The organism is Flexithrix dorotheae DSM 6795 (assembly GCF_000379765.1).
Taxonomy (GTDB): domain Bacteria; phylum Bacteroidota; class Bacteroidia; order Cytophagales; family Flammeovirgaceae; genus Flexithrix; species Flexithrix dorotheae.
Genome location: NZ_KB903455.1, coordinates 1 through 57,671, shown reverse-complemented (window position 1 = coordinate 57,671; position 57,671 = coordinate 1). Strand labels below are relative to the sequence as shown.

The window sequence follows — 57,671 nt, the reverse complement described above, 5'->3', positions numbered from 1 at the left end:
CTATTGTTTCGCTTATTAGTAAAGTAATAATTGTAGATGCAGGTGAAGATATAGGTTAATCCACAATTAGAAAAGGATAATTAGTGGCGGAGATCAAAAATTTATTCCGTAAACGATTACAATCTTTAAATTTTTAAGAATTTTCGGAAAATGGGACGAATTAAATTTTGTTTAATATTTTAAATACTTTTTTATCAAATACTCAAATATTCCGGTCATTCCTGATTTTTATCGCAATAGATTTACCAATTAATTAAATAAATCCTCACTTTTGTATCTCAATTTGGAAAAAGCGAAAAAGGGAAATGAGACAAATTCTGTTAAGAGAAGGTGCAAAAGAACTGACTTATGAAATCAGGGGAATTGTAAAAAAGGCGGAACAAATTAGCAAACTTGGTCAGCAGATTTATTGGGAAAACATTGGTGATCCGATCCAAAAGCACAACAAAATGCCTAATTGGATGAAAGACATCATTATTGATTTATTAAGGGATAATAATACCTATGGCTATTGCCATTCCAAAGGAGTGCTGGAAACCAGAGAATTTCTGGCTAATGAAACCAATCAACTGGGTGGAGCACAAATAACTGCTGACGATATTTTATTCTTCAATGGACTTGGTGATGCCATATCCAAATTGTATCAATTTATTATCCCTACCTCCAGGGTAATTGGGCCATCTCCAGCTTATTCTACCCATTCTTCAGCTGAAGCAGCCCATGCCAACCATCATCCAATCACTTATAAACTGGACCCGGATAATAACTGGTATCCTGATTTGGAAGATCTTTACCTGAAAGTAAAATACAATCCAAACATTGTCAGTATTTTGATTATCAATCCGGACAATCCCACCGGAATGGTTTATCCGAAAGAAATTTTAGAAAAGATAGTCGCTATAGCCAAAGAATTTGACCTTTTTCTGGTGAGTGATGAAATTTATACCAATATCACTTATAATGGCGCTGAATCTCATCCACTGGCTACTGTAATTGGCGATGTTCCTGGCATTGCCATGAAAGGAATTTCCAAAGAATTACCCTGGCCCGGAGCAAGATGCGGATGGATAGAATATTACAACAGAGACAAAGATTCGGAATTTGACAAGCTTTGTAATACGCTGGACGATGCCAAAATGATTGAGGTTTGTTCCACTAAATTACCTCAGTTGGCCATTCCGAGAATTTTTCCCGATCCACGGTACAAAACTTATAGGAAAGAACTGAATGAAACCATAGGAAAAAGAAGTAAAGTAATTGCCGATATTCTTGGGGAAATTCCTCAGCTCAAGTTCAACCACACCAACGGAGCTTTCTACAATACCATAATTTTTGAAGAGGGTGTACTGAAACCACATCAAAAACTGAAGATTGCAAATCCGGAGATAGCTGAACTGGTAGAATCCAAATGGATCACAAACGATATGGCACTTGACAAAAGATTTGTGTACTATTTATTAGCAGCAAAAGGGGTTTGTGTAGTGCCGATTTCCTCATTTTGCTCTGATCTTCAAGGCTTTAGAGTCACACTTCTGGAAGAAGATGAAGATTTATTACATGAGATTTTTACTAATATTAAAGATGCCCTGATTGAATATTTTGAGTCTTAAGCGCTTACTTTTTTGAAACGACTCTTCTTTTTTTATTCAATTTAAATTTGTTAGTATACTATAAAGTACCTGTCTATTTTTGTGAAATAATTATAAAATTGAGGAAATTGCTAGTTACTTAGTTAACTTTCTTTATTATTTCAACAGTTATAATAGTCAATTGAAAAAAGAAAAATTTTCTTTTCTATTTATCCTGATAAGTTATTCTTTTTTAGCCTTACCTGTATTGGCTCAGGAAGATAGCTTTAACCAGAGAGATGTGCTTGGTGCGGAAAGCCTGATTTCCCCAAAAGAGCAAAATATCCAGGAAGTCATATCTGCAAGCCGTTCCAGTAAATCCATTGAGGACCTTCCTCTAACAGTATTTGTAGTAACTGGTGAAGAAATTCATAAAAATGGGTACAATTCTCTGGTGGATGTTTTAAAAATGGTCCCCGGCATAAAAGTTTCACAACCCGGATCTGGTGAATTGGGAGATATGTTTTTGATGAGGGGACTAATCGGAAATCTATATACCAAAATTCTCGTCAATGGCATTCCCATTCAGCCGTCTACTTTAGGAGGAATTCCATTAAGTTATCAGTTGCCTGTGCGACAGGCGGAGAGAATCGAATTTATTTATGGGACCAGCGCAGCAGTTTATGGAGCCGATGCTGCAGTCGGGGTAATTAATATTATTACCAAACAGGCAGCCGATCAATCCTTTGCTCAGGCAGATGCAGAAATTGGACAGTTTGGATATAGTTACCTGAATTTTACTGCAGGAGGAAAACTGGGAAATGGTAAAAACATTGTCAATTACACCCTTTATGGGAGCATGTACGACAGAAAAGATTTGAATGTGAAATATAGGGACGGGGAAAATTACAATCCCCTCAGTTATTTTGTAGTCAATCCGGACGATTGGAATATTCCGGGATTATCTCCCCTTGATGTAGATGAGGAGTTTTTAAGAACCAACGGAATTGATCCACAGGAATTTATTAATAATAATTATTTCCCTTTTTATCAGGGAACTGTAAACGATGGCACTACCAATAACCTTCCCCAAAACAGTAGAATGTTTGGGTTAAATTTAAAATATAAAAACCTGACCGTTTACTTTGATGACATGTCCCGAAAAGATCATCCGTCACTGGGGAAATCTACATTTTATTATTCCTTTGCCAGACCAAATGCCTTTTATGGAGAAAATATTAAAAGGATTGCTTTAAATTATAACCAATCCTGGTCTACTAAATTCCTTACTGAAACCAACATTAGTTACCTCAGGCACCGCCTGAATAATAGCTCCACACTTTCAGTTAATTATTTTAGTGAAGGTTTGGGCAGTTCTTTTATCTATTCTGCCACCGATGATATTTTTCTTGAGCAGTTAATTACCTATTACCCAATTAATAACCTGGAAATTGTAGGAGGTTTGTCCTATCAGATTTCCAGTAATTTACCGCAAACCAATGAATTGAGTGAACCATTTAATATCAATAATTACCAACCATTCACCAACCACAGGCCCCCACCCCACCCTGTTTTTGGCAATTTTGGCATAAATCCCATAACATTTACCAACATTGCCCTTTTTGGGCAGGTTTATTACAATAAAGGTAAATTTAACATTACTGCAGGCTTAAGAGCAGATGAAAATTCAATCTATGGATTGAGTATTAATCCAAGAATTGCAGGGTTGTTTAAATTAAATGAAGAGATGGCCATTAGGGCTTCATTTGGCACAGCCTTTAAAGCACCAAGTACTTCCATTATTTACAATTCGCTGGCTGTAGTTTTTGATAGCATTGAAAATACGGTAGTTTATCCAATTACTCCAAATACCAATATTAAACCTGAAAGATTTTCAAGCTACGAGTTAGGTTACCGATATAAAATCTCTGAAAAAATTTCTTTTGATTTTTTACTTTATTCCAATCAGATAGAAGACCTGATTAAAGGCCATGTTACTAATGTAGATCCCGAAGAATATCCCAATGTCACTCCCGAAGATACAGAAACCAGGACTAATATTAACCATTCGGATGCAACTTCATTTTTATTCGGAATACAGGGTACACTAAGTGCAAATGAGTTAATTGAGTCCATTCATTTGGGTTTCGATTTGGCTATTACCAAAACAGAAGGTTTTGAAAACCTGGAAGGAAATGAAGGAAGAATTAATGATTTCAGAATGATGCCCGAATTCATCGGACAATTGCGGATTTCCTGTGAACCAGTTAACAAACTTTATTTCAATTTTGAAAATACATTAATGGGAAGCTGGTACAGAAGATATACCCCCAATCTGGAATCTTTCAATAATCCTTTTTTTGAAAATAAAGGGTTTTATACACTTGATCTATTTACCTCATATGAACTGAGTGAAAATTTAAAGACCTTTGTTAGAATAATAAATGTATTTGATGAAAAATATGGTGGAATTGGTCCAACTGGGCTGGATGTAGACATGATTTATAATCCACAATTGGGAAGAAATATTCAATTTGGTTTTAATTTTAAGATGGATTAGCAGAATGTACTCAGAAAATTGAGAATTATAGATTTTTCATATTGCAGGATATTTTCCACAATCAAGCTTGCCCGATTTTCATATCTGGTCCTGTTAATCCTTTATTTACCGTTTTCCACCTTTGCTCAAACCCCAAATAACTCACATCAGGATAGTCTACTTGTGATTAAATCCCTAAAAGCAGCACAAAATGCCATTGATGATGCACAACTGGATACTGCTCAAAGACTGGCCGAATATGCCTGGACCATAGCCAATAAATACGATTTTCAGCAGGAAAAAGTCAATAGTTTATTGATGCTTTCTCAAATTGGAAGGAAACAAAATGAATCGGGAAATGCCATAAAATTCTTACTTGACGCTTCCAATTATCTGGAAAAGGCTAATGATTCCTTAGGTGTTAGTGATATAAAATTTGAACTTGGTGAAATCTACTTTCATATTGAAGCTTATCAAAAAGCCTATGAATATTACCTGCAGTCTTTCGATTATCTACCATTTCAGCATAAAAAAAACGCTTACCTTGTAGCCTTGGAAAAAGCAGGAATTTGCGCAGAAAAATCGGAAAATAATGACGAAGCCATTACCATCTATTCCAAGTTACTTTACCATTATAAAACTACCGGAAATACAGATTGGGTGGAATCTGCTTTAAAAAATCTGATCAATGCTTTTAACAGAGGTAACCATTATAAAAATGCTCTGGATTATAATTACGAGCTCCTGGAAGTCTATTTCGCCAAAAAAGATTCTTCAGGATTAGCCAATACCTACAACAATCTTGGCTACAATTATTCCAGGCTTAATGAGCACCAAAATGCGCTTGGTGCATATCAGCTTGCGCTAAATCTGGATAAAAAAAGAAATGAAGAGAACAGACATCCGAATACACTGGTCAATATTGGAATTTCCTACCAAAATCTGGGTGATCAAAACAGAGCTGTGCTCAGTTTAAAAGAGGCTTATAAGATCCGAATTCAGAAAAACCACTATGGAGAAGCCGGAAGAATCCTAAATATTATAGCCCAGATTTACCTCAAAAATAAGGATTCTTACAATGCGCTAAATTATAATTCAGATGCTATTGCCATTGCTAAAAAAGGTGACAACCTCCAGGTTTTGGTACAGGCCTATCTCACCCAGTCACAAATTTACCAGAACCTGAATGAGTATGAAAAAGCCCTGGAATATTACCAATCTTATTTTCAGTTGGGAGATTCCCTTTTGATGGCTGAAAAAAATGCCCTCGCTGCCAGTGAACAAAAAGAAGCGGTTATCGAAAAACGAGACCAGGATATTAAACTGAAACTTGCTGATGAAGACAGAAAAGATCAGGAAAATAAAAGACTGCAATTAGAGCTGGAAAAACAAAGTCAGGAATTAGAATTAATCCGGGCAAATCAGCAAGTGGAAAATTACATTATCCGGGAACAACAACTCGATCAGGAAAGGCAAATGCAGACCCTTTTGGCTAAAGAACAGGAAAGAACCATTGAACTTTTGCAAAAGGAAAAGAAGATTAAGGACCTGGAAATTCAGGAGAGGGAAAATGCAAGAAAGGAGGAATTAGGCCGGATAGAATTATTGGAAAAAAGCAATGAAAACCAAAAACTTCAGCTGGCCAACCAAAACCTGAGATTGGAACAGGCGGAAGCCTCCCGAACCTGGATGACTGTAATTACAGCCCTGGTTATTTTAGGATTTATCATGTCAACTGTCTGGCTGGTCACTTCCAGAAAGCAAAACAGAAAACTGGCCAATCACCAGAAGGAAATTCAGCTAAAAAACAAGGAACTGGAATTAAAAAACAAAGAGGTTTTAGCACAATCTGCAAATCTAAAAAAGGCCAATGAGGAAATCCGCTTAAGCCATACAGAGCTTGAACAAAAAACAGAGGAGATCATGGCTCAGGCAGAAAAACTTCGGACAGCCAATATAGAAATAAAACAAAAAAATGATCAATTAGAGCTGAAAAATGAGGAAATCGCCACTCAGCGTGATGCCATTTCAAAGTCATTTAAAGAGCTTGAAATAACCCTTAAGAAACTAAAATTCACCCAGACTCAACTGGTAGATGCAGAAAAAATGGCTTCTCTTGGCCAGCTCACAGCCGGCATTGCCCATGAAATTAACAATCCTATTAATTTTGTTTCAGCAAATGTAAAACCTCTAAGAAGAGATTTTTCTGAAATTAAAGAGTTAATCGATAAAGTGAGGGTATTTTATAATAATGGATCGAGCCCGGAACATGCCAGAGACATTAAAAATTTTGCGGAGGAGATAGATATTGATTTTATTCTGGAGGAGGTGGAATCCTTAATAGCCGGAATTGAAGAAGGAGCGTTCAGAACAAAGGAAATTGTTTCTGGTCTTAGAAACTTTTCCAGAAGGGATGAATCAGACTTTAAATTATCTGACATTCATCAGGGGATTAACTCTACACTTACTTTATTAAAAAGCAAATTCAAAAACAGGATAAACTTAAAAATTGAATTTGGAGATATTCCTAAAATAGAATGCCACCCGGGACAATTGAACCAGGTATTTATGAATATCCTGAACAATGCTTCCCAGGCCATTACCGGTAAAGGAGAGGTCACAGTAAAAACTGAACCTGGTCAAAAAAATAAAAACATCAAGATTAGTATTTCGGACTCAGGTAAGGGTATTCCAAAAGAAATTCAATCAAAAATTTTTGAGCCATTTTTCACTACTAAAGATGTGGGTGAAGGTACCGGACTGGGCCTATCTATTTCCTATGGCATAATAGAAAGGCATAATGGCTCCATTAAAGTGAAAAGCCAGGTAGGCAAAGGAACTACTTTTACAATTACTCTCCCTATAAATCAGCCTAAAGGCTAAAACCACTTGAGGTAGCCTTTCATAAGAATATTTGAAAATTATGTAAGGTTTTAATTTTTTTCAGCTTTACTTTGCGCAATTTTTTAAACATAAGGGCTGATTATGCCTAAAAATAACATCTTGAAAAATCAATTTTAGATCAAACATGACGTAAGAAATTTTTTATTTTTTAAAAACCTTAACATTTTTTTCAAATAAAAGTTAATTATCTGAAAAAGAATTCTAAAACTAACGTATAAAAAAGAGAGTACAATTTAGTTTTATTGTCATGTAATTAATTTAATAGTAAAAAAAGTAATTATTAGGACAATAATCAGTTTAAAAGTAAAACAACATATAATTTAAAAAACGGGCTATGAAGTATCTAAAATCCGAATTTGTAGTAAAAAAAGGGATAGACAAATTAGTTGCCGCTACCATGTTCATTTTGATGATCATTGCTTTATCAACACAATTTGTTTAATCACCTAAAGAAAATTTCATGCATAATGTCATCAGGTAAAGGGAATTGCTAACTTAAGCGATTCCCTTTTTTCTTTTCCTGCCCTTTTCAGTTCTACCCCATTAGTCCAATAACGTTCCTGTAGGTAATTCCAACCCCCAAACCATTCCACTCAACGAATTCTGAGGCAGTATTTAATCTTCCCCACTAATTTTGATTCAGTTGATATTTTTATCGTTACATTTTGATTTTTCTCAAAAAAAATATTTATATTAAACGATATAAAATTTTAGATTCTATTCCGGCTGGCAATATACTGCAATACTATTTTCACACAAACACAATAACATTTTACAAACAAACTTATTGTAAGTGTTTTTTACTTTTCATTTGGATTTTCTCTTATTAAAACAAAAGGAAGGATATTCTTTATCCATTTTTTTTGGCTAAGAAATCAACCTGAAAACTGAAAACCCATACTGTACAACCAATACCTGTATTTAAAATTTTAACCGAAACTTTAGTTTTATGAAAATTATTTTTACCGGATTATTAAGCTTTTTTATTTGGGCATCCGGATCCTCTTATTTTTATGTCTGCAAAATAAAACACATGTGCCCTACTGAAGACTGTATAGATTGTGAGGAGGATAATCTTGTCGCTGAAGAAAAAATGATTCCACCCGCTACTCCAAAGGAAGAACCAAAAATAGTGGAGGAACCAACTCCGATCGTAGAGGAAACCCCTTCAGAAGCTTCTGCCAAAACATTGGAAGAAGTGGCATATCTGGAATCAGGTCACATCCAATTTGCCCTTAATTATCCGGAAATGATAAACCATGAGGCCAACAAAAACTTTATGAGAAAGCTTGCCTCATTCCTTAAAGAAAATCCCGAATATACTGCTGTACTATCCGGTAATACCTGTGATAAAGGAGAAGTTGCAGCAAATAAAAAACTGGGACTGCAAAGGGCAAATTATGTTGCTAAAGTTTTAATAAGATCCGGAATTCCTGAAGGAAGAATAGAAACCCTTTCTGAGGGAGAATCAAAACCACTGGTACCCAATACAGACGAAACCGCCAGGGAAAAAAACCGAAGAGTAGACATCATTCTTAAATAATAAACCAACCCAACCTTCTCATAACATTAAACATCAATCAAAATGAATGAATTATTTTTTATACTTTTTGTATTAACCGTTGCCTTTGTAATTGGATTTATTACTGCCTGGGCCTATTTCAAGGAAAGATGGAAAAAACCCTTCGGGCACCTTCAGGGTGAAATGCTTAAGATTAAAGCTGAAAATTCAAGTCTTAAATCTGAAAATACTTCTTTACAAAATAAACTGAAAGAAGCAGAGGATAAAAACGGATTGCTTGTTAAAAACATGTCAGAACTTGAAAACAAAGAAAAAGCCCATAATAATTTAGATGAGGAGCATGAACAGGAGGTGCAGCATTACAAGCTGAGATATGAAGCCAGTATTTCTGAAATGGATGGTATGATGGAAGAAATTTACAGGTTAAGGGAAAAAATGGCTGAAAAAGATGAGATCATAAGAGAAAAACCAATTGTAATTTTTACCGATGCCAAAGAAGAGGAGAAAGATGACCTTAAAAAAATTCTAGGAATTGGTGCTTTCATAGAAAAGAAACTCAATAACATTGGCGTGTATACTTACAAGCAAATTAGTGAGTTTGATGAAGAATTAGTAGAACGGGTGACCAATGCCATAGAATTTTTCCCAGGTAGAATTTACCGTGATAACTGGATCGGACAGGCAAAGGCCCTAATGGAACAAAACGGTTTAGTCGATCATGACACACTTCTTCATATGAAAAATAAACATGATGACCTGAAAGTAATTAGTGGTATCGGACCATTCATTGAGAAAAAGCTAAATAAAATCGGAATTATATCCTACAAACAAATAAGTGAGCTTGACCATGATGATGTTCAAAAAATCTCTCAGCTTATCGAATTCTTCCCGGATAGAATTTACAGGGAAAACTGGATTGGACAGGCTCAAAAACTGGTAAAAGAACAAATGGCTAATCATGCCTGATATTTAATTTGATCATTACAAACAAAAAATCCCGGAGCAAAACTCCGGGATTTTATTATTTTAAAAATATTCACTTTACTTTACCACCATNAATGTTTTTATTTAAGTCTCAACTTCACTCCTACTCCATAATCTGATTNTGATATATTTTGATTCATATTCCCATTTCCAAACCCTAAGCTCTGGTTGTTTACTTTAGGCTGATTTTGCTGAATCATAGCACTACTTCCTTTAAAATTTGTAGGTACTGATTTCATTAGGGAATAATTCGAGATATTCTGAATTTCATTTGCCTCAACTTTACTTTCACTATTTGCTACTTTTACTTCTTCATTCTGCTCTTCATTTGCCATGTAATTTTGCTCTGTTTGAATTGGACTAGCATTATAAGCCAATAAATTTTCCTGAGCATTTACATTTATAATAGTAGCTAATAAAATAATGATTGAGATAGCGAATGTTTTAATTGAGTTTTTCATGATTTCTGTTCTTGTTTGAGTTTGTGTTTTTATTATGTCTCAAATATGGCAGTAATTTCCCAGGCCCGAAATTCAATTGCAGTGAACGGGAATTATTTGGAGTAATCAGGAATTTTTAGGGAGGATTACTATTGAACCAATGCCAATATGGTTGTTAATTATATCGTAGAATTCTTCCCGGATAGAATTTACAGGGAAAACTGGATTGGACAGGCTCAAAAACTGGTAAAAGAACAAATGGCTAATCATGTCTGATATTTGATTTGATCACTACAAACAAAAAATCCCGGAGCAAAACTCCGGGATTTTATTATTTTAAAAATATTCACTTTACTTTACCACCATGAATGTTTTTATTTAAGTCTCAACTTCACTCCTACTCCATAATCTGATTTTGATATATTTTGATTCATATTCCCATTTCCAAACCCTAAGCTCTGATTGTTTACTTTAGGCTGATTTTGCTGAATCATGGCACTACTACCTTTAAAATTTGTAGGTACTGAGTTCATTAGGGAATAATTCGAGATATTCAGAGTTTCATTTGCCTCAACTTTACTTTCACTATTTGCTACTTTTACTTCTTCATTTTGCTCTTCATTTGCCATGTAATTTTGCTCTGTTTGAATTGGACTAGCATTATAAGCCAATAAATTTTCCTGAGCATTTACATTTATAATAGTAGCTAATAAAATAATGATTGAGATAGCGAATGTTTTAGTTGAGTTTTTCATGATTTCTGTTCTTGTTTGAGTTTGTGTTTTTTTTATTATGTCTCAAATATGCCAGTAATTTCCTAGGCCCGAAATTCAATTGCAGTGAACGGGAATTATTTGGAGTAATCAGGAATTTTTAGGGAGGATTACTTTTGAACCAATGCCAATACGGTTGTTAATAATACATTGGCTCCGGTTTCAATTTTATCTATTGGAGTAAATTCTTTAGGATTATGGCTGATTCCTTTTTCACTTGGTACAAAAATCATGGCTGTTGGGCAAACTTTTGCCAGCATCTGAGCATCATGTCCTGCTCCGCTGTACATTCTTTTTTGGGATAGCCCGATCTGTTGAGCAGCCTGTTCAATCCATTGGCAAATCCCATCATCAAAAATCACCGGGTTGAATCTGACTAATCGCTCCATTAATATTTCAACACCTTCAGCTGCAGCTGTTTTTTCTGCAAACCTCAATAATTTTTCTTCCGCTAATGTCAACCGGGCATTGTCTGTATTTCTTAAATCTACCGTAATTTTAGCCGATCCAGGAACTACATTTATAAGATTTGGCCCAAATTCTATCTTGCCTACTGTGCCCACCTGATTCCCGCCAATTTCATTGACAAGAGTTTTCACATAGGCACCAATCTTCATGGCCACCAGTCCGGCATCCTTTCTTAATGCCATTGGAGTAGTGCCGGCATGATTAGATTCTCCTTTTAAATCAAAAGCTGTCCAAGAAATTCCCTGCAAGTTTTCCACCACACCAATATCCAGTTTTTCCATTTCCAATACCGGACCTTGTTCAATATGCAGCTCAATAAAAGCTGCAACTTGTAAATCTCCACAATGTAGTTCTCCTTTATAACCAATTCGATGAAGTTCGGATTCGAGAGAGGTTTTGGACCCATCCATAGAAATAGCCTGATATGCCTCTTTCAATTTATATTGACCACTAAAAACACAACTTCCCACCATATCTGGCGTAAACCTCACCCCTTCTTCATTGGTGAAATTGGCAAGAATAACAGATCTTTCTGTTTCAATACCCTTATCATTTAAGGTCTCTATCAACTCTAATCCAGCCAATACACCCAGACTCCCATCGTATAATCCCCCTTCTCCCACTGTATCCAGATGCGAACCAGTCATTATTCCCGGGAGATCATTTTTCCCTTTCCTTAATCCAAACATATTTCCAATCTGATCTATTTTTACTTCCAGACCAGCCTGAATCATCCATTTTTTCAACAAATCACGGGCAGCTTTATCTTCATTGGAAAGGGAGAGCCTGGTTACACCACCACCTTTCAAAGCTCCTATTTTTCCCATCTCCGAAATTCTGGATTGAAGTCTTTTAATATTGATATGCATAATTAAAAACAGGATTAGTAAAACAATTAACCAGGTTGGATAAAGTAAAAGGCTGCAGTAGGAGGAACCATCTCTTCCTAATATTAATAAAAACCGGATTGAATTATAAATTTCCAGCCAACCGATTATTGAAAAATTTCATTGTTTGATTACATTACCACCTAATTTTATTAAATCTGGGTGATTCACATTGGGAATTAACTGGTTGACAATTTAATCAGACGAACTCACCAAAATTTTTACTTTCAAATGTATATTTGAAATTCTGATCATCCTTAAACTACAGCATATCTTGCATAAGCCAAAACAAGATCTTGAAATTGAATTAGCCATCATAGAACAGGCTAAAAAGAAGCCAGAAGCATTTGGGGTGCTTTATGAAAAATATTACAAGGAAATTTTCTATTACATTAATAGAAGAGTAGATGATGTAAATACCACCTCAGACCTCACCTCACAGGTGTTTTACAAGGCAATGGTGAACCTTAAATCATACAAATTCAAAGGATTCCCATTTTCCTCCTGGCTCTATAGGATTGCCACCAATCAGGTAAATGAGTTTTACCGAAAATCAAAAAACCAGCGGGTAATCAACCTGGAAGATCAAATCATTTTAAGGCTTTTTGGAGAATTGGAAGAGCAACCTGAAAAAGAAGAAGACAAAACCGGATTACTTATTTCTTTGTTGGAAGAATTAGAAGAGCATGAAGTTCAGCTGTTAGAATTACGATTTTTTGAAGAAAAACCATTTAAGGAAGTCGCTTTTATCCTGGACATTACCGAGAACAATGCTAAAGTGAGGACGTATAGAATAATTGATAAATTAAAAAAATTAGCCAAAGGCATAGATCCACCAGAAGTAAATGATTTTCTAACGCTTTGCCCGGTTTTAACGCTGTTTATTATGGAATTAATTAAACAGGTACCGGCAACAATTTAAGAGGAAAAAGTAATTAAAGTTGGTGAATTAGGTAAAACTGAAATGAGTAATAAATATAAGATAAATATAAACAAGCCAAAACCTTCAGAGAAGGAGGTAGATCTGCACAAAAACTTTAACCGGGTACTTTCGCAATATAAACGATCTCATACCAACAAGCGAAAACCCATGCACAAAATCCTGAATAAATTCAATAGGTTTATGTCGTTATTCATTCTCATAATTGTACTATTCCTGGTTATCTTATTTATTAAGATGTATATTTTGGATAAAAAGGAAAATGAACAACAAACTCCTCAACCTGAAATAGAATCTGTGAAATGATAATGATTGAACTACAAGGTCATTTTCTCTGCAAATCAACATTACGGGTATAAATTTTTATTTATACCCAATACTTTCCACCTCAAAATATAAAACTGAATTTGGGGGAATAGTCCCAGCCTGTTTTCTGCCATACCCAAGTTCAGGGGGAATTCTGATAATAGCTTTAGACCCAAATTTCAATTTTGCAAAGGCTTCATCCCAGCCTTTAATCACCCAACCCACACCTACGGGAAAGTCGAATGGCTGCCCTCTGTCCAGTGAACTGTCGAATTTGGTTCCATCTTCCAAAGTTCCGGTGTAATGCACTAAAATTTTCTTTCCCTTCACAGGTAATTCACCATCACCCTCTTCCAGTAATTTAATTCCCAAACCCGAATCTGTAAAAACAAAACCATCTTTAATATATTCTAGGTTAGGTTCAACTATCCTCCAATCCTCAAGAGCGGCATTAATGAACAACATATCCACGCCTTTAAATTTATACTGTTTATTCCTGGCATAGCCAATTAAAGTAGCCAGCTGCGCTTCGGCCGAATCGGGCAAATTCAATTTTACAGCACCTTTTTTCCCTTTTACAAAAAAATAGGAAGCTCCTTCGATAAACTTAGCACAAGCTTCCGGCAAAAATTCATTTTGGTAGCAATAATCAGCTTCTTCGGGAATTTCCAACTCACAATTACAATCCTGGGCGATGGAAAATTGGGTAGTTATGGCAAGAATTGTTATAAACAATATTGGTTTCATCTTAAAAAATATTTGTATTAAAAAAATAGAATGGACCACTGTTTTTAAACATCAAAAAAGCGGAAATATTTATAGAAAAGCTCCACTTTTTTATTTTTTGGAAATGGTTAGAAGATCCAGGTTAAGAATCCAAAAATATTTAGGGCATTAAGGCATATTCAAATCATTTTTTCGAAAAATAAACACGTATTGGATTTGTAAAATAATTAAAATAATTATATTTGCATCCTCATTTATAATGGGGGATTAGCTCAGCTGGCTAGAGCGCTACGCTGGCAGCGTAGAGGTCATCGGTTCGACTCCGATATTCTCCACAATTTTAACCCTAACCCATAAAAAGGTTAGGGTTTTTTATTGATGTTTTCCTCCATTTCCAAAATTCTTCAAAAAACCGGCTTCAAACCAATAATTATCTTAATCTTCTTAAGAAATAATCCACATTCTAATAAAAAAAATATTACCTTTGCACCCTGTTAATTGAATTAGATAAGAGAGGGTTGAAGGATATTACAAAATACTCCTCCAAAATCTAAGTTTGAAATAAGTCAATAATATAAAAAATAATATTTTCCATAATTACAATTTTTATTTATGCTAATAATTAAAAAGAAAGAAAATGAGTCTATCGAAAAGGCTTTAAGACGTTACAAAAACAAAGTAAGAAATGTAAAACTTCATGATGAAGTGAAAAACAGAAGGTTTTTCGAAAAAGATTCTGTTAAGAAAAGAAATGCCATCCTGAAAGCGGCATATAAAAACAGAAAAGCTCAGATAGAAGCTAACTAGTGAGCAAAAAATAAGGTGTAGAAACAGACCGATCTTTAGCGTCCGGAAAATCGCCTTAATTTAAGTCTGTGGTACAGGAACTCCACAAAACATTTTGAATTTTGCAGCCCTCTTATTGTGGCTCATTTTTTTCAAAGGAATTCTAATCTCGCTCCTTATTTTAGGAATAAAGGACAGAAAATAGTTGTTTTGGTAAAGACAATTGCTTTTTGTCCTTTTTGTTTTTCATCAAATAGCATTTTTTCAACTTTTTAAGCTTTTTCAGGTGTTTGAAATAATTGAATTACCCAAAAGCTCCACTCCACCAATAGAATTGCTTTTATTAGCAGATCCCTCCCCTGCCTTAATTGAAACCTATTTGGCTAATGGGAAATGCTTTATTGCTCAAAAACAGGAGTTGACAATTGGTGTAATAGTCATCTCACAAGAATCGCCAGGACTCCTGGTAATTAAAAATATTGCAATAGATGAGCATTTTCAGGGAATGGGAATAGGTAAACGCCTTCTACAATTTGCTATAGATTTCGGAAAAAATTCAGGAAATAAAAAGTTAATTATCTGCACTGGAAATTCAAGTATTAATCAACTAGCTTTATACCAGAAAATGGGATTTGAAATAGAAAAAATCAGGAAAAATTTCTTTCTGGACCATTACCCTGAGGCTATTTATGAAAATGGAATTCAATGTAAACATCAAATAGAATTAGCCTTCAGTTTTACTTAAAATAATTCGAAGTAAAAAACTTGTTTTTTTAGGGAAACAATGCAAAAAATTTTAAAATGAGCAATTCACAAGTCGAAAAAAAACTGGCTGCAGAAAAAGCGGTATCGTTCCTGAAAGATGGAATGGTAGTAGGTCTTGGTACAGGAAATACTGCGGAATATGCGATCAAGGCTATTGGAGAATTAGTCAAAAAAAATGGCCTCAGGATAAAAGGGATTCCCACTTCCGAGAATTCAAAAAAATTAGCTGAAACTTTAGGCATTCCCCTCACAGACTTTTCCAAAGACACTTCCATAGACATTACAATTGACGGTGCCGATGAATTTGACCCTTATTTACGATTGATTAAAGGAGGTGGAGGTGCTTTATTAAGGGAAAAAATTGTGGCTTCTGCTACCAAAAAGAATATTGTGATTGTAGATGCTTCAAAAAAAGTTAACCGGTTAGGAAAATTCCTGCTTCCTGTGGAGATAATTCCTTTTGCCAAAGAACTGATTATTAAAAAATTGGAAGAATTAGGGCTTTCTCCAAAGATTAGAATGGATAAGGACAGACCATTTCTTACCGATGAAAACAACCTGATTATTGATTTAAATATCATTCAGCAACGAAATTTAGAGTACCTGGAAAAACGGTTAAAATCAATTCCGGGAATTGTGGAAACAGGTCTATTTCTATCCACTACAGGCATGGTAATAATGGGGGAAGGAAATGAAGTGAAAACCTTTGAGTAAACAGATTACATGTCCCACCCATTAGACATTATTTATCAGGATGATTACTTGGTAGCCATTAATAAGCCAAGTGGTTTACTTGTCCATAAAAGCGATATTGACAAGTATGAAGAAAAAAATGCCATGGAAATCCTGCGGGATCAGCTGGGTAAATGGGTTTACCCTGCCCATAGGCTTGACAAACCAACCTCAGGAGTATTGTTATTTGGCCTGGATAAGCAGATTGCAAAAAATCTCACCGAAATATTCACTAATAGGCAGGTAAAAAAAAACTACCTGGCGATCGTTAGAGGTCATACACCAACTGAAGGAGTGATTGATTATCCCCTACCTCCCTTATTCACTAAGAAAAAATCAACCACAGTTCAGAAGCAATCAGCTGTTACTTTTTATAAAAGGCTTTACACTACCGAATTACCAATTCCAGTAAGGCCCTATCCTACCTCCCGCTATTCCTTGGTTCAGGTATCCCCTGAAACTGGAAGAACCAGACAAATAAGAAGGCATATGAAACATATTTTCCACCCCATAGTAGGAGATACAGCCCATGGTGACGGGAAACATAATCAGATGGTAAGGGAAAAGTTCAACTGCCACAGATTATTACTACATGCCAGTTCATTAAAATTCATTCATCCTGTTTTGGATACCGAAATTACCCTAAAAGCACCTTTGGATAAGGATTTTAAAACAATTATCAATCAGATGGATTTTGAATATAATTTATTGGGTTAAGGCATATCTTATCTGTACACCAAATGCTGTGGTAGTTCTTTTATAAGAACTCGAAACTCTGGGATCATTTATGGTTCGCTCAAAATATAGCTGTATATTGGCCTGTTTATTAATTTGGTAAGCTACAGTTGGTTTAAACTGGAAGTTCAGATTTCCCTGTGTGACTACAGGAGCATCATCAATTTTTCGCTGAACAGTTTTGGTATCACGAATGGTCATAGCCAGCCTCATAGTTACATCGTTATTCAACACAATCTGAGAGCCAGTTCTTGTCCTGATTGGAAGTTTCATCCCCGCTTTTGTCATACCCAGATCCACTGTGAAATCTTTATTTTTTAATTCACTTACTTCAGCGTTATTCAAATTAAGCGCTACATCTCTTCTTGTTTTATAGTCAACTTTAATAGTCACATTACTTCTCGTCCGCAGATTCACCCCAATAAGCGGACTAAACTGTTCTGTCATCCTGACCTGACTCATAACCAGAATTGGAGCGATCCTGCCTGTTTCAGGATTTATCTGCGTACTATTGATATTTTCTATATCATTATTCAGAGTGAGAAGATCGGCATCATTTACATAAAATAAGCTTGAGGCAAAATTTCCCACTGCATATTCCGAAGAATAGCCGTGAGTAATGGAAACACTTCTGAAAACCTCTTTTAAACCAGCGACTTTAGATAAACCGTTGTAGGTAACCCGCCAGTTTGGCAAAGGAATTTTGGGAAATTTGGAAAGGTTACTTGTATTTTCATCCTCCCCGGCATAAGCCATTCTAAAAGCAGGAATTAACACATCAGGATTATTCAGATCCAGTGTATCTGAAATTCCTGCGAGACCAAGCCTTTCATAAACCACTTCTCTGTTAGCTACAAATTGATCAAATAATTCACTATTGTTATTGATATCATCTTTGCTGAAAGCAGTAGGCAACATGAAATAAGACATCGCAAACCCTCCAGACCTCACAGGAGTTTGGCTCATATAAACTGTATCCATTAATTCATCATCATATGCTTTTCGGTAATTTTCAGAATAATTATCCGTAACTGACTTTTTGGCTTCCAAAGTAATTTTAAAATCCTTTACAGGTTCAACATCGGCATTAAAGGTCAAATTCCTTAATCTATTTTGCAAAAAAGGATTATTCTGATATAAACTTTCAGAAAGGTAGCCTTTAGCAGCAGCTTCCTTCCGTACATTGGCATCCTGACTACCTAATAGAAAATCAATTCCGGGGCTATCCCATTGGTCATCAAAACCAAAATATTTTGGCGTTCGCATATAACCAGGTAGAATAGTTCCTGCTGATTCATTAAATGAGGCTTTGATACTTTTTACCGACATCAATAGACCTGCAAGCCCTTTTATTACTTTTTGTTCTTTTGGCTTTTCTTCGGCCTGTTTCTTTCTTTCTATTTCGGCATCAATATCTGCAATTTGTTGCTGAATCCTCAACTTTTTTTTCTCTAATCCTTTAGGTTTCACCTCCTCTGCGGGTTCCTCTTCCAGAGGTTGAACGCTTCTAATGGAATCCAGTAAAGTAGAATCTCCATCCACAAGTTTCAATAATCTTTTGGTCTCCTTTTGAGCCGCTTTTTCTTCTTGTTTTTTTATCTTTTCGTCAATCTTTCTTAATTTATCCTGAAGCTTTTTCCTTTCAAGTTGTAAGGGATCCTGCTGCCTGCCTCTTCCTCTTCCGGTAGTAACATTATATTTCTTCAGCCCGGGAACACTGTTATAGATTTTGTTCATATCAATCCGACCATTAACAGCAATCGTTCTGTTATTGGCAGCATTATTTCCCAGGGTATCGGCAATGCCTAATGAACCAGCCGTCCAGGTATACGTAGTATTGTAAGAGGCATCTCCTGCCAGCCAGCTGGTAAGTGGAATTTTGTCGAAAGGTATTTTATAATTTGCCCCAACACTCTGGGTAAACAATTTCATTCTTCCAAAATCTTTCAGATTACTAATAATCTGATCTCTTACACTTTCAGTAATTTCTCCAGGATTTTCATCAATAAGCGCATTGGCTACTGCATTGTAGTTCAAACCAAGGTTTTTGGATAATCCCCAATTAAGTGTATATGCCCGGTCAAAGTTGAAAACTTTTTCGTAAGTTGGAATAATTGGAGAAAGGTCTGTATTTCTATATTGAATTTTTCTGAAATTCCTCCGTAAATCAGCTCTTATCGCAATACTTGTAGGCACAAGATTCAAATTGAAGTCCTTTACCAGTTTGAGCCAGGGGGAACTGAGTCCTTCAGCGTTTTTAAAAGGCTCAAATGGTTTTGCTTTACTGTTAAAGCCATATACTGCACCAAGTCGCCATTGCCGATCAAGCATAGTAGCAATTTGAATATTTCTGGTAAAGGCATCACTATAAGAAGCGGAAAATGATAGATTTTCTATATCCCATACATTACTTTTAGCATCTTCACGCATTTTCTTTTTCCGCACATTGGTGAGGTTAATACTTCTTACCTCATATAAATCTCTCACCTTATCCAGATAATCCTGCCTTTCCTGCGGATCGTTAATGGAAGCAAGAGCAAGTTCTAAAGGCACATCCTCATCTCTGGGATCAAAGAACGGATCGGTAATACTTTTCTCATAGGCCACATACAAAGGCAGTGAAATACCAACCTTATTTAAAAGAATTTTATCCAGATTAATATTAGCATTTACATCATAGCTTAAGGTTTTTGATCGGGCTCTTTCAAATACTTTATCCTGAATTTGCCCAAAACCGTAGGTGTTATACCGCAATGAGGCATTCACCATGGCAAAATCGGCCAGTTTGGTATTTAAACTTAAATTAGTTGCCCATCCCGATGTCTGATCGAAATCTGTCACACGCAATTCATTAAACCAGACTATAGCTGACTTAGGCAAACCATCCCCTGTTCTTGGATTTTTCACCCCTAACATTACCGTTTGGACTCCGCTCAGCTCGGGGTTTCCTCTTACCGTAACCCTGTACTTTCCAATGTTTGGTCCTGGTGTAATGGGATATTCATTTTTACTATCACCTCCTACCCTATTCCGTTCAGACTTCAATTTATATAATTCTTCCAGTGCGATATCAATTTCATTACTCCTGGGCCATAGCGCTTCACGATCTGAGGCAGAGGTCCCCAATGGAGTCATTTCAAGAGGGACTTCTATCTGATAATAGTTTTGATTAAAATCACTTCCAAGCCTTATAAATGCGGTCAAATCCCCTTCATTTGTAGTTCTGGTTTCATCATGGGCATGGATTTCCATTTTCAAACGCTTGTAATTCACCAAATCCAGTGAAAAGGGTTTAAATATTGCCCTTGAATCCTTTGGCAGTAAATTATCCACTTTTACCTGAACCGATTGCTCATTCAAGGCTCTTGTAATGGTAGACGTAATGTCTAAATCTCTGTTAAAACCAGGAGGAAGATTATAAGCCACTGAATTTCCATCATTTTTATCCTGTCCATTTTCCTCAATATTTACAGAGCTTACAGCTAAAAAAGTCTGGTCATTATCGGGCACCTCATCCAAACCTGGCTCAAAAAGTTCTTCGGTAAATGGTCTCCATTGGGCTCCTACAAACTGAAATTGAACCATTCTCAATACCACAGGATCAGTCCATCCAGTCATATACATCCTAAGGAATTTAATGGACTTAAAACTCTGAATATTATTGACTGCAGTGGCTCTTTTATCTCTAAGCGGGATCCTAAATTGATACCAGGAGATGGCTTTACCTTCTTCTGTAACCGCATCAACCTGATCAACTACATAAGGGTTATCTGATATTTTCAACCTATTTCCTTCCTGGTCTAAAGGCACCTCATATTCAAAATATTGTTCAATATCCGAAAGTGTATTATCTCTGTTTAAATCTTCATTGTCGGGGAAAGTGGAGGATGAAGGCGTAAAATTTGACCCTGCATTTTCAGGAGAGTTGCCTTCAGGTCCATTAAAAGCCTTGTATCTTTCCAGAATATTAGAAGCAGTTTCATCATAGGAAGGATCCAAATAATATTTAAAATCATCGGCAGAGGGATCCTCGGCTATTCTCTGGACAATTTCCGGTGAAACGCCATTTTGCCTTAGTTGTTCCAGATAGTCAGCTCTTTTAATGGCCTCCTCATTCGTATCTGCTCCACCGCTACTCAACAACCCATCGAATCCCACATCCTGTAAAGTTCTGGCATTAGGGCCTACAGCAAAGGAATTAGTCAAATACTGGGTATTGGGCACTTTACCCCACACAGTAGTATCAGCCGTTTCTTCATCTGTAACAGGTAATCCGTTTTCAAAGAAATGCCTTTCATCTGGAATTAAATCTTCCGAAATATTACCCAGATTAAACACTAACTTTCCTCCAGTATTTCCTTCTGCTCCGGTAATTGCCCTGTCCTGATCGAATGGATCCATCAACCAGAATTCTATGTACTGAATGTTACTATTATCAAAATCAATGTCACTTGTAATCGCCCTGGTAACGGCTCCAAAATTATTGGAAGGGTTTTTTAATGAACCATCCGGATCTAAGTCCGGATTATAATTGTAAGGACCAATTTCTTCAGGATAATAGGCAAGATCGAAGGAAATTTCCGGAAGGGCTACCTGCCCTCTTTGTTTGTTGGGGAATACTTCATCAAATGGAATGTACCTCATGTAATGGTTTTCCTGAATTTCCTCTGTTACCCCAATAATATTATTTGTATTACTATAAAATGAATTATCAATAGTGTACCATGCTAATTTGGCTCTGCGATAATTTTTTTCCAATCCGGCTGAAGCCACCTGGTCATTGAGAATGGCCTGAGGGGTTGAACCCAAAACCCAGCTGGTTGGGCTTCTGGTAAGATCGTATGGCACTTCAGCTTGTTCAAAGTCATCAATATAGGAAGTCCCCTTATCTCCAACCAATAAACTTGGAACTCCCGGGACGATTTGAGCGAACTCAGCCTTAAGGGCAACACTCGACTGCTCCTTGGTACTGATAAAAGGCAACGCATCTACCATCTTGGTTAATAACCTGGAATCACTTCGGTAATCCACACCAAATCCCCACATGGTATTCCTCGTAGGCTCGTTCCCCACTGCGACTCTGGTAATGGTTGGGCGTTCATTCAAATGCAGGAAAGTTCCTGTAAATCTAATATCCTTGGTAAGCCGGTATTCCGCATCAAAACCCATGAGACTTTTCTGCCGAAAACTGAATAAATCTGCCCGTTCATATTGAATTCTGATCTCTTTTGCTGAGTTTAAAACTCCTTCATTTAAAATTCTTACCCTTCCAAATTGATAATCTACCGTAAAATCAACTCCTTCAGAAAGCACAGTATTCCCGGCACGAATCACTACCGAATTTTCGGCAATATTTATCCCTGGCAAAATGATCTCATTACTTGTGCCCGATTGATAACTACCCGTCATAAAATATTTATTCTGACCTGCTGTCTGGGTAGCATCATTTTGTGTTCCTCTATAAAGCGTATCAAAAACATACTGTTCTTTTAATAAGCCTTCATCCTCATCAAAAAACTTTTCTAAATGCTTTCCAAATGGTTCAAGCACCGGAAAAATAACTTTTCCATCCCTGGTATTGATGGTTACATCTTCCACATAGTCAAAATTACCATCACCGATTACTGTTCTCTCCTGAGTATCCGGGTCAACTTCAAATACAATTTCATTACTTTGATTCAACCGGTCGAGCCCCATGATGTTTACCAATGGAATATCCTTTATTCTTCTACCTTCATTCAAACTGGTTTTGTCTAGACGATTAAAATCATCCCGGTAAACCACCTTAAACTGGAAATTATCCCTCACCACTAGGTTAGTATTGAGTGAGTAAACGTTTTTCATCATTAAGTCCCAGGTAGGCAAATCAATTCTGATAGATGAGGGTCTTAACAGCTTAAGGAAAATGGTTTTATCATCCGTTAGGTTCTGATAATCTTCGGAAAGTTCTCCAACCTTAAAACTTTGACCTCTATAGGTATATTCGAAAGAAACTGCCAGCACTTCATCTGGTTTTAAAGGAGTTCTCAGGGAAATGTACCCCAATTGAGGATGGAAATAATACTCATCCTGATTTAATTTTCTGGCACTCCTCAATGTTTCAAATTCAGTTCCCTTTTCCAAGCCCAAAATTTCCAATTCCTGGCTGGTAGCATCAGAAACCCTTAGAGAAGGATTTTCTTGAAGTTTTTCAAAAAGTTTGTTGATATCATTATCAGCTGGTATTGGAGGTCCAGTAATCGGAATTTCATCATTTCTCCATTGAGGGTCATATGGGTAAGCCTCACCCAAATCTAGGAAACCAGTGACGCTTCTTAGGGTTTGCGTATCATTGTTCCTATTGGTTATATAGAGTTCCATTCTTGTAATGGTCACTCCTGAATTAATCACCGGAATATTGTTGAGTGAAGCTTCGTAATTATTTCGGAAAAATTGGGCTAAAAAGAAATTCCGGTTGGCATCGTACATATCTGCCCTAATCTCAAATTCCCTGTTTTGAGCACCATTTTTTATTACCATGGTCTCTGTACTACCCCGCTGGTTGGAAACAACAGCATCAATAAACAATTTACCGAACCGCATTTTTGTGGTAAATCCGAATAGGTTTTGAGCTCCCGATATCAAGCTGTTTCTCGAAGAAAAACTAACGTTACCCAATTGCACTTCCTGAATGATATCTTCTTCAAAGGCGGTATAGTTAATATTATATTTCTGCTCAAACTGGAAGGTATTCTTTGTATCAAAATTTGCATTCACTGAAAGTTTTTCTCCAATTTTTCCAGACAAAGCCATTCCAATTTGCTGATCGAAGTTAAAACCTCCATTTTTTTGTTGTCTGATCGGCAAACCCGGATTATTTACCCGCTGCCACAAGCCCCCAAAATCTAACACTACCTGACCATTCGGCTGAATGGTCACCTGATCTCCTCCAAATAACCTTTGTGCCAACCGGCCTAGTTTTATAGGGGGAATGGCCAGTCCTTCTCCTGTAAGATCATCCCCTCCATCCTGGGCAGAGGAAATTGTTTTCCAGTAGTCCCGAACCATTTCCCGGTATTTATATTCCTGGTATTCTTCAAATGGAATGGTTGATTCGGTTCGGTAATTATAAGGACCAATTTTTTCTGAGATATTATAATATGCTCCAGTACTATCTATGCCTATATCCAGACTTGAAGGAGGTTTTATTAAAAAGGGAGAGGGACTTTCATAACCTGAAAAGGGGTCTCCATACCGATCTCTCTGATAAGGAGGTAATGTTTCAGGATCGATTGTCACAGAGTCGCCTGCTGGATCCTGGGCATATACCATCTCATTACCTGAAATCCAGGTAATGGTTAAAATAGCAATGGAAATTATTTTAGTAATTCTAAACAAACCCGTTTTGAATTGATAGAAAATTAAAATTACCTACAACTTTAGTAGTTTAAGCACTTGCAATACATCAATCTGAGAATTTACCTCTAGCATTCAGGTTTTAGTGGTATTTCAGCTTTTAGATTTTTCAGCTTACTCTAAATTAAAAGCAATTAAAAAATTATACTTTTATCTCTGAAAAAATCCTGGCTCTCTAATTTTCATTATGCTTAAAAAATCAATTTACACTCAGTTAAAAAAATTAAAGCCGATACTTTAAAAATCGGATAAAATCATGATTTCATCCACCCAAAAATCCCCTTCACTTTTTCTCAAATTAAAAATTTTGTACTTAAAGTAATTTTAACTCATAGGCTAATTTGACTTAAGGGCAAGTTTGATGATTTCTTCCAAGGATAACTGGCTGTTGGTCCTTTTTAGTATAAGTCTAACGTTTTTCTCTGCCACATTTTTAGCTATTCCCAATGTAACCAATGCTGCAACTGCTTCCTGTAATATTTCCTGAGAGGGAGAAGCAGCAATTCCAGGAATCCCATCGATGGCAGTACCAGATTTAGTTACCTTATCCTTCAATTCCAGAATAACCCTTTGGGCAGTTTTAGCTCCAATTCCCTTTACTGATTGAATTGTCTTCACATTTCCAGAGGAAATCGCTTCAATCAATTCTTCCTTGCTCAGGGAAGAAAACATCATCAGGGCCGTAGAAGGCCCTATGCCTGAAATACTAATTAATTTTATAAACAATTCTTTTTCTTCGGCATCCACAAAGCCAAACAACACCTGCATGTCCTCCTTCACATGAAAATAGGTAAACAATTGGCATTGCTCTAATGCTTTAATTTTACTGAAAGTGCCAAGAGAAATTTTCACTTCATACCCAACACCACCGATATCAATCACCACAAAGGTAGGATCCTTTACAACTAATTTTCCACTTAGGTAATTGAACATTTTGGGTCTTTACGAATTATTAAAAAGTAATTTTGAAAAATTTACCGATTACAAATAAATATCCCTAAAAGGGACATTCCCATTCATTTTTGCACAAATCCGGGCATGAGACTAAAAAGTTATGATTATCCCTCTAAAAATGAACCCCAGAAGGGATTTACAATAAGACAAATTAGTTAGCCGCAGTGACATTAAAAGTGCAAAAAATGCTTGTATCCTAAAAAATTGAATCTGGTATTATCAATTAGCATAATCACTTTGTTCTACAACTTTTCCAAAGGTCCGGTTTGAAAAAATCCGTAACCTGCTAATTCCCAACCATATAATTTAAAAAACCTTTAATTCCCTCCTGTTTAAGGAAATTAAAGGTTTCAAATCTATAAATTTTATAATTATTTTAACAATATCTTTCACTTATCCCCTGAAATTTCGCAAAACTACTTCCATTTCACGCATATGTTCCCTTTTCCTCACACCCGGAGCAGAAAGGAAACCTTCCAGATAATATATTCTTCCTGAATCTTTATCATAAAACACATAGGCAAGAAAGGGACCTCCTACTATTGCCTCACTTAACCTCCATATTCCTCTTAATTCCACACCATACTTTCCATTGAAATTCACTTTTCTGGAAGAAACAGGAACAAGTTTTTCTTTAATCACATAATTATCGGGGGAATCCTGAACCGTATACTTTTTCATGATTTCCTCCCTCCATTGTAAAATATTTTCAACTTCAAACTGTTCCTCCGATTTATAGTCTTTATAGGAAATGACAATATTTTTGTCATAATCGTATTCCACATACCTTAACCAGACAAAATTCTCGGCTTCAGTATTTAAAGGCACAAATTTATACCCGGCTGGAACAATCATTTTAAAATTATGCTCCTCTGCCAGCGAAACCTCCAACTCCTTCTTTCTTGCCTTAAACAGCTTTCCAGCCACTCTTTGCCGCTCTCTATTGTTAAATACATCCTGGATCTTTTGTCTGTTTTCTTTTAAATGCTTAATAAGTGTAGCTTCATCCCTGGAGAAAAGATTCATGACGAGCTGCCCTTTGGCATACTCATTTTCAGAATTGGTCATAAATAAATTCTCATTATTTTTGATCTGCGCTATACTTTCTGGAGTAAAAAATTCTTTTAACTTTCTCGAGCCGGCAGTATTTTCATCAAAGGTGGTCACAATAACTATGTTCTTATGCTGCCTCAGAAAACTCACAAAACTGTTCGGTTCAATATTCCTTACCGTAAACATAGCCTCTGGCTGGGGCAGCCCTTCTATTTTTTGAGAGAAAGTTTCCCTAATTTGATCTCCCAGTGCACCTTTCCATTTAACCGTATCTATTACCAGAATAATTTCCCCAACTTCTCCCTTGGCAGAAGGAAGCAAGCCTAAATCTTTTTCCTGTTTGGCACTGCATCCCCAAATAGAAAAAATGACCACAAATGAAAATAAAAGTTGTCTGCTAAAATTATTTTTTAATAATATCATTCTAATTGTTTTTTGTGCTAATCAATTGCTTACAAAACTTTCCAGGCATCTTTAATAAAAATTAACTGAATAAAAGGTTTAAGCCAATTTCTATTTTTTAGTGTCTTATACTTTAAATGCACGTTTTTTGAGAAGTTACAAATATTTATCAGCATTTTTGATATTTGCAAAGAAACAGGAATATTCCCTGATTACATGCCGATTATCTGAAAATTTCAAATCATTATATGGGTATTAAATTTAATTGGACTGGCTTTTTTAAACTGACATTATTTTTTATTGGCCTGATCATGCTCAATAGCAATCACTTAAAAGGACAAACCTATAACTTTTGTTCGGATGGAGATACCATTTATGGCTGTGCCCCCTTTACGGTGACCTTAGAGTCCTGCGGACCAAATGATCAAAAACATAGCTTCTTTAAAAATGATCCTCCTGGAGATGATAATTTTTTTACTTATAATACTCCTCAAGCAAATCCATATGAAGTTATTGTATTTTATGGTACAGAAACTTATACCAGCTATGTAAAAGTAATAGAACCAAGATTCCCTGATTTTGAGGTATTTGCCTGTTCTAATTCTAAAGCAATTTTAAATATTACAGACACCTATTACGATGAGTACTTCATCGATTGGGGAGATGGAAGTCCTGAAGAAAAAGTAGCAAAAGGCACAAATCCTTCTCACAGTTATACCAATAATTTAACTAAAGAAATTACCCTGAGAGGTCATTTTCAAGCCATTAATGATAATGTAAACCTTTGTGGGGAAAATAAATTGGATTTCACTCCTTTAGCTACTATTCCCACCCCAAAGCTTGAAGCTATAGAAGTAAATAATGATACAGAAATTATAGCCAGATTTGCACAATTACAGGAAAACACTTTTTATCAGCTGGAAGAAAGTGTAAATGGAGGGGGTTTTAGTCCTATCCAGACCATTTCTTCTTCAGATATTGAGATTTTCTTACCGGGAAAAGATATTATAAATAATACTTTTTGTTACAGAATTTCTGCATATGATCAATGTGAAAAAGTAAATATCACCTCAAATGAAATTTGTTCCAACGATCTTTCTATTGCTGTGGAAAACGGTCAAAACCGAATTAGGTGGGCCAGAACAAATTCCTTCTCAAACTTTGAAGCTTATCTTGTGGTTAAAAATGGGGATACAGTTACCCAGTTTAATAACATCAACTTTTTGGTGTATGAAGACACTGCTGTACAATGTCTGGAAGAATATTGCTATCAGATTATCACCAGGCTCAAAAACGGGGCTGCAAGTATAACCCAGACGAAATGTGTAGTGGCTTCAAAATCCGGAGACCCTTTGCCAGAAGTGGAAAATTTATTTAGTACCGTTCAGGATGATAATATCCTTATCATTTATGATATTCCACAGGGAATAAAAGTAAAAAAGATTTCCATTCTCAGATCTGTTAATGGGGGACTTTACGAAGAAATAGGAAATCGTCCAAGTCCTTTTGTGGATTCTTTGGTGAATATTGATGAAAACCGCTATTGTTACAGAGTGGCTTTGGAAGATAGTTGCGGGAATGTGACTGAAAGGTCAAATACTACCTGTCCGGTTGTACTCACTGGTGAAAAAGCGGATAAAGATAATTTATTGAAATGGACAGCCTATGAAGGCACCACCGATTTAGAATATACCCTGGAATTTTTAGATGGAGAAGGAAATATTATCGGCACATCTCAGGATTTGGATAAAAACACACTTGATTTCATAGACCCTGTAAACCTGGAAGACAAGATTCTCAGCAGGTATTACAGAGTAAGGGTTAGTTTCCCCGGGAATAGATCTTTTATCTCCTATTCTAATATAGTGGAAATTGAAGAAGACATTGATGTAAGGCTGCCAGATGCGTTTACCCCAAATGGTGATGGCCTAAATGATATTTTTCAGGGGAGTGGTTTTTATGTGGATACCTTCAATCTGAAAATTTATAACCGATGGGGCGAATTATTATTTGAAAGCCGAAACATTGAAAAAGGCTGGGATGGAACTTTTAATGGTGTGGATGCTCCGGCTGGTCCTTATACTTTTATAGTTTCTGCTACAAACACATTAGAAGACAAACTGGAGAAAAAAGGCATGTTATTACTCATAAGGCAATAACTTCCAGACGTTTAAGGATACAAAAAAAAGCTTTACCTCTTCAGGTAAAGCTTTTGTGTTTAAGTAATATAAGTAGTAACAAAACAAACGAAAAACAGAGTATATTACTGGAAAAGTTTAATGGTTAGTGATTTCTCAAATAATTGATCAACTTAATAAGCCTTTTCCGTATTAGTTATTTTTTTGTTTTATTGAGTTTTTTATATCCGAAAGTTTTTTCCTGATCTGATCCAAATCCGTTTTGGATTGTGTAGCAAAAATTTGCGAACTTACCTGAAAATATTCTTTTAACAAGGTATCGTTTTTCTCCTGAGGAAAATTCATGTCTGTTAATTTAAAGTTTAGTTTATTAGAGTTTTTGTTAGTTCTGAGATTATAAACATTCAAATTCAAATCCAAAGTTTTGGTATTTACACTTGTTTTCGTTTTTGCGGAAATTCTAAATGTAATGGAATGGATGATAATGAAAAATTATGAAAGGAAAATTGTGCGAACATTCATTTACCTGCCTTAAAACCCAATGTTTTACTCAAAAAAACCGGTTATAACCTCAGAACATTCCTGTCTGTGATTTTCCCAACGGAGGTAAGTTAAAGGCAAAATTTGGAGGCCTGCTCTTTGCAACATCTGATATCTTTCCAGTTCGAAAGGATGAGCATACACTCCGGGATAGCCAATCAGGTCAATTCCTAATAATTTCCCATCTCTTTCCAGAAGCAAATCAATATTTAATCCGGCAATTGGATAACCTATAAAACTATTAAAACCAAGATTTTTAAAATAACCTGAAACTTCATTGGCAAATTCACATGAAAGTAAATGAGAAGCAATTAATTTTTCTGAGTCTCCATTTTTTCCAAAATAAGATGCATGTTCAAGATATTTTTTCAGGTGGCTGTTTGCAGGAATTTGCTCAGGTGAAGTTGAAATAACCACAAACTGCTTAACCCTTGCACGGGTAACAGCCACATTGAAAATATCATCCTTATTTAAATGGGTAAAAGTACCTCCACTGGCTGTTTCATCAAATACAAAGGATAAAAACATCATATCGCGCTCTTCTCCCTGGAAAGAGTGGGCTGTGCCAATGGCAATTTCATGCTTTTCCATTTCATTAATCTGGAGGTTCTTGTGGAACAAATTTGCAATGTAATCTACCTGATCCCGGAAAGGTGATAAAATACCTATGGAATGACAGACTTTTTTACTCAGGTGATCCTCCTGATCAATTATTTTTTGCACCCTGGCCAGTATCCAGTTGGCTTCTGTTACATTCACTCCTCTTTTTTCCCTTTTTCCGTCCAATTGAATCACCTCAACCGGATTTTTCTTTTCGGAAATAGGTGATTGTGTCATGACATGCAAAGCATTATTATAAAAAGTCTGATTGCTATAGGAAATAATTCCAGGCAAACTTCTATAATGCTCATCCAACATCACCACCTGTTCCTGATTACTGATTACTTCATTGACCAGATCAAGTACACTTTTTTCTCTGTAATTGAACCTTTCTGTTTGTGGAAAAGACAATTTGTGTTTTTCAGCCAAATGAGTTTGCCTTGTCCTGGCTAAAAATGAAACATGTCTCAGTTGGTGAGGGTCCCCTGTAATTACCACTTTTTTGGCCCGTTGGAAAATGGGCAAACAGGAAGGAATATCACATTGGGTAGCCTCATCAATTATGGCCAGATCGAACAATTCTTTATGCATTGGCAACACATCATAAACATCAGCCAAATTGACAAGCCACACCGGAAAAGCTTCCAGAATAGTGCTAAAGTTTATGGTTTTCATCAAATCTTCCTGCTTTCCATCCGTTCTTGCCCGAATGGCACTCAGAAAGGTATTCAACTGATTCCGGTGGTTCCTTACACATTTGTTTAAATTTTTCTGGTAACTACTTTTCAAAAGGCCAGAAATCAGCGCACTCCTTTTTTCCAATAAGTTTTCTATGGATAAAATAGATTCCCATAGGGGGTGAGATTTTTTTATACCATTTTCAATGAGCGTATTCCTGATATTATTAATGAAACGAATTAGGAAATTTTCATTGGTTGACCGATTGGTAATAAAATGGGTCCATTTCAATTCCCTTTTCGATCTTCTGGTAAAGGTTTTTTCCAGCTGTTCAATCTCCCTGTCTATATTTTTCAGTTCTTTATTTGCTTTATATATCCCCTTTTCAAGGGCCTTTATTTCTGCCATTTTGGAGATTCCTGAAAGCAGGTTCTGAAGAAATTGTTTTAAGTCTTTCAGATAAACACTCCTGCCTGCCCGCATCACACAGCCATCCAGCCCAAGGTTATTCTGGATGATATTACCAATCACATCCACTGCATGATCCATTCTGGAGGCAATCAGCACAGACTTCCCTCTCCTGATATGGTCGATAGCCAAAGCAGAAATTGTATAAGATTTTCCAGTGCCGGGCGGGCCGATTATCAGGTTGAGGGTATTTTTTTGAGCTGAGGCTAAGATTTTATTTTGGGCATTACTAAGCACTCCGGGGAAAAGAATTTTTTCCACATTTCCATTCTTATGATTTGAGCCTAATCCTATGCTTGTTTCTCCTAAAACTTCTCTTAATGGGGATGATAATTTATCCGTTTGGGAAAGTGCCTGCAATTCATTTAATACGCCTCTGGTATCACGTGAAGAACCCTGAATACCCACTACACTGGCTGGAAAGAATTTCAGTGCACTCCCCCGCTTTGCCGCCTGAAGTTTGGAATTACTGACCAAGGATGGATAAAGCAGAGATTCTTCAAAATCTACCTGAGGCAATAACTTTTTCAGTTCAGCCACCAGGATTCCTATGTTTTCAAAAGTAATTTCCTGTTTGGGTATTTCTTTCAAAAAATTTTCAATAGAAATATCTTCCTGTTTATCGCTCAAAAAACTTAAAAGAGGAAGATTGACCTTTCTATTTTTAAAATCAATATTGACATAATAAAACTCCTCATTTTGAGTAATTTGGGCTGGATAATAGAATAAAGGCGCACAAATATTTTGTCTCCCCGGAAGTTCAGAGCCTGTTTTGCCTGCAATGAAAAATGAATAGTAATAAAGCTTTTTTTCCTTCCGGTATAACTTTAAAATCTTTGAAATTTTAATCGCCTTTCTATCCTCAATATAAACCTTAGGGAAAAAACCATTAACCAGTTCTTCCTTTTCCTTCATGAAATACCTTTCTTCAATTTTTTTATCGAAGATATTCCATATCGTTTGCTCTCGCTGGTCGGCAATGTAGCACTCTCTCAAATATTTAATTATCCGCTGAGGTTCTTTCATAAAAAGCTAACTGAAAATAGCTGAAATTTATTTCCACCCACAAAGTTTATCCATTCCAATCGGTGAACCATCTGGTGGGGAAACTGGTTGGGGAATTTTTACAGCAGATGGATTTTCAAGGAATCTTGATATTTCAGTAGTGATGTAGGCATAAAATGGATTGGTACCTATTAAATTTCTACTTATCCAAAAATCCTTAATCCTGATTAAAGCATTCATGGCAATAGCCCTCACTTCATAGTGAGCAGCTTTGTTCTCAGATAAATTCATTAATTCATAAATCAGCAACCCGGCTGTCATTTTCTGCAAACTACTCTTCTTTAAATCACCTGAAAAAGTTTGCTTAATAAGTTTTTCCACTACTATTTCAAATCCTGGCAAATCATTATTCCTATCATGGAATTCTACCAGTCTACCAGCCCTTTCCGGGTGTAACAATAAAGAAATAGAGGCTTGTGCAGCTGATTCTGCGGCAGCAACCGGGTCAAAAGTTACGCCATTCCTGGATTTAAAAGTTTCTCTTGATCGCGGGTAACCCACCGGACGAGGGGGAATCTTTTGGATTAATTCTTCAGGAATAGCCAAAGCTTCGGGAGTTAGTGTTTTTAATAATGCTTCTAAAGCCTTTTCCTGAGCCTCAGCAGGCACCATTTCTGTAATCACCTGTCCGTCCCCTTTGATGGCAAAACTGTATTGTAATCCACCCAAAATTTTGGATACCGCTTCCACCTGATAGCGATGCATCATATAAACCGGCACCAGACTTTCTTCTAAAGTAGCCATTGGGGCACCATTTCTAATGTTTTTCTCAGAGAAATCAGCCAGTAACTTTGCTCTGATTTCCATCAATCTGTTTAATTCTTCTACTGCATCTTCACCATTGTCCCATAAATGTGCTGTAGGATGAGCACCTCCTGTAGGTCGGGCATCTGCATCAGAAATAAATGTAAAGCCATTGTTTATATAATTGGAAATGATTTTATCTAATTCTTCCTTATCATCCTTTCCCTCAGGAAAATCCTGATAACCATAAGCAATAGTCACTTTATCCCAATCCCCTATTCCCACCGCATAGGCTTCTGAAAGGTCAATACGTCCATCACCCTTTAGCTTAAAATAAGGATGAGGGTAATCCATCACCGAAGCCCTGTCTTTGGGACTTGCGGCAAAATTGTGCATTAACCCTATGGTATGGCCAACTTCATGCGCAGAAAGTTGTCGAAGCCTTGCCAAAGCCATTTCCTCCATTTCTTTAGAAACCGGTTTTCCTTCTTCATAGGGCGCCAAAAGTCCTTCTGCAATTAAAAAGTCCTGTCTTACTCTTAAGGAACCTAAAAGCACATGTCCTTTTATAATTTCACCAGTTCTGGGATCAACCACAGAACTACCATACGACCAGCCTCTGGTAGACCGATGCACCCAATTGATCAGGTTGTACCTAACGTCCATGGGGTCAGCATCTTCCGGAAGCAGCTTCACCTGAAAAGCATCTTTGTATCCTATGGCTTCAAAAGCCTGATTCCACCAGGCTGCGCCTTCTATTAAAGCAGATTTTATGGGCTCTGGAGCGCCCCTGTCAAGATAATAAATGATCGGTTCAACAGCTTCACTTACAGCTGCATTCGGATCTTTCTTCTTCAGCCTGTGACGCACAATAAATTGTTTTAAGATAGGCTCAGAAATGGGTGTTGCATAATCCATGTAGGAAATCGGGTAATATCCCGACCTTGGATCAAACGCTCTTTTTTCATAGTTATCATCCGGGAGCTCTACAAAGGAATGGTGCTGTCTTACTGTCACTGCACCTGGAGTGGGTGTAACCGACCTGATATAGCCTCCGGTTGGTTTTCCTACAAAGGTTAAAATGGCTTCAAACTCAGAGTTTTTGGGAAAACTTTTTGTTCCTGGCAGATACATGGCACTTCTTGATTCATTCAATTGATAGGATCCCTGATTTGATCTTTTTAACCTTCCTGCTACATCATGGGCATCCTGAAAAAAGAATTTTGTAGCATCTACTAAAACTTTCCCATTTTCTTCCAGATCCACTTCAAAACCCCATAAAACCGATTGGGCAAAAGCTTCTTCCACAGCTTTTCTTTCCTCGGGATTATCACTTATGGCTCTATACTTATAATTGGGTTGAATAAGCAAAACTTTAGGCCCTATTTTCTCAAATTTGACTACCCTTTCACTTCCCAATTGGTTCCTGTCCAATCCGATATCATTTGACCCCACTCCTGCAGTAAGGGAATTTACATAGAGAAACTCCGTATTAAATTCTCCAATTTCCAACCAGATTTTCCCTTTATTTTCATCCCAGTAAAAATCAAAAAAACCCGAAAACTTTTGCATACCAGCGGTATGATTTGCAATTGTTTTTTCAGGTTTCGGAGCTTCTTTCTTTTTCTGAGAAAAGGAAAATTGATGCAGGAAGCAAATGAGAATTATGATTATGGAAGTGGTATTCATGTTTTATTTATGCTATAAAAAAATTGAAAATACTGGTAGTTAATTGGCTGGTTTGGTATTACTGGTTACAGGTTTTTACAATTAAGCAACTCTATGGAAAAGTGATTTTTTTTGTCTCTTAGGGAATGAAATACTGAATACCTAAATCATATCCCTTTAAACCGAGTCCGGCAATCGAACCCACACAATTTTTACTCATAAATCCATGATGACGGAAGGATTCTCTCGCATGAACATTAGAAATATGTACTTCAATTACAGGGGTTTGAATACCCGCAATGGCATCGGCAATGGCTATGGAAGTATGGGTATAGGCTCCGGCATTCATCACTATGCCATCATAGCTAAAACCTACTTCATGCAATTTATCAATTAAAAACCCTTCTACATTGGATTGATAATATTCTAATGTGATGTCGGGAAATCTGGTTTTCAAAATTTTGAAATAGTCTTCAAATGTTTGAGTGCCATATATTTCAGGTTCACGCTTGCCCAACAAATTCAGGTTAGGTCCATTGATGATGAGTATCTTCATATTAAGTTTTAAAAATTTAGCAATTCAAGAATAAAAGCAAGACTTAATTTTAGAATTGGATTCCCCCTTAATCACTTATAAATAAATCTTTGCTAATCTACTTTTTGTTGGCTAATAAGCCAAGAAGTAGGATTATTAAATCAATAATTAGCAAATTCCCTTTTATATCAGGCGATTTAATAAAAATCAGGGAAACCAGAAGAAAGAAGCATTTATCCATCCTCAATTTGTACGCTCATAAATTTTCATCTTATTTCAATTATTTCTAATTTTAAGTAACCCTCAGCACCAATTTTTTAAAAGCATCAAATTCTTAAAATGAAAGATCATAAAAAACAAAACCAGAAAACTCAGGCATCCAGAAGAAATTTTCTTACTGCATTATCAGCCTCATCTGCAGGAATTTTAGCCTTACCCCTCACCCAGTCACATGCCAAGGTTTCACAAAACCAGGTTCCCAATGCCCCACTAGAATGGCGAAACAAACAAGCTGGAATGGCCTACAGAAAACTGGGCAGAACCGGAATGATGATTTCTGAAGTGGTAAATGGTGGAGACCCCGTAAGAAAGGGAAAAACCAGACCAGTAGAAATAGCAATGGAAAGAGGCCTGAACTATCTGGATATGGCTCCTGCCTACGGAAATGGCGAATGTGAAGAAACTTATGCCCAAATTATTGATAGTTCTTCCAAGCGGGAAAAGGTTTTTATGACCACTAAAGTAAGTGGATTTACAAGTGTAAGAAGCCAGTTATACCGTGATATTTATGATGGGTTGCCTTCTGCAAAACAGGAAGCTATTCTAAAAAAGGCCTGGGAAATAAGGGCAGCAAGAGGAGTAGATAAACCGGGATATTTCCTCACTTACTGGCCCGGCCAACAAAAATCAAATGACCCTACTTTCCTGGCCAATGCTATGGTAGAAGAATATGGACATAAAGTAGATGGTAGTCAGGCTTTTAAAGATAAAATTAAAACCTCAGTAGAAGGCAGTTTGAAGAGGGCCAAAACCGATTATTTTGATATCCTGATGTGTCCCCATGGTGCCAATTGCGCAGAGGAAGTACAAATACCGGAAATCAACGAAACTTTTGAAGAATTGAAAAAGGAGGGAAAGGTGAGATATCTGGGTGTTTCCTCTCACAATGATCCTGCTGGTGTATTGCGGGCTGCTACTGATGCTGGGAAATTTGATGTGGTGATGTGTGCTTACAATGTGATAAACGGAGGCTATCTGGAAGATGCCATTAGGCATGCTTATGATAACGGTGTAGGGGTAATCGCCATGAAGGCGGCTATGGCAGTGGCCACTCACCATGAAGCGATAAAACCTATCCCCAACTGGCGAATTGAAAAAGTAAACCGAATTGTTCCGGGGGAAATGAAAGCACCGGTTAAAGCCTATTTATGGGCATTGCAAAACCCAAAACTAACAGCAGTGATATCCAACCTCTGGGATGAGAATTTTATCAATGATAATTTTTCGGTGGTAGGCAAAAAAGTGGAATTGCAACCAGGGTAATGCACAATTTCCCTTTCACAGTTAATAAAAAAAAGCCCGCATTCCTAAAAGGAAAAGGGCTTTTGCACATGGTAAAGGGTTATTTTTTTATAGAATTGGTTTAAAAGTTATTGCTTCAAATCTTCTTTGAATGCTTTTCTGAACTTTTCCAACTTCGGTTGAATGACATACGAACAATAGCCCTGGTTTGGATTATTTTTATAATAATTCTGGTGATAATTTTCCGCAGGGTAATATTTCCCCAATTTGGTCACTTCAGTGACAATGGGTGATGGATAAGCTTTTTCCTCATTCAAAACCCCAATCACTTTTTCAGATATTTCCTTTTGGGACGCATTGTGGTAAAAAATAGCTGACCTGTATTGCGTTCCCACATCTGCACCCTGTTTATTTAAAGTAGTTGGATCATGCGTTTGGAAAAAAATTGACAACAGCTTTTCAAATGAAACTTCTTTAGGATTGTAGGTAATTTGAGCCACCTCGGCATGACCAGTTAACCCACTACAAACCTGTTCGTAGGTTGGATTGGCCACTTTTCCCCCGGTATAACCAGATTCTACTTTGTATACCCCATTTACTTCCTGAAAAACCGCCTCTACACACCAGAAACAGCCAGCTCCAAATGTTGCTTTTTCCATAATTTTTTTATCAAATTTTTTCACATCTCCTTTTATCTGCGAATTGGCTTCACAGGCAAAAAGATTAATTAAAATCAAAAACAATAAACTATTCTTTCCCATAATTACTCAATTTTTTCTTCAAGCTTCAACTTACTAACTCCTTTAACTTTCCAACTGTTTTTATCCTGAACAAAAACAATAAGTTCAGCATTTTGGAAATTAATATTCTTCGTTATAATTAATTTTTCAAATATTTCTTTTTCACTTTCTCTTGACTGAAACTGCCTGACTACATTATCATACCGGATAGTTCTTCCCTTATTTTCACCGCCCTGGATTTGGGTAATCAGTCCTTTTTCCACCAAAGCAATGCGGACCAAAGTATTCTTAAAATCTCCGGCAAGTCGAATAAGCAAATCCAGTGTTTGCCCTTTTTGGGCGATTTCCAGGTTCAATTCCACATCCGCAGTTTTGAAATCATTTCCCTGAACTATATCTGCCAGTTTCCTTCTATCTGAACCAACAAAATGAAGTTCCCCATTCGCCACAAGTTGCGGAGTATATACATTAGGGCTCCCCAAAATTTTGGCATAACTTCTTTGCCTTTTGGTGAATGCCGGATTTGCAAGTTTATCCTCCCATCCTAAATAATCCCAATAATCCACATGATAAGTTAAGACAAACACATTGGAATACGTTTCCTCTGTATTTTGTATGACTTCTGAAATTAAGACATCTGCAGCTGCACAACTGCTACATCCCTGAGAGGTAAACAATTCTAAAAAGACAAAAGAATTATCCTTATCCATGGCTTGTTGAGCCATGCAGCTATTCACTAAAAACAGCCAAGGAAGCCATAGAATAGGAGATTTAATTCTCATTTCCGCTTTGCTTACTTTTTTCAGCAAAATCTAATGCCACAGAATTGATACAATACCGCAATCCGGTAGGTTCAGGGCCATCCTTGAAAACGTGCCCCAGGTGAGCATCACATTTGGCACAGACTACTTCAATCCGGGTCATCCCAAATGATTTGTCAATTACCTCATTTACACTCGTATCGGCTACAGGCTCATAATAGCTTGGCCAACCTGTTCCCGATTTAAATTTGGTTTTGGAACTAAACAGCGGATTATCACAGCAAATACAAGTATATATACCTTTTGCCTTATGGTTGACAAATTCACCTGTAAAAGCCCTTTCAGTTCCTTTTTCCCGGGTCACATAATACTGTTCAGCGGTGAGCTGTGCTTTCCATTCTGCATCAGTTTTTTCCACTTTCTCCATTACTTTTGCCTTTTTCCCTGGCTGCTGGCCATTTGAAGCACAGGCTGAAAATAGCAGAAGGGCAATGGCAATTATTATTAGGTTTTTCATATATTAAAGTTTTTCTTAATATAACAAACCTAAAAGGAAAGTGTCACAAAAGTATCACTGCAAATGATCAGAATGGTAACATTTGCAGTTGTAAATCTTTATTCTATTCCAGATTTTTTCACCAGTTTTAAGTCATAAATATCCTTTCTTCTATCCTTAAGATTTCGAACACTTCCATAAGTATGCAGCTCTCTCAAATGGTCTAAATCTACATCAGCAATCAAAATCATTTCAGTATTTGGTGTAGCTTCAGCTTTAATTCCATTAGTAGGAAAAGAAAAATCACATGGGGTAAAAACCACCGATTGAGCAAACTGAATATCCATATTTTCCACTTTTGGCAGGTTCCCCACACTTCCGGCAATGGCTACATAACATTCATTTTCAATCGCTCTCGCCCTGGCACAATACCTTACCCGGGAATATCCATTTTGAGTATCAGTGAGGAAAGGAACAAATAGGATGTTCATATTTTCTTCTGCGAGTATTCTGGGGAGTTCTGGAAATTCCACATCATAACAAATTAATACCCCGACTGGCCCACAATCTGTATCGAAAATGGAAATAGTATCTCCACCTACCATTCCCCAACATTTACTTTCATCAGGAGTGACATGCAATTTTACATAAGAATCGTAAGTACCATTTCTCCGACATAAATAACCCACATTGTAAAGGTTATGTCCATCCAGATATGGCATACTACCCGTGATAATATTCACATTGTAGGTAATGGCCAACTGAACAAATTTATCCCTGATTTCCTCTGTATATTCAGCCAGTTTACGAATCGCTTCGGCTTCAGAAAGATGATTGTACTTGGCCATTAAAGGTGCATTGAAAAATTCCGGGAACAGGGCAAAATCACTTTTGTATCCCGACACTGCATCAATAAAAAATTCAACCTGTTCGAAAAGTTCTTCTACCCCTTTGTAATGCCTCATTTGCCATTGGACCAATCCTAATCGCACCACAGACTTCTGGGCAGAAATTTTTTCAGGGGCTTTTTCAAAATAAATATTATCCCATTGCAAAAGCACTGCATAATCCTTAGATTCCTTGTCTCCCGGCAAATACCCCTTTAATATTTTTTTTACATGGAAATCATTGGAAAGCTGAAAAGTAAGCGTAGGATCATACAACTCTTTTTGCTTTACCTTTTGTATGTATTCCTTTGGGGTAATCTGATCCGAAACTTTATGATAGTTGGGGATTCTTCCTCCAAATATAATGGCTTTCAGATTGAGATTTTCACATAATTCTTTCCTGGCATCATACAATCTTCTGCCTAATCTTAACCCCCTGTATTCAGGTTTAATAAAAACATCAATACCGTATAATACATCTCCTTTCCCGGTGTGTGTGTTGAATGAATAATTACCGGTAATCTGTAAGTAGGTATGGTTATCGGAAAAGTGAGAATATTTTACAATAATTGACAAGGCACAGCCAACTACCTGATTATCAATAAGAATAGCTATTTGTCCTTCAGGAAAAATTTGTAAAAGCTTTTTTACCTGAGATTCCTTCCAATAAGCTCCCGGCCAGTTTTCATATGCGGCTATCATTGACTCCTTCAGTTCCTCATAGTCGGAAATTTCAAGGTTTCTTAAGTCTACCTGTCCTATATCTGTCATAAAATTATGGTTTAATATAAACACCCGAAGGTCCAGACTCCTATTTATTGGTCATCTGAAAAATCGGGTATTTAATTTTAGTAATTTTAATATTTTAAATCATACCATTTTGATGGAGCATGTCTTCGGGAATCTCCTGACTTACCCCCCAAATTTCTTTTATTTTTTTTCCTTCTAATCTAAAAATAAAATTAAAAACAAATGGTTTTTGTTTCCTTTTTCCTTTGGATTGCACTCCCGTATAATTACCCTGACACAAAACTTTGAAAAAGTCACTGAATTCTATACCATTTTCTGATAAATAATTTACCAAATCTTTATTTTCTGAAAATGATTCAGGCAAATGGTTAACCAATTCATCTGAAAAAAAGTTATCAAAAAGATCCAGTTTCCTCTCCACAAAAACAGATTGGAAACATTTGATTATGAAAGCCTTGTGTTCAACAGTTAATTCAAGGGCATTCAACTCCGTTCCACCATTAACCATGGTAATTGAAGAGGAATTGGGTACTTCTTCAGGTTGCTCCTGAATTACATCCCAGTGCTCGCACAGTTTACCCTGTTTAATTCTAAAAATATCCACCACTGCCATTTTTTTACCCATCCAGGCTAAATCCAGAAATGCCATCACCAGTTCTCCATCTTCAATGATCCTGACTATTGGCGATTTAGTCTCTGCTGGCTTGGGAAAAGTTTTGAGATAAGTAATGGCTTCAATTAATCCGGATTTCCCATCCCTGGTCATAGGACTATGCTGGATGTAATCCTCACTAACCAACTCCTCAATAACTTCCAAATCACGGTCTCCGATTACCTTTCTATAAAATAATTCAACTATATTTTTGTTTGACTGAATTTCCATAATGTAAAAGTTTGAATAGAATGAATTAAGCCAGGTATAAGGACATTCAAATAATGTCTTACAGGCTTTTAACTAGAAAAAATTAATTATAAAACAGGCAGGAACAAACCCAAAAGTCAATAGAATTCAGGTCCCGCCTAAAGGGTGGGAATTTTGGAAATTCGGGAACGATATGTAACAAAAAATTTACTTATGATTTAAAGGTATTCAATTATTAATCAGGAAAAAATAATTGGGTGAAATTTTTTATCTAAATTCAATAAGTAATGAAGTTGGAAAATTACAATTCGCCTTTAGAAGCCCTTATTTTTTGCCCAGGACAATGCATTTTGAGGAGCAAAGCAACGCTAAGCATGGAAAATATAAAGATGTACTGGGTAAAAAGAATAAGTAGAAACGGAAAGTTATTTTTTTATTAATTGACAGAGAAAACTTAGGCTACAAATCCAATGAAAAAAATTGGTTATCCATATTTAATAAAAATATTCCAACAACTTCATAATCAAGCAACCATAATATTTAATCAACCTGCATAAAGAAATAGATTTATTCTATAATTTTGCCTCCGAAAACCTTTACCATACTATTAAAAAGCTACCTTCCTTATGGTGGGCTGCACAAAATTATTCAACTAAAATAAACACATCATTAAAATGAAAATTGGAGTTCCAAAGGAAATTAAAAACAACGAGAATCGCGTTGCACTTACTCCTGCCGGAGTGAAAGAGTTAAGTAAACATGGCCATGAGATTTATATTCAGGCGACTGCAGGAGAGGGATCTGGATTTGAAGATGGAGAATATGTGAAAGCTGGTGCTAAAATTTTACCTACCATTGAAGATACTTATGCTATCGCAGAAATGATCATCAAGGTAAAAGAACCCATTGAGCCCGAATACAAATTGATCAGAAAAGACCAACTGCTTTTTACTTATTTCCACTTTGCTTCCTCTGAGGCTTTAACTAAGGCAATGATTGAGCAAAAAGCCGTTTGTGTGGCTTATGAAACTGTAGAAAAAGCAGACAGATCATTGCCCTTGCTAATTCCAATGTCGGAAGTGGCTGGAAGAATGGCTATTCAACAGGGGGCCAAATACCTGGAAAAACCCATGAAAGGAAGAGGAATTCTTCTTGGGGGAGTACCCGGTGTGAAACCAGGGAAAGTATTAATTCTTGGGGGTGGTATTGTAGGAACTCAGGCCGCTAAAATGGCTGCAGGTCTGGGTGCTGATGTCACCATCATGGATGTAAACCTGCAAAGGTTAAGACATCTTGACGACATTATGCCTGCTAATGTGCATACTTTAATGTCCAATGAATACAATATCAGAGAGTTGATCAAAACACATCACTTAATTGTTGGAGCTGTTCTCATTCCGGGAGCGAAGGCCCCAAGTCTTATCACAAGAGATATGCTGAAAGATATGCAGCCGGGAACTGTTTTGGTAGATGTAGCGGTGGACCAGGGCGGTTGTATTGAAACCTGTACCCCTACTACTCATCAGGACCCAACTTTTATAATTGATGATGTCATTCACTATTGTGTGGCGAATATGCCGGGAGCAGTTCCTTATACGTCCACTCTGGCACTTACCAATGCCACGTTGCCTTATGCCATTCAACTTGCCAATAAGGGATGGAAAAAAGCGATTAAAGAGAATAGAGAATTGGAATTAGGCTTAAATATTATTGATGGAAAAATTGTTTATCAGGCGGTAGCCGAAGCATTCAATCTTCAGTTTACACCACTTAGTGAAATCATTTAATTTAAGGATGGAGCATTGTCACAATTGGTAATGCTCTATCTCAAAATTTTTTTTAAAAATAAAACTATTCAAATTAAAAATATAACTTAACAAAGTTCCTCCATTTTTTTTGCCCCTATTTAGTTATTTACCACCTTTCTTCTCTTGTTAAAAAGGTTTTTGATTATTAATATCGTATATCTATTTACTTTTTTGCCTATTAGCTTACACATTAACTTACCAACTATTTAAACAAAAATAACATGTCCAAACAAGAGGAAATTTGGAAAGAACTTGATTTCACGGACAGGAAGTATGAGCTTAGTAACCTGGGGAGGGTCAAGTCTTATGCGAACAGTTCTGAAGGGGTAATTATTAGAGGGAAGTTATCTAATAATCGCCTGAGTGTCGATCTTAAAATAAAGGGGAAAAGAAAATCCTTTTTTGTTCACCGGCTGGTGGCTGAAATTTTTGTCCCAAAAGAGTCAGAAAAACATAAATATGTGAAGCATATTAACAATGACACTTTTGACAACAGGGCCGAAAATCTTCAATGGGTTACAGAAGAAGTTACAAAAGCAAAGTTTTTTGAAAAGGCCAAATCTGGTGGAAATAAAGGCCCAAAACCTACTGTAATGCCCGATGATGGTAAGGAATATTTTAAGTATGCCGGTTTTTATTTCAGGGTTCACGATAATGGTTCAGGTAAATTCATTCGGGTTACAGTTGCCCCTAACGTAACCAAATCGGTAACTTTAGCAGAAATAATTCTGGAAAGAAAAGGAGAACCAAGACCTACTCCCGAGCATGTTATTCTTTACAAAGATGCCGATTGCTATAATGTTTCCCCTGATAATGTGAGATGGGTAACCAGAAGTGAAAAAAGTAAAATTCTTTTGAAAAAGAATGTGAATGCTTACTTAAGGGTTCAGGAAATGGGAAAGAAAAACAAAAAACCTTTCGTAGTTTCTGATAAAATGCGTGACATTATCAAAAATTATAGAGATAAAGGCAGGTCGTATGCGCAAATCAGCAAAATTTTGGGATATAAATATTCCCGACTCTATAAATATTGCAAAGAGTCCGGTTTATAGTCAAATAATAAATCTAGAAAAAGGGGAAATTTCATATTAATGAAGTTTCCCTTTTTTGTATGATCATCCCTATTCCCCATTTCAATTCATTTCAGTTTTTTATTTACAAAACTCAAAGGAATTTTTATAGTCCATTACATATTTAGTAGTTTTGAAACTTGGTAAAACTGAAATTTCTGACAGAAAATATATCCGCATTATTCGGGATTTGAGAATTTAACTGACTAGCAGATTGGGAAAGACAAAAACAAAAAAAGCGGCAAAGGAAACCCCTTTAATGAAACAATACAATGCCATAAAAGCTAAACACCCTGGGGCATTGTTGTTATTTAGAGTAGGCGATTTTTATGAAACTTTTGGTGATGATGCTGTAAAAGCCAGCAAGATACTTGACATTGTGCTGACTAAAAGGGCAAATGGATCTGCTTCTCATATTGAACTGGCCGGATTTCCCCATCATTCTCTGGATACTTACCTTCCAAAACTGGTAAGAGCCGGACAAAGAGTAGCTATCTGCGACCAATTAGAAGATCCCAAATCCGTAAAAGGAATTGTGAAAAGAGGAGTAACTGAATTGGTTACACCCGGTGTTTCCTTCAATGACAATGTACTTAAGGTAAAACACAACAATTACCTGGCTTCTGTTTATTTCAATAAAAACACTGTTGGGATCGCATTTTTAGATATTTCCACCGGGGAATTTTTAACTGCTCAAGGCGACCAACCCTATATTGATAAACTAATTCAGGGATTCCAACCTGCCGAAGTATTATTTTGCAAAACACAAAGGGAAATTTTCGACAATAGTATAAGAGAAGACTTTAATACCTTCCGTATTGAAGACTGGGTTTATTCTATTGATTATAGTTACGAGAAACTTACTGGTCATTTTGGAACAAATTCACTCAAAGGATTCGGGATTGAGAACTTAAAGGAAGGGATAATAGCAGCTGGTGCCATCCTGTATTATCTGGAAATTACTGAACACCATGAAGTGAGCCACATTTCCAATATCTCCAGAATCGAAGAAGATAAATTTGTCTGGCTGGATAAATTTACCATCCGAAATCTTGAACTAGTTTATCCCCAGCATGAAGGTGGAGTTCCCCTTATCGATATTTTAGATCATTGTGTCACTCCGATGGGAGCCAGAATGATGAAAAAATGGGTGGTTTTACCTCTAAAATCAAAATCGGCTATAGAAAACCGTCTGAACACGGTAGCCTACTTTTCTGAAAATGAGGAAGAAATAGAAGGTTTCCTCCAACCTCTCCAACAAATTGGTGATCTGGAAAGACTCATCTCCAAAGTGGCAGTTGGTAGGATAAATCCAAGGGAATTAAATCACCTGAAAAGGGCCTTAAAAAATACCATCCCCATTAAAACCCTTCTGCTTAAAAGTGATCAACAGGAAATTAAATTGCTTGCAGATAAAATTAACCTTTGCGAACAGTTAATTGAAAAGATTGACCAGACTTTGGTAGATAATCCTCCTCTTTTATCCAATCAGGGAGGAATGATAAAAGAAGGACTAGATGCTGAACTTGATGATCTCAGAAAAATCGCCTTCTCGGGAAAAGACTATCTGGTACAGATTCAGCAGCGGGAAATGGAAAGAACCGGGATACCCTCCTTAAAAATTGCCTACAATAAGGTTTTTGGCTATTATCTGGAAGTCACTAATGCCCACAAGGATAAAGTACCCCCAGAATGGATTAGGAAACAGACTTTGGTTAATGCTGAGCGATACATTACCGAAGAATTGAAGGTTTATGAGGAAAAAATTCTAAATGCGGAGAGCCAGATTTTTATTATTGAGCAAAAATTATTTCAGAATCTGGTGGTTGCAGCCAATGAATTCGTGGTCCCCATTCAGCAAAATGCTATTGTGCTGGCTATGCTCGATTGCTATATTTCATTTGCAGGTATAGCTCTGAAAAATCAATATATCAAACCTGAGATTAGTGAGGGAAAAACACTGGCTATCCGAGAAGGAAGGCACCCTGTGATTGAGCAACAATTACCACCAGGTGAAAATTATATTCCAAATGACATCCGCCTGGATGATGTGGAGCAACAAATTTTAATTATTACCGGGCCCAATATGGCGGGTAAATCTGCATTACTGCGGCAAACTGCCTTAATCGTACTAATGGCACAGATTGGTTGCTTTGTACCTGCAAAAGAAGCACATATCGGTATAGTGGATAAAATTTTCACCAGAGTTGGCGCCTCCGACAATTTATCAAAAGGGGAATCTACTTTTATGGTAGAGATGACAGAAACTGCCAGCATCCTTAATAATTTGAGCGACCGGAGTCTGGTTTTAATGGATGAAATCGGAAGAGGAACAAGTACCTATGACGGTATTTCCATTGCCTGGTCAATTGTAGAATACCTTCACAATCAGCCAAAAGCCAAGGCAAAAACACTTTTTGCCACCCATTACCACGAACTGAATCAGTTAGCCGGAGATTTTCCCAGGATAAAAAACTTCAATGTATCAGTAAAAGAATTGGGCAATAAGGTAGTTTTCATGAGAAAATTAAAGCCTGGGGGAAGCGAACACAGCTTTGGTATTCATGTAGCCCAAATGGCGGGAATGCCTAATAATATTGTGATAAGGGCAAATGAAATTCTCCATCATCTCGAAAAAGATAAAATTCGCGATAAAAATCAAAAAAAGATGAAGGAAGTACCTCAATCAAATTACCAATTAAACTTGTTTGAGGTAAATGATCCCCAATATAATCAGGTGAAGGAAATTCTTAAAAATCTGGACATTAATACCATTTCACCAGTTGAGGCTTTGCTGAAGCTTAATGAAATCAAAGGTTTAATTTCAAAAAAATAGAAATTAAACCTTTTTAAATAATTTGAATCGGACTAAAAAATAAAACCAACCCTAAAGACATAAGGTTGTCCGTAAAAGGCATTTGCCGATACATAATTTAAATTATACAAGAGCAATAAACTAATGCCACCTCTTCTTCCAATGGGTTGCATTAATCCGGCTCCAACAAATATTGCATCAGACCATTGCCGATCAGATTCCAGACCACTACTGTCTCTTATTTTTAAACTCAATGACTCATACTCAGCATATGGGAATAAAATAGGCGTAACATTATACCTGGCAAAAACCCTCCAACCAGTAATATCATATTCATAAGCCGGCACATACCTTTTATCTTTGGTATACCGATAAGTCCCTCCTACTCCTCCAGACAACTTTGGTGTAATTTTATAACCCACCAGTGGAGAAGCATCAATAAAGGTAATATTTCCGAACTGGAAGCCCAGGTTTCCACCAAAATACAGACGATCCATTAGGGAAACTTTTTCTTTATCTTCACTTTCCTGTGCCTTTCCGGAAAATATTACAAGGCTAAATAAACAAAATATCAAAGTTATCTTTTTCATAGGCTGAAAATTTAATAAAACCATACATATTTAGGCTGCAATTCGAAAAAATAATCTTGTCTGAAATCCAAACCTGGTATTAGGTCCAGAATTGCCTCGCCAGCTATTATTCCTTATTTATTAAACTACCTGTGTTGAGGAAGACACTTAAAATAAAAATAAAGTTCATCAGATTTATCACCTTAGGAAAGCAATCCTTAAAGTTGTTATTTTTTTTTAGGCCAGCCATACCAAAAAGTCCCTGAAAGCCTCCTAAAAGCTATTAAAACTATTCACAATCTTTAACAGATTGATTTGGAGATAATTGATCCCAATTATATTAGCTTTGCAGCCGCAAAAGAAAATAAAAAACTCATTTTTTTTAACTTTTCTTACACTACCTCAAACTTCATTTTTTAATTAGAAATAACAAAAAAGGCAAAGGCACTTTTTACAAACAGAGATTTTTTTAAAAGAGGTAAAATCATTCCTTTTTTCTTAATATTTCTAAACAACAATCTACTATTTTTCAATCTGTTATAATTTTTTTCTTAATTCCTTACAAAAATAGGAATTGAAAATTACAAGCTAGAAACTTAATATGTCCATCATCAGAGAAACCAGCAATAGTTACATTGAAGACCAGCATTTAAAACTGATAAATGATGCCAATTTTGAATTTTATAATAAAATTGAAATTGAAAAATTCAAGGAATTTTCGGCCATCATAGGATTAGATGAAGGTATCGACATCAAGGTAATTTACCCTGAAATTAAAAATCTGAATACAATTGCGGAAATTGGATCAGGATATGGAAGGGCTATTGAATTTATTAAAAACAATCAGTTTTCAGGCCAGGTGTATGCAGTGGAAAGAGTAAGGAAATTACTCGATTATATGGAAGAAAAATATACTGATGATGATAATATTGAAATAATTGATCAGGATTTAAAACAGCTTAATCTACCTAATAAAGCGGATTGTATTTTATGGTTGTGGTCGGGAATACTCGAGCTTTCTTTGCCTGAGCAACGCATCGTTTTAAAAAGATTAAAAGATAATTTAGGAGAAGATGGTTTTTTGCTGATTGAAACCCCTTATAAAAATGTGAGAGTAATTGGTTCTAAAGGAGAAGACAATTACATCAAGTTTGAAACCGAATGGGGTACAATTGAGGCTTATCTTCCCACATTTGAAGAATTAAAAGAAAGTATTCAACTTTCAGGGTTTTCTTCAATTGAAAGCACTTTCTATCAAACAAAAACCGGACTGACCAGGATTTTTTACAAGATTTGCTAATCAAATAATTCTTAGGTTTTTTCTGGTAAACAAAAAAGGATTCCTTCTCAGGAATCCTTTTTTGTTTTAAACCCGGGAAAATTTCCTTACTGCGTATTAAAATGCTTTTGAAGAAGAGGATATATAATCACCGATATAATAATAATACTGGAACCTAAATAAAACAGGAAGTTCATTTTTTCACTATCTCCTAGAAATATCAGGGCTACGATAATTCCGTAAATCGGGGATAAATTGGCAGATAAAGTCACCATAAATGGCGAAACAGTTTTCATGATTTTTATAAATTGAGAATAAATAAAAATAGAGAAAACAATTACCAAAGCAATTATTAATAGAATATCCTGAAAATTTGGGAACATCTGTAAATTTCCTTCTGAGAAATACAACAGGTAAATAGGAATAAAAAGCAAAGTACCCACCCATGCCCCAATCATTTGGTAAAAGGTAATAACATAATGATGATAACCACGGCTAAGTTTAGCATTAAAAATAGTGACTAAAGCGCCAAAGAATCCAGCAATAACTCCGACAAACAGCCCCACAGGATGTTTTAGATTGGATTGGGAAATGATAAAGATTCCAATTACAGCCACAATCCCAATAATGATCTGAAGAATACTTATTTTTTTCTTTTCAAATAATGGGGTAATAAAACTTATCCACACTGAGGTGGTGGAAATACCAATCAGACAGACAGAGGCATTGGAAATTTTAGCCGAAACCATTAGCAATATCCAGTAGGTAGCTGTTAAGACACCACTTAATATAATTTTAGACAGGTTTTCGGGATCAAGTGCAAGCCGGAAATTTTTGATATAGATATAAATCCCTAAAACTACAAAGGCAATAAGAGTTCTGTAAAAAACAATCTCAATGGCAGGTAAAGATATAAATATGGCAATTATAGGTATTATACTACTTAATAGTATAATAAAATGTAACCGAAAAAAATCGCCTGTTTTGGTTGGCATCTATCCCTATTTATGTTATTCCTTATGACCAGTTTTAATACCTTGTTCTGAAATCTCCGGCATCAAAAAAACACCCTTCTTACATCCAACAATCCCTGATTTCACTAGTCAAATTATATTTAAAAAACTTTTCACTTCAAGTCATCTTATCCCTAACGGGGTACTTCCTGATTTAGGGTGTATACAGGAATAATTTTTAACAGATTTACTTATAATTTCCCCCATTGAGAAGTTTTTGGTTTCGATTATGGCAAATGATAACATTTCCAGTAAATTTGTGCCCCAAATATTACCACAATAGGAAAACAAACCTGCATTTGTTTAATGTTTGGAATATTTTTATAAGCATAACTTAATCCGAAAATAAATATAGAATAATGGTGAAAATTACATTACCAGATGGTTCAGTCAAGGAATTTGAATCAGGTGTATCCAGTCTTGATGTAGCTAAAAGTATTAGTGAAGGACTGGCAAGAAACGTTTTGGCAGCAGAAGTGAATGGGGAAGTTTGGGATGCTACAAGGCCAATCACCACGGATTCTACCCTTAAACTATTAACCTGGAATGATAAAGACGGGAAAGCTACCTTCTGGCACTCATCTGCCCACCTGATGGCTGAGGCTATGGAAGCGCTTTATCCTGGAATAAAACTGGGTATTGGCCCTGCCATTGAAACCGGATTTTATTATGATATTGATTTTATGGATCACCAGATATCTTCTGATGATTTCCCTAAAATAGAGGCCAAAATGAAGGAACTGGCCAAACAAAAAAATGAATATATCCGATCTGAAATTTCAAAAGGTGAATCGGTAAAGTATTTCACTGAAAAAGGAGACGAATATAAACTGGAATTGATAGAGGGGCTTGAAGATGGTGAAATCACTTTTTACCAACAGGGAAATTTCACAGATTTATGCCGGGGGCCACACATCCCTCACACTGGCTTCATAAAAGCCGTAAAGCTAATGAACGTAGCTGGTGCTTATTGGAGAGGAGATGAAAAAAATAAAATGTTGACTCGAATTTATGGAGTTACCTTCCCCAAAGCCAAAGAACTTTCCGAGTATCTTGAAATGCTGGAAGAAGCTAAGAAAAGAGATCATAGAAAATTGGGTAAGGAACTGGAGTTGTTTACTTTTTCGGAAAAAGTGGGAATGGGGTTACCCCTATGGTTACCAAAAGGAACAGTTTTAAGGGAAAGGCTTGAAGCTTTTTTGAGGAAGGCCCAGGTAAAGGCTGGTTACGACCCTGTGGTTACTCCACATATTGGCGGGAAAAAACTTTATGAAACTTCAGGACATTATGCCAAATATGGAGAGGATTCTTTCCAGCCAATCCACACTCCTGATGAAAATGAGGAATTTTTATTGAAACCTATGAATTGCCCTCACCATTGTGAGATTTATAATTCGAAACCAAGGTCTTATAAGGAATTACCTGTAAGGCTTGCTGAATTTGGTACAGTTTATAGATACGAACAAAGTGGAGAATTACATGGATTGACAAGGGTAAGAGGTTTTACTCAGGATGATGCCCATATTTTCTGCCGGCCAGATCAGGTAAAAGAAGAGTTTGAAAAGGTAATTGATTTGGTAAGATATGTATTTGAAGCATTGGGATTTGATGATTACACTGCTCAGGTTTCATTAAGAGACCCGGAAAATAAGGAAAAGTATATTGGAAGGGATGAATTGTGGGAAAGAGCGGAAAGGGAAATTCAGGAAGCCGCTGCCAACAAAAAATTAAACACTGTGGTAGAATATGGGGAAGCAGCCTTTTACGGTCCAAAACTCGACTTTATGGTGAAAGATGCATTGGGTAGAAAATGGCAACTGGGTACTATCCAGGTGGATTATAATTTACCTGAGCGATTTGAATTGGAATATGTTGGTGCAGATAATCAAAAGCACCGACCTGTCATGATTCACAGGGCTCCTTTTGGCTCCATGGAAAGGTTTGTAGCTATTCTGATAGAAAACTGTGCTGGGAATTTCCCATTATGGTTATCTCCGGATCAATTTGCCATACTGCCTATTTCTGAGAAATTCCATGATTATGCAGATGCTGTTTACAGTGTATTGCAGGAGAATGGTTTAAGAGGTTTTGTAGACCATAGGGACGAAAAAATTGGCAGGAAGATTAGAGATGCAGAGGTGAGTAAAACGCCATACATGCTCATAGTCGGGGAAAAAGAAAAGGACAATCAAACTGTTTCTGTCAGAAAAAAAGGAGAAGGAGATCTTGGAAGCCTGCAGGTTGAACAATTCCTTGAACATTTTAAGGAGCAAACCAAAGACTATTTATAATAAAAAAAGCTGTTCGGAAGGACAGCTTTTTTTATGTCTGGTGGACAATATGATAAATCTGTGATGCAATTCAAATTGATGTAACCTTAAAAAACCCTGATTTTTTAGAATTATTGCAATGTGCCAACGGGAAACTCCAACTTAAAACTTGGAATCTACCAATAAAACAATAATAATATTCAACTATTTATAGATATAATACAATTTTACATTGGATTATTAACACTTCATTCACATTAGACACTTTTCACTTCACTATAAGTTAACTCCATGATTAACTTGAGTTCATGAGTAAAATCTTACTTTGCATTGAATTTTTAAGGGCTATTTAAAACTTTAATTTAAGCAAAATTTAAATTTTATCTTATGAACAAGATTAGTAGTATTTTATTTACTTCGATATTTATTTTAATATCGCTTATTACTTTTACAGCATGTGATGATGATGAGCCAGATCCAGCTCCTTCAGCCCCTACTGCTACAGCACCAACAGGATCTTCAGCTAGTTTGGGAGAAGCGATTGAACTTGAATTTGCATATACCTCTGCTGCCGGCTTTAAATCAGCAAGTGTTACCGCTTCTGCCGGAACTGCAACAATTCCAACACTTCCAGCAGCTGGTTCAACTTCAGGAACAATAAAAGTATCATTTACAGCTCCTGATGCAGAAGGTGATGCCACTGTAAGTTTAACTATTACTGACGAGGACTCTAAAACAACTAAAGCCGATGCAACTGTTACTGTAGGTAAAGCTGTAGTAGATATTACTGATCCAGCAGTAACTGATGCTACTTTAGGAGACAAAAACACTATTTACAACCTTTCAAAGGATGTGACTTATATGTTTGATGGTTTGGTTTATGTAGAAGAAGGATCAGTTTTAAACATTCCAGCTGGAACATTAATCAGGTTTAAAAACTCTCCATCTACCGGAGATAATACTTCAGCTCTATTTATCACAAAGGGAGCCAAAATTATGGCAGAAGGAACAAAAGATGAGCCTATCATTTTTACAGCTGAATTAGATGACCTTTCTTACGGGGTACTTAAAAAAGAAGATAATGGCCAATGGGGAGGCTTAGTTCTTTTAGGTAAAGCTCCTGCTGAAAAAGGTGGAGCTACTGAAAATCTTCAAATTGAGGGTATTGATACTCAAGAAACCAGAGGACAATATGGAGGAAGTGTAGCTGATGACAATTCTGGTGTATTAAAATATGTTTCCATCCGATATACAGGAATTGGATTCAAATCTGGTGATGAATTGCAGGGATTAACTTTAGGAGGTGTTGGTAGTGGAACTTCAATCGACTACATCGATATTTTCTCCAGTGCTGATGATGGAATAGAAATATTTGGTGGAACGGTGAACATCAAACACGTTTCTGTGGCTTTCTCTACTGATGATGACTTTGACTTTGACTTAGGATACAGAGGAAACGCTCAATTCTTATTTTCAATCATGAGATCAGATGAAGATGGTTATGACCATGCTGGCGAGTGGGACGGAGCTTCACCTGATGATCAAGCTCTTTACTCTGCTCCAAATATTTTTAACGCTACCATGATAGGCCCCGGCCAGGATGCTACTGGTAGAGACAAAGCCTTATTATGGAGGGAAAATTTTGCAGGAAAATTAGGTCATTCTATATTAGTTGATTACCCAAGCAAAGGTTTAGAAGTTCAGGATTTAGGTACTGGAAAAGTAGACTGCTTACAAAAAATGACGGATGGGGAATTGGAAATCCTTAATAATATTTGGTCTTCATTCAAAGGGGTATCTACTACTGATGATTTAATAAAAATTACATCAAAAGATGGTGATGATAACCCAATCACTCCAAGAGAGCCTGAAGCAACAACTTTGAAAGCAGAATTAACTGATAATAATAATACAGTTTCAGAAACAAGTGTTATTAATGGTATTTCCAGAGATGCTGATGGAGGGTTAGACCCAACGCCTTCTATTTCAGATTTCGGTGATGTTGCAACTGCTTTACCAGAGGGAATTGAATCTACAGATTATAAAGGAGCCTTCGCTCCAGGAGAAAACTGGTTAGCAGACTGGTCTTCACTTGCTAAGTTTGGATTCTTGAAATAAGAAACTTCACTTTTAGGTAATAAAAAAGAGAAGCCTGTTACACAGGCTTCTCTTTTTTTTAATCATTTCGTAACATACCCAACAAGCTATAATGTGCTGATATACAATAGCTTTGCACCCGATATTAAAATTCAAATTCTCATATGAAAAAATTATTCACATTATTCATTACTATGCTTTTTCCTGTTGTAATATATGCTCAGGAAGGCACAGGTTCTATCAACGGTTTAGTTGTTGATGGAGGCACAGGGGAAGAAATTATAGGGGCCTCTGTCCTTATAAAAGAAATTCCGGGAAAAGGAGCCGCCACAGATATTTATGGAAAATATTTCATAAAAAATATTCCTGCTGGAACTTATACCTTAACAGTTTCATTTGTAACTTACCAAACTCAGGTGATTGAAAATGTAGAGATTACTGAAGGTGATGCAAAAACAATAAACCTTACCCTTTCTGAATCTGTAGAAGAACTAGAGGAAATTGTAATCCAGGCAGAAGCCATTCAGAATACAACAGCCTCTATGCTTGTGGTACAAAAGAAAGCCCTTGCTGTACAAGATGGTATTTCTTCTGAACAAATCGAGCTCATGGGGGCATCTAATGCTGCAGAATCTGTAAAATCTATCACCGGAGCTACTGTAGAGGGAGGAAAATATATGGTGATGAGAGGTTTAGGAGACAGATATTCCTTAACCCAGATGAATGGGATCACCCTGCCTAGTGCTGACCCTTACAGAAATAGCAGTAGCCTTGACCTGATTCCTTCAGAAATGATCGACAATGTGATCACTGTAAAAACTTTTACTCCTGACCAGCCAGGTAACTTTACAGGAGGAAAATTAGACATAACCACTAAATCTTTACCGGAAAAATTCTATTTCAACTTTGGAGTGTCTACTACTTTTAACACTCAATCAAGTTTTATCAATAACTTTTTAACAGATGGATCTAACGGAAAAATGGATTGGCTGGGTTATGATGATGGCACAAGACAAAGACCAAATGAATTGGTTGAGTATAATGAATTTATACGATTTGGAGCGACCAACTCTTCCCTTATATTAGGTAGTAGAGAAGCTGGCCTGGCTGAAAGAGAGGCCCTTGATCAAACCGCAAAAGCTGTTACTACAAACTTCAACCCTGCCAGGGCAAGTTCACCCATGAACTATGGCGTTAAATTTTCACTTGGAAACCAATATGAAGTATTTGGAAAACCTCTGGGTGTGAATTTTGGTTTTAACATGGACAAGAGCTACAAATTCTACGATAATGGGGTTCAGGGGTTATTTACTGATGTAAATCAAGAAGCATTACAAGTAGAACAGGATTACTCTTCTACCCAGGGAGATAAAGCCACCGCATTGGGAGGATTATTAAGCTTAGCATATCAATTTTCTCCTAATAATGAAATCATTTTAAATACTATGTATAGCCATGAAGGATCTAATTTATCTTCAAATACCAGTGGTTTTTGGAGAGAAACTGGTACTCCTGGATTCGAATCAGTAGTAACTCACTTTACTGAAAGGTCATTATTAAACCTTGAATTAAGTGGTAAACATTATTTTGAAGAAAGTGGAATTAAACTTGGGTGGACAGTGAGCCGTGTAGAGGTTACCCAGGATGAACCAGACATCAGAATGTGGGGTTTCACCTTTGGTTATGATGAAGAAGGAAACCAAACTGACTGGGGAATGAACCGATCTATTGTTGGAATTTTACCTTCTCACTTTTACAGAGATTTAACAGACGAACAGTTTAATGCGAAACTTGACCTGACCATTCCTTTAGGTGAAAAAGATAACCTAATTAAATTCGGTGGATTATATTCTGACAAATCCAGGGTATTTAATGAATTTATCTATTCCTATAACCATACAGATGTTAGATCAACTAACCACCCGGATTTCCTTTTATTCAGCCAGGCTCAAGGTGATTTCGATGCCTATTTTTCTCAAAATAATGCCGGTCTGATGGGAACTTTTGTGGATAATTCAGGGGAAACCAGATATGGTTTTGGTAACGTTTATTCAGACCAGACTCAAATTCAAAACTCCTATACAGGAACAGAAATTATTGGTGGAGTTTATGCCATGGGCGTTTTTGACATAACCACAAAACTGAAAACTATTTTTGGTGCAAGAGGAGAATTTACAGAATTAGAATCAGTAAGTAATGATGAAAGACAGGAAATTGGTGACATTAGTAAATTTGATATCCTTCCTTCCCTAAGTTTCATTTATAAAATGGGTGAAAATACCAACTTAAGGTTAGGTTATTCTCAGACCATTGCAAGACCCAACCTTAGAGAAATTGCTCCATTCGCTTCTATTGGCGGTGTAGGACAAAACATTGTATTAGGAAACCCAGAGTTAACCAGAACCCTAATTCAAAACCTGGATGCCAGGTATGAATTTTATCCAAGACCTTCGGAATTAATCGCATTTAGTGCTTATTACAAAAGTTTTGAGAACCCAATTGTTTGGCAATTAACTCCTCAGGCTTCTACTGCGGAATTGAAACCAGTGAATTCGGAAGATGCCCTTGTAGCGGGTATAGAGGCTGAATACAGAAAAAACCTTGATTTTATATCTCCTGCTTTGGCTTCATTTACATTTGCCACAAATGTGTCACTTATTTATTCCAAAGTCCAAAAGGGTCAGGAAGAACTGGATATTATTAAAGAACAACAAGAACAAAACAAAAGAGCCGATTTAAAAGATTGGAGACCCTTCCCAGGACAATCTCCATTTATCGTGAATTTAATGCTTAGTCATTTTAGTGAAAAACTGGAATGGGATAACAGTATTACTTTCAACATCTGGGGTGACAGGCTTTCTTACGTAACTCCAGCGCTTGATCCGGATGTATATGAACAATCCAGACCATCTTTAAATTTTGTCTCAAGAAAGAAGATTTCAAATAGCTTCAATATGTCTGTAAAAGTGATGAATATCCTGAACATGAAATACTCTCACCAGTATGACCGTGGAGGTGCAGATTACATATACCAACAATATACTCAAGGAATTAACTTCTCTTTAGGATTAAGCTATAAAATCTAACCATACCAACTAACTAGAAACCCAAACAAAAAAAGGAGCCGTAAGGCAGTCAAGGTCGGAAGAAAAATCTTCCGACTTTTTTTATTTTCAAGGAGTCATTTTTCTTAAAAAGGGGGAGATAAAAATCTGCATACTAATTGTTGATTGGTCTAACTAAATTGTAGAAACGGTTGTTTTATTAGTATTTTAAATAGGGATAAATAAAATGCTATGACAGTTTTTAAAGACCACAAAATATCGGCTGGCCAATTGTTTGACTTTATTCCCGAAGCACTGCTTACTCATCTTTCCACTACCACCAAAGTTGATTATTATTCAAAAGTCCTACACGG

The 57,671-nt window shown here is 36.4% G+C and carries 37 protein-coding genes and 1 tRNA gene; 21 read left to right on the top strand and 17 right to left on the bottom strand.

What is annotated here, in order from left to right; all coding sequences use genetic code 11:
• The first annotated feature begins 305 nt into the window (after positions 1 to 305).
• The 5 genes from A3EM_RS0124665 to A3EM_RS46215 all read left to right on the top strand — a co-directional run bounded on the left by A3EM_RS0124665 (position 306) and on the right by A3EM_RS46215 (position 9,499).
• A complete protein-coding gene (locus tag A3EM_RS0124665) occupies positions 306 to 1,610 on the top strand; it encodes a pyridoxal phosphate-dependent aminotransferase (protein ID WP_020530927.1) in 1,305 nt (434 codons plus the stop codon).
• 160 nt (positions 1,611 to 1,770) lie between these two features.
• The gene (locus tag A3EM_RS0124660) at positions 1,771 to 4,128 is read left to right on the top strand and encodes a TonB-dependent receptor plug domain-containing protein (protein ID WP_020530926.1); all 2,358 of its coding nucleotides are present in this window, start codon (positions 1,771 to 1,773) and stop codon (positions 4,126 to 4,128) included.
• Positions 4,129 to 4,290: 162 nt separating this feature from the next.
• Positions 4,291 to 6,990, top strand: coding sequence for an ATP-binding protein (locus tag A3EM_RS46220; RefSeq protein WP_157638064.1), 2,700 nt, complete (start codon positions 4,291 to 4,293; stop codon positions 6,988 to 6,990).
• Positions 6,991 to 7,960: 970 nt separating this feature from the next.
• Positions 7,961 to 8,554 (top strand): OmpA family protein, encoded by a 594-nt coding sequence (locus A3EM_RS0124645; RefSeq protein WP_020530923.1) that lies wholly within the window; start codon positions 7,961 to 7,963, stop codon positions 8,552 to 8,554.
• Positions 8,555 to 8,596: 42 nt separating this feature from the next.
• Entirely contained in the window at positions 8,597 to 9,499 is a 903-nt protein-coding gene (locus A3EM_RS46215) for a helix-hairpin-helix domain-containing protein (protein WP_020530922.1), read from the top strand.
• 832 nt (positions 9,500 to 10,331) lie between these two features.
• On the opposite strand, the gene A3EM_RS0124625 is transcribed toward A3EM_RS46215, so the two are convergent.
• Together A3EM_RS0124625 and A3EM_RS0124620 are read right to left on the bottom strand one after the other, a co-directional pair.
• A complete protein-coding gene (locus tag A3EM_RS0124625) occupies positions 10,332 to 10,712 on the bottom strand; it encodes a hypothetical protein (RefSeq protein WP_020530919.1) in 381 nt (126 codons plus the stop codon).
• A 128-nt stretch (positions 10,713 to 10,840) separates the two neighbouring features.
• Positions 10,841 to 12,067, bottom strand: a complete 1,227-nt coding sequence (locus A3EM_RS0124620) for a M20 family metallo-hydrolase (protein ID WP_020530918.1) — start codon at positions 12,065 to 12,067, stop codon at positions 10,841 to 10,843.
• Positions 12,068 to 12,359: 292 nt separating this feature from the next.
• On the opposite strand from A3EM_RS0124620, the gene A3EM_RS0124615 reads away from it, so the two are divergent.
• Together A3EM_RS0124615 and A3EM_RS0124610 are read left to right on the top strand one after the other, a co-directional pair.
• Positions 12,360 to 13,007 (top strand): RNA polymerase sigma factor, encoded by a 648-nt coding sequence (locus tag A3EM_RS0124615; RefSeq protein WP_020530917.1) that lies wholly within the window; start codon positions 12,360 to 12,362, stop codon positions 13,005 to 13,007.
• Between the two features lie 42 nt (positions 13,008 to 13,049).
• Positions 13,050 to 13,331, top strand: coding sequence for a hypothetical protein (locus A3EM_RS0124610; RefSeq protein WP_020530916.1), 282 nt, complete (start codon positions 13,050 to 13,052; stop codon positions 13,329 to 13,331).
• 57 nt (positions 13,332 to 13,388) lie between these two features.
• On the opposite strand, the gene A3EM_RS48225 is transcribed toward A3EM_RS0124610, so the two are convergent.
• Positions 13,389 to 14,078 carry an FKBP-type peptidyl-prolyl cis-trans isomerase gene (locus tag A3EM_RS48225; protein ID WP_245576548.1) on the bottom strand — a complete coding sequence of 230 codons (690 nt, stop codon included), beginning with the start codon at positions 14,076 to 14,078 and terminating at the stop codon, positions 13,389 to 13,391.
• Positions 14,079 to 14,318: 240 nt separating this feature from the next.
• On the opposite strand from A3EM_RS48225, the gene A3EM_RS0124595 reads away from it, so the two are divergent.
• The 5 genes from A3EM_RS0124595 to A3EM_RS0124575 all read left to right on the top strand — a co-directional run bounded on the left by A3EM_RS0124595 (position 14,319) and on the right by A3EM_RS0124575 (position 17,057).
• Positions 14,319 to 14,392, top strand: a tRNA-Ala gene (locus A3EM_RS0124595).
• Between the two features lie 277 nt (positions 14,393 to 14,669).
• Entirely contained in the window at positions 14,670 to 14,864 is a 195-nt protein-coding gene (gene rpsU / locus A3EM_RS0124590; protein ID WP_020530913.1) for a 30S ribosomal protein S21, read from the top strand.
• Positions 14,865 to 15,129: 265 nt separating this feature from the next.
• Complete coding sequence (locus A3EM_RS0124585) at positions 15,130 to 15,588, top strand: GNAT family N-acetyltransferase (protein WP_044239717.1); 459 nt, start codon at positions 15,130 to 15,132, stop codon at positions 15,586 to 15,588.
• A gap of 56 nt (positions 15,589 to 15,644) precedes the next feature.
• Positions 15,645 to 16,322 (top strand): ribose-5-phosphate isomerase RpiA, encoded by a 678-nt coding sequence (gene rpiA / locus A3EM_RS0124580; protein ID WP_020530911.1) that lies wholly within the window; start codon positions 15,645 to 15,647, stop codon positions 16,320 to 16,322.
• A gap of 9 nt (positions 16,323 to 16,331) precedes the next feature.
• Positions 16,332 to 17,057, top strand: coding sequence for a pseudouridine synthase (locus A3EM_RS0124575; protein ID WP_020530910.1), 726 nt, complete (start codon positions 16,332 to 16,334; stop codon positions 17,055 to 17,057).
• Here the strand turns inward: A3EM_RS0124575 and sov are convergent.
• From sov to A3EM_RS0124560, 3 genes are all read right to left on the bottom strand, one after another.
• Positions 17,046 to 24,452, bottom strand: a complete 7,407-nt coding sequence (sov, locus tag A3EM_RS43580; protein WP_020530909.1) for a T9SS outer membrane translocon Sov/SprA — start codon at positions 24,450 to 24,452, stop codon at positions 17,046 to 17,048. The genes A3EM_RS0124575 and sov overlap by 12 nt on opposite strands.
• 354 nt (positions 24,453 to 24,806) lie before the next feature.
• A complete protein-coding gene (ruvA, locus tag A3EM_RS0124565) occupies positions 24,807 to 25,403 on the bottom strand; it encodes a Holliday junction branch migration protein RuvA (protein WP_020530908.1) in 597 nt (198 codons plus the stop codon).
• A gap of 414 nt (positions 25,404 to 25,817) precedes the next feature.
• Positions 25,818 to 26,900: a DUF4837 family protein gene (locus A3EM_RS0124560; RefSeq protein WP_020530907.1), complete on the bottom strand. Its 1,083-nt coding sequence runs from the start codon at positions 26,898 to 26,900 to the stop codon at positions 25,818 to 25,820.
• A 227-nt stretch (positions 26,901 to 27,127) separates the two neighbouring features.
• Between A3EM_RS0124560 and A3EM_RS0124555 the strand changes: the two genes are divergently transcribed.
• Positions 27,128 to 29,038, top strand: a complete 1,911-nt coding sequence (locus A3EM_RS0124555) for a T9SS type B sorting domain-containing protein (RefSeq protein ID WP_020530906.1) — start codon at positions 27,128 to 27,130, stop codon at positions 29,036 to 29,038.
• Positions 29,039 to 29,209: 171 nt separating this feature from the next.
• On the opposite strand, the gene A3EM_RS43575 is transcribed toward A3EM_RS0124555, so the two are convergent.
• The 4 genes from A3EM_RS43575 to aroQ form a co-directional block, all read right to left on the bottom strand.
• Positions 29,210 to 29,362 (bottom strand): hypothetical protein, encoded by a 153-nt coding sequence (locus tag A3EM_RS43575; protein ID WP_020530905.1) that lies wholly within the window; start codon positions 29,360 to 29,362, stop codon positions 29,210 to 29,212.
• 201 nt (positions 29,363 to 29,563) lie between these two features.
• Positions 29,564 to 32,329 (bottom strand): AAA domain-containing protein, encoded by a 2,766-nt coding sequence (locus A3EM_RS0124545; RefSeq protein ID WP_020530904.1) that lies wholly within the window; start codon positions 32,327 to 32,329, stop codon positions 29,564 to 29,566.
• 27 nt (positions 32,330 to 32,356) lie between these two features.
• The gene (locus A3EM_RS0124540) at positions 32,357 to 34,801 is read right to left on the bottom strand and encodes a zinc-dependent metalloprotease (RefSeq protein ID WP_020530903.1); all 2,445 of its coding nucleotides are present in this window, start codon (positions 34,799 to 34,801) and stop codon (positions 32,357 to 32,359) included.
• A 118-nt stretch (positions 34,802 to 34,919) separates the two neighbouring features.
• On the bottom strand, positions 34,920 to 35,336 hold the full coding sequence (gene aroQ / locus A3EM_RS0124535) for a type II 3-dehydroquinate dehydratase (protein ID WP_020530902.1): 417 nt from the start codon (positions 35,334 to 35,336) through the stop codon (positions 34,920 to 34,922).
• Between the two features lie 318 nt (positions 35,337 to 35,654).
• Here aroQ and A3EM_RS0124530 point away from each other — a divergent pair, with 318 nt between their 5' ends.
• Positions 35,655 to 36,857 carry an aldo/keto reductase gene (locus A3EM_RS0124530; protein ID WP_020530901.1) on the top strand — a complete coding sequence of 401 codons (1,203 nt, stop codon included), beginning with the start codon at positions 35,655 to 35,657 and terminating at the stop codon, positions 36,855 to 36,857.
• 107 nt (positions 36,858 to 36,964) lie between these two features.
• On the opposite strand, the gene msrA is transcribed toward A3EM_RS0124530, so the two are convergent.
• From msrA to A3EM_RS0124500, 5 genes are all read right to left on the bottom strand, one after another.
• Positions 36,965 to 37,597, bottom strand: coding sequence for a peptide-methionine (S)-S-oxide reductase MsrA (gene msrA, locus A3EM_RS0124525; protein ID WP_020530900.1), 633 nt, complete (start codon positions 37,595 to 37,597; stop codon positions 36,965 to 36,967).
• A gap of 2 nt (positions 37,598 to 37,599) precedes the next feature.
• A complete protein-coding gene (locus A3EM_RS43570) occupies positions 37,600 to 38,301 on the bottom strand; it encodes a DUF1223 domain-containing protein (RefSeq protein WP_044239713.1) in 702 nt (233 codons plus the stop codon).
• A 46-nt stretch (positions 38,302 to 38,347) separates the two neighbouring features.
• Positions 38,348 to 38,854, bottom strand: coding sequence for a peptide-methionine (R)-S-oxide reductase MsrB (msrB, locus tag A3EM_RS0124510; protein WP_020530898.1), 507 nt, complete (start codon positions 38,852 to 38,854; stop codon positions 38,348 to 38,350).
• A 98-nt stretch (positions 38,855 to 38,952) separates the two neighbouring features.
• The gene (locus tag A3EM_RS0124505) at positions 38,953 to 40,491 is read right to left on the bottom strand and encodes a carbon-nitrogen hydrolase family protein (protein ID WP_020530897.1); all 1,539 of its coding nucleotides are present in this window, start codon (positions 40,489 to 40,491) and stop codon (positions 38,953 to 38,955) included.
• A 94-nt stretch (positions 40,492 to 40,585) separates the two neighbouring features.
• Positions 40,586 to 41,353, bottom strand: a complete 768-nt coding sequence (locus tag A3EM_RS0124500; protein WP_020530896.1) for an ester cyclase — start codon at positions 41,351 to 41,353, stop codon at positions 40,586 to 40,588.
• Between the two features lie 653 nt (positions 41,354 to 42,006).
• Between A3EM_RS0124500 and ald the strand changes: the two genes are divergently transcribed.
• From ald to mutS, 3 genes are all read left to right on the top strand, one after another.
• Positions 42,007 to 43,119 carry an alanine dehydrogenase gene (gene ald, locus A3EM_RS0124490; RefSeq protein WP_020530894.1) on the top strand — a complete coding sequence of 371 codons (1,113 nt, stop codon included), beginning with the start codon at positions 42,007 to 42,009 and terminating at the stop codon, positions 43,117 to 43,119.
• 242 nt (positions 43,120 to 43,361) lie between these two features.
• Positions 43,362 to 44,192 (top strand): HNH endonuclease, encoded by an 831-nt coding sequence (locus A3EM_RS46205; protein ID WP_020530893.1) that lies wholly within the window; start codon positions 43,362 to 43,364, stop codon positions 44,190 to 44,192.
• 232 nt (positions 44,193 to 44,424) lie between these two features.
• Positions 44,425 to 47,046 carry a DNA mismatch repair protein MutS gene (mutS, locus tag A3EM_RS0124480; RefSeq protein ID WP_020530892.1) on the top strand — a complete coding sequence of 874 codons (2,622 nt, stop codon included), beginning with the start codon at positions 44,425 to 44,427 and terminating at the stop codon, positions 47,044 to 47,046.
• 32 nt (positions 47,047 to 47,078) lie between these two features.
• On the opposite strand, the gene A3EM_RS0124475 is transcribed toward mutS, so the two are convergent.
• Positions 47,079 to 47,615 (bottom strand): hypothetical protein, encoded by a 537-nt coding sequence (locus A3EM_RS0124475; protein WP_044239706.1) that lies wholly within the window; start codon positions 47,613 to 47,615, stop codon positions 47,079 to 47,081.
• 580 nt (positions 47,616 to 48,195) lie between these two features.
• On the opposite strand from A3EM_RS0124475, the gene A3EM_RS0124470 reads away from it, so the two are divergent.
• Entirely contained in the window at positions 48,196 to 48,894 is a 699-nt protein-coding gene (locus A3EM_RS0124470; RefSeq protein WP_020530890.1) for a class I SAM-dependent methyltransferase, read from the top strand.
• An 86-nt stretch (positions 48,895 to 48,980) separates the two neighbouring features.
• On the opposite strand, the gene A3EM_RS0124465 is transcribed toward A3EM_RS0124470, so the two are convergent.
• On the bottom strand, positions 48,981 to 49,868 hold the full coding sequence (locus tag A3EM_RS0124465; RefSeq protein WP_020530889.1) for a DMT family transporter: 888 nt from the start codon (positions 49,866 to 49,868) through the stop codon (positions 48,981 to 48,983).
• Between the two features lie 377 nt (positions 49,869 to 50,245).
• Between A3EM_RS0124465 and thrS the strand changes: the two genes are divergently transcribed.
• From thrS to A3EM_RS0124450, 3 genes are all read left to right on the top strand, one after another.
• Positions 50,246 to 52,177 carry a threonine--tRNA ligase gene (gene thrS, locus A3EM_RS0124460; RefSeq protein ID WP_020530888.1) on the top strand — a complete coding sequence of 644 codons (1,932 nt, stop codon included), beginning with the start codon at positions 50,246 to 50,248 and terminating at the stop codon, positions 52,175 to 52,177.
• Positions 52,178 to 52,543: 366 nt separating this feature from the next.
• Positions 52,544 to 54,274 carry a hypothetical protein gene (locus tag A3EM_RS43560; protein WP_020530887.1) on the top strand — a complete coding sequence of 577 codons (1,731 nt, stop codon included), beginning with the start codon at positions 52,544 to 52,546 and terminating at the stop codon, positions 54,272 to 54,274.
• A gap of 143 nt (positions 54,275 to 54,417) precedes the next feature.
• Entirely contained in the window at positions 54,418 to 57,339 is a 2,922-nt protein-coding gene (locus A3EM_RS0124450) for a TonB-dependent receptor (protein WP_020530886.1), read from the top strand.
• The last annotated feature ends 332 nt before the right edge of the window (positions 57,340 to 57,671 follow it).

Bases quoted from the DNA above. Each gene is read 5' to 3' on its own strand.
- A3EM_RS0124665 (WP_020530927.1), top strand. From the start codon at position 306: ATGAGACAAATTCTGTTAAGAGAAGGTGCAAAAGAACTGACTTATGAA.
- A3EM_RS0124645 (WP_020530923.1), top strand. From the start codon at position 7,961: ATGAAAATTATTTTTACCGGATTATTAAGCTTTTTTATTTGGGCATCC.
- A3EM_RS46215 (WP_020530922.1), top strand. From the start codon at position 8,597: ATGAATGAATTATTTTTTATACTTTTTGTATTAACCGTTGCCTTTGTA.
- A3EM_RS0124625 (WP_020530919.1), bottom strand. From the start codon at position 10,712: ATGAAAAACTCAACTAAAACATTCGCTATCTCAATCATTATTTTATTA.
- A3EM_RS0124620 (WP_020530918.1), bottom strand. From the start codon at position 12,067: ATGCATATCAATATTAAAAGACTTCAATCCAGAATTTCGGAGATGGGA.
- A3EM_RS0124610 (WP_020530916.1), top strand. From the start codon at position 13,050: ATGAGTAATAAATATAAGATAAATATAAACAAGCCAAAACCTTCAGAG.
- A3EM_RS48225 (WP_245576548.1), bottom strand. From the start codon at position 14,078: ATGAAACCAATATTGTTTATAACAATTCTTGCCATAACTACCCAATTT.
- rpsU (WP_020530913.1), top strand. From the start codon at position 14,670: ATGCTAATAATTAAAAAGAAAGAAAATGAGTCTATCGAAAAGGCTTTA.
- rpiA (WP_020530911.1), top strand. From the start codon at position 15,645: ATGAGCAATTCACAAGTCGAAAAAAAACTGGCTGCAGAAAAAGCGGTA.
- A3EM_RS0124575 (WP_020530910.1), top strand. From the start codon at position 16,332: ATGTCCCACCCATTAGACATTATTTATCAGGATGATTACTTGGTAGCC.
- ruvA (WP_020530908.1), bottom strand. From the start codon at position 25,403: ATGTTCAATTACCTAAGTGGAAAATTAGTTGTAAAGGATCCTACCTTT.
- A3EM_RS0124560 (WP_020530907.1), bottom strand. From the start codon at position 26,900: ATGATATTATTAAAAAATAATTTTAGCAGACAACTTTTATTTTCATTT.
- A3EM_RS0124555 (WP_020530906.1), top strand. From the start codon at position 27,128: ATGGGTATTAAATTTAATTGGACTGGCTTTTTTAAACTGACATTATTT.
- A3EM_RS43575 (WP_020530905.1), bottom strand. From the start codon at position 29,362: ATGAATTTTCCTCAGGAGAAAAACGATACCTTGTTAAAAGAATATTTT.
- A3EM_RS0124545 (WP_020530904.1), bottom strand. From the start codon at position 32,329: ATGAAAGAACCTCAGCGGATAATTAAATATTTGAGAGAGTGCTACATT.
- A3EM_RS0124540 (WP_020530903.1), bottom strand. From the start codon at position 34,801: ATGAATACCACTTCCATAATCATAATTCTCATTTGCTTCCTGCATCAA.
- aroQ (WP_020530902.1), bottom strand. From the start codon at position 35,336: ATGAAGATACTCATCATCAATGGACCTAACCTGAATTTGTTGGGCAAG.
- A3EM_RS0124530 (WP_020530901.1), top strand. From the start codon at position 35,655: ATGAAAGATCATAAAAAACAAAACCAGAAAACTCAGGCATCCAGAAGA.
- msrA (WP_020530900.1), bottom strand. From the start codon at position 37,597: ATGGGAAAGAATAGTTTATTGTTTTTGATTTTAATTAATCTTTTTGCC.
- A3EM_RS43570 (WP_044239713.1), bottom strand. From the start codon at position 38,301: ATGGCTCAACAAGCCATGGATAAGGATAATTCTTTTGTCTTTTTAGAA.
- msrB (WP_020530898.1), bottom strand. From the start codon at position 38,854: ATGAAAAACCTAATAATAATTGCCATTGCCCTTCTGCTATTTTCAGCC.
- A3EM_RS0124505 (WP_020530897.1), bottom strand. From the start codon at position 40,491: ATGACAGATATAGGACAGGTAGACTTAAGAAACCTTGAAATTTCCGAC.
- A3EM_RS0124500 (WP_020530896.1), bottom strand. From the start codon at position 41,353: ATGGAAATTCAGTCAAACAAAAATATAGTTGAATTATTTTATAGAAAG.
- ald (WP_020530894.1), top strand. From the start codon at position 42,007: ATGAAAATTGGAGTTCCAAAGGAAATTAAAAACAACGAGAATCGCGTT.
- A3EM_RS46205 (WP_020530893.1), top strand. From the start codon at position 43,362: ATGTCCAAACAAGAGGAAATTTGGAAAGAACTTGATTTCACGGACAGG.
- A3EM_RS0124475 (WP_044239706.1), bottom strand. From the start codon at position 47,615: ATGAAAAAGATAACTTTGATATTTTGTTTATTTAGCCTTGTAATATTT.
- A3EM_RS0124470 (WP_020530890.1), top strand. From the start codon at position 48,196: ATGTCCATCATCAGAGAAACCAGCAATAGTTACATTGAAGACCAGCAT.
- A3EM_RS0124465 (WP_020530889.1), bottom strand. From the start codon at position 49,868: ATGCCAACCAAAACAGGCGATTTTTTTCGGTTACATTTTATTATACTA.
- thrS (WP_020530888.1), top strand. From the start codon at position 50,246: ATGGTGAAAATTACATTACCAGATGGTTCAGTCAAGGAATTTGAATCA.
- A3EM_RS43560 (WP_020530887.1), top strand. From the start codon at position 52,544: ATGAACAAGATTAGTAGTATTTTATTTACTTCGATATTTATTTTAATA.
- A3EM_RS0124450 (WP_020530886.1), top strand. From the start codon at position 54,418: ATGAAAAAATTATTCACATTATTCATTACTATGCTTTTTCCTGTTGTA.